57 protein-coding genes (1 of these 57 only partly in view) are annotated in these 56,061 nt (G+C 71.0%); 20 read left to right on the top strand and 37 right to left on the bottom strand.

Features of this window, described 5'->3' with window-relative positions:
* Positions 1–873 precede the first annotated feature (873 nt).
* On the top strand, positions 874–2,121 hold the full coding sequence (locus tag B5D66_RS09940) for an Nramp family divalent metal transporter (protein ID WP_200813603.1): 1,248 nt from the start codon (positions 874–876) through the stop codon (positions 2,119–2,121).
* 28 nt (positions 2,122–2,149) lie between these two features.
* Here the strand turns inward: B5D66_RS09940 and rdgB are convergent, their stop codons facing one another.
* Positions 2,150–2,770, bottom strand: a complete 621-nt coding sequence (gene rdgB, locus B5D66_RS09945) for an RdgB/HAM1 family non-canonical purine NTP pyrophosphatase (RefSeq protein ID WP_078761398.1) — start codon at positions 2,768–2,770, stop codon at positions 2,150–2,152.
* On the bottom strand, positions 2,767–3,444 hold the full coding sequence (gene rph / locus B5D66_RS09950; protein WP_394330050.1) for a ribonuclease PH: 678 nt from the start codon (positions 3,442–3,444) through the stop codon (positions 2,767–2,769). The genes rdgB and rph overlap by 4 nt, the downstream gene beginning before the upstream one ends.
* 221 nt (positions 3,445–3,665) lie before the next feature.
* Here rph and B5D66_RS09955 point away from each other — a divergent pair, with 221 nt between their 5' ends.
* The 3 genes from B5D66_RS09955 (at position 3,666) to B5D66_RS09965 (ending at position 5,810) form a co-directional block, all read left to right on the top strand.
* On the top strand, positions 3,666–4,268 hold the full coding sequence (locus tag B5D66_RS09955) for a hypothetical protein (protein WP_078761400.1): 603 nt from the start codon (positions 3,666–3,668) through the stop codon (positions 4,266–4,268).
* A 143-nt stretch (positions 4,269–4,411) separates the two neighbouring features.
* Positions 4,412–4,996: a hypothetical protein gene (locus B5D66_RS09960; RefSeq protein WP_078761401.1), complete on the top strand. Its 585-nt coding sequence runs from the start codon at positions 4,412–4,414 to the stop codon at positions 4,994–4,996.
* Between the two features lie 124 nt (positions 4,997–5,120).
* The gene (locus B5D66_RS09965; protein WP_078761402.1) at positions 5,121–5,810 is read left to right on the top strand and encodes a hypothetical protein; all 690 of its coding nucleotides are present in this window, start codon (positions 5,121–5,123) and stop codon (positions 5,808–5,810) included.
* A 57-nt stretch (positions 5,811–5,867) separates the two neighbouring features.
* Here B5D66_RS09965 and B5D66_RS09970 read toward each other — a convergent pair whose 3' ends face one another.
* Together B5D66_RS09970 and B5D66_RS09975 are read right to left on the bottom strand one after the other, a co-directional pair.
* On the bottom strand, positions 5,868–6,656 hold the full coding sequence (locus B5D66_RS09970) for an MBL fold metallo-hydrolase (protein ID WP_078761403.1): 789 nt from the start codon (positions 6,654–6,656) through the stop codon (positions 5,868–5,870).
* A gap of 199 nt (positions 6,657–6,855) precedes the next feature.
* On the bottom strand, positions 6,856–7,662 hold the full coding sequence (locus B5D66_RS09975; protein WP_078761404.1) for a thioesterase family protein: 807 nt from the start codon (positions 7,660–7,662) through the stop codon (positions 6,856–6,858).
* Positions 7,663–7,768: 106 nt separating this feature from the next.
* Here B5D66_RS09975 and B5D66_RS09980 point away from each other — a divergent pair, with 106 nt between their 5' ends.
* The 3 genes from B5D66_RS09980 (at position 7,769) to B5D66_RS09990 (ending at position 10,457) form a co-directional block, all read left to right on the top strand.
* Positions 7,769–8,404 carry an RNA polymerase sigma factor gene (locus tag B5D66_RS09980; RefSeq protein ID WP_078761405.1) on the top strand — a complete coding sequence of 212 codons (636 nt, stop codon included), beginning with the start codon at positions 7,769–7,771 and terminating at the stop codon, positions 8,402–8,404.
* Complete coding sequence (locus B5D66_RS09985) at positions 8,401–9,447, top strand: CU044_5270 family protein (protein ID WP_078761406.1); 1,047 nt, start codon at positions 8,401–8,403, stop codon at positions 9,445–9,447. The genes B5D66_RS09980 and B5D66_RS09985 overlap by 4 nt, the downstream gene beginning before the upstream one ends.
* A 68-nt stretch (positions 9,448–9,515) precedes the next feature.
* A complete protein-coding gene (locus B5D66_RS09990; protein WP_078761407.1) occupies positions 9,516–10,457 on the top strand; it encodes a CU044_5270 family protein in 942 nt (313 codons plus the stop codon).
* Positions 10,458–10,516: 59 nt separating this feature from the next.
* Here the strand turns inward: B5D66_RS09990 and B5D66_RS09995 are convergent, their stop codons facing one another.
* From B5D66_RS09995 to clpS, 6 genes are all read right to left on the bottom strand, one after another.
* Positions 10,517–11,836, bottom strand: a complete 1,320-nt coding sequence (locus tag B5D66_RS09995) for an alpha/beta hydrolase family protein (protein ID WP_078761408.1) — start codon at positions 11,834–11,836, stop codon at positions 10,517–10,519.
* A 176-nt stretch (positions 11,837–12,012) separates the two neighbouring features.
* Positions 12,013–12,957, bottom strand: a complete 945-nt coding sequence (locus tag B5D66_RS10000) for a PLP-dependent cysteine synthase family protein (RefSeq protein WP_078761409.1) — start codon at positions 12,955–12,957, stop codon at positions 12,013–12,015.
* 5 nt (positions 12,958–12,962) lie between these two features.
* Positions 12,963–13,241, bottom strand: a complete 279-nt coding sequence (locus B5D66_RS10005; protein ID WP_078761410.1) for a MoaD/ThiS family protein — start codon at positions 13,239–13,241, stop codon at positions 12,963–12,965.
* Between the two features lie 127 nt (positions 13,242–13,368).
* Positions 13,369–13,782: a M67 family metallopeptidase gene (locus tag B5D66_RS10010; RefSeq protein WP_078761411.1), complete on the bottom strand. Its 414-nt coding sequence runs from the start codon at positions 13,780–13,782 to the stop codon at positions 13,369–13,371.
* Positions 13,783–14,050: 268 nt separating this feature from the next.
* On the bottom strand, positions 14,051–14,626 hold the full coding sequence (locus B5D66_RS10015; RefSeq protein ID WP_078761412.1) for a DUF2017 domain-containing protein: 576 nt from the start codon (positions 14,624–14,626) through the stop codon (positions 14,051–14,053).
* 17 nt (positions 14,627–14,643) lie between these two features.
* The gene (gene clpS / locus B5D66_RS10020) at positions 14,644–14,934 is read right to left on the bottom strand and encodes an ATP-dependent Clp protease adapter ClpS (RefSeq protein WP_078761413.1); all 291 of its coding nucleotides are present in this window, start codon (positions 14,932–14,934) and stop codon (positions 14,644–14,646) included.
* Between the two features lie 168 nt (positions 14,935–15,102).
* On the opposite strand from clpS, the gene B5D66_RS10025 reads away from it, so the two are divergent.
* Together B5D66_RS10025 and B5D66_RS10030 are read left to right on the top strand one after the other, a co-directional pair.
* A complete protein-coding gene (locus tag B5D66_RS10025) occupies positions 15,103–16,419 on the top strand; it encodes a nicotinate phosphoribosyltransferase (protein WP_078761414.1) in 1,317 nt (438 codons plus the stop codon).
* 15 nt (positions 16,420–16,434) lie between these two features.
* Complete coding sequence (locus B5D66_RS10030; protein ID WP_078761415.1) at positions 16,435–17,007, top strand: nicotinamidase; 573 nt, start codon at positions 16,435–16,437, stop codon at positions 17,005–17,007.
* A 51-nt stretch (positions 17,008–17,058) separates the two neighbouring features.
* Here B5D66_RS10030 and B5D66_RS10035 read toward each other — a convergent pair whose 3' ends face one another.
* From B5D66_RS10035 to B5D66_RS10080, 10 genes are all read right to left on the bottom strand, one after another.
* Positions 17,059–18,069, bottom strand: a complete 1,011-nt coding sequence (locus B5D66_RS10035) for a tryptophan--tRNA ligase (protein WP_078761416.1) — start codon at positions 18,067–18,069, stop codon at positions 17,059–17,061.
* 158 nt (positions 18,070–18,227) lie between these two features.
* Positions 18,228–19,226 (bottom strand): zinc metalloprotease, encoded by a 999-nt coding sequence (locus B5D66_RS10040; protein WP_235000902.1) that lies wholly within the window; start codon positions 19,224–19,226, stop codon positions 18,228–18,230.
* Positions 19,227–19,446: 220 nt separating this feature from the next.
* On the bottom strand, positions 19,447–21,168 hold the full coding sequence (locus tag B5D66_RS10045) for a DEAD/DEAH box helicase (RefSeq protein WP_078761418.1): 1,722 nt from the start codon (positions 21,166–21,168) through the stop codon (positions 19,447–19,449).
* Between the two features lie 147 nt (positions 21,169–21,315).
* A complete protein-coding gene (locus tag B5D66_RS10050) occupies positions 21,316–21,546 on the bottom strand; it encodes a hypothetical protein (RefSeq protein ID WP_078761419.1) in 231 nt (76 codons plus the stop codon).
* A gap of 17 nt (positions 21,547–21,563) precedes the next feature.
* Positions 21,564–22,337, bottom strand: coding sequence for a class E sortase (locus B5D66_RS10055; RefSeq protein ID WP_078761420.1), 774 nt, complete (start codon positions 22,335–22,337; stop codon positions 21,564–21,566).
* 298 nt (positions 22,338–22,635) lie between these two features.
* Positions 22,636–22,872, bottom strand: coding sequence for a DUF3039 domain-containing protein (locus B5D66_RS10060; RefSeq protein WP_078761702.1), 237 nt, complete (start codon positions 22,870–22,872; stop codon positions 22,636–22,638).
* 66 nt (positions 22,873–22,938) lie between these two features.
* Complete coding sequence (locus tag B5D66_RS10065) at positions 22,939–23,520, bottom strand: YqgE/AlgH family protein (RefSeq protein ID WP_078761703.1); 582 nt, start codon at positions 23,518–23,520, stop codon at positions 22,939–22,941.
* Positions 23,521–23,591: 71 nt separating this feature from the next.
* Positions 23,592–24,995: an NAD-dependent malic enzyme gene (locus B5D66_RS10070; protein ID WP_078761421.1), complete on the bottom strand. Its 1,404-nt coding sequence runs from the start codon at positions 24,993–24,995 to the stop codon at positions 23,592–23,594.
* 178 nt (positions 24,996–25,173) lie between these two features.
* Entirely contained in the window at positions 25,174–25,878 is a 705-nt protein-coding gene (locus B5D66_RS10075) for a cytidylate kinase-like family protein (protein ID WP_078761422.1), read from the bottom strand.
* Positions 25,879–25,999: 121 nt separating this feature from the next.
* Positions 26,000–26,935 carry a tetratricopeptide repeat protein gene (locus B5D66_RS10080; RefSeq protein WP_078761423.1) on the bottom strand — a complete coding sequence of 312 codons (936 nt, stop codon included), beginning with the start codon at positions 26,933–26,935 and terminating at the stop codon, positions 26,000–26,002.
* Positions 26,936–27,301: 366 nt separating this feature from the next.
* Here B5D66_RS10080 and B5D66_RS10085 point away from each other — a divergent pair, with 366 nt between their 5' ends.
* Complete coding sequence (locus B5D66_RS10085) at positions 27,302–27,670, top strand: hypothetical protein (protein WP_078761424.1); 369 nt, start codon at positions 27,302–27,304, stop codon at positions 27,668–27,670.
* A gap of 12 nt (positions 27,671–27,682) precedes the next feature.
* Here B5D66_RS10085 and B5D66_RS10090 read toward each other — a convergent pair whose 3' ends face one another.
* Both B5D66_RS10090 and B5D66_RS10095 read right to left on the bottom strand, forming a co-directional pair.
* Complete coding sequence (locus B5D66_RS10090; RefSeq protein ID WP_078761425.1) at positions 27,683–29,380, bottom strand: coenzyme B12-dependent isobutyryl-CoA mutase large subunit; 1,698 nt, start codon at positions 29,378–29,380, stop codon at positions 27,683–27,685.
* Positions 29,381–29,445: 65 nt separating this feature from the next.
* On the bottom strand, positions 29,446–29,973 hold the full coding sequence (locus tag B5D66_RS10095) for a MarR family winged helix-turn-helix transcriptional regulator (protein WP_078761426.1): 528 nt from the start codon (positions 29,971–29,973) through the stop codon (positions 29,446–29,448).
* Positions 29,974–30,396: 423 nt separating this feature from the next.
* Here B5D66_RS10095 and B5D66_RS10100 point away from each other — a divergent pair, with 423 nt between their 5' ends.
* Both B5D66_RS10100 and B5D66_RS10105 read left to right on the top strand, forming a co-directional pair.
* Positions 30,397–32,349 carry a glycoside hydrolase family 18 chitinase gene (locus tag B5D66_RS10100; RefSeq protein ID WP_078761427.1) on the top strand — a complete coding sequence of 651 codons (1,953 nt, stop codon included), beginning with the start codon at positions 30,397–30,399 and terminating at the stop codon, positions 32,347–32,349.
* A 253-nt stretch (positions 32,350–32,602) separates the two neighbouring features.
* Complete coding sequence (locus B5D66_RS10105) at positions 32,603–34,297, top strand: glycosyl hydrolase family 18 protein (RefSeq protein WP_078761428.1); 1,695 nt, start codon at positions 32,603–32,605, stop codon at positions 34,295–34,297.
* On the opposite strand, the gene B5D66_RS10110 is transcribed toward B5D66_RS10105, so the two are convergent.
* The 4 genes from B5D66_RS10110 to B5D66_RS10120 all read right to left on the bottom strand — a co-directional run bounded on the left by B5D66_RS10110 (position 34,215) and on the right by B5D66_RS10120 (position 38,048).
* Positions 34,215–35,405, bottom strand: coding sequence for an MFS transporter (locus B5D66_RS10110; RefSeq protein WP_327308276.1), 1,191 nt, complete (start codon positions 35,403–35,405; stop codon positions 34,215–34,217). The genes B5D66_RS10105 and B5D66_RS10110 overlap by 83 nt on opposite strands.
* Before the next feature lie 33 nt (positions 35,406–35,438).
* Positions 35,439–35,729 carry a hypothetical protein gene (locus B5D66_RS26460; protein ID WP_327308278.1) on the bottom strand — a complete coding sequence of 97 codons (291 nt, stop codon included), beginning with the start codon at positions 35,727–35,729 and terminating at the stop codon, positions 35,439–35,441.
* A 99-nt stretch (positions 35,730–35,828) separates the two neighbouring features.
* Complete coding sequence (gene meaB / locus B5D66_RS10115) at positions 35,829–36,773, bottom strand: methylmalonyl Co-A mutase-associated GTPase MeaB (RefSeq protein WP_078761429.1); 945 nt, start codon at positions 36,771–36,773, stop codon at positions 35,829–35,831.
* An 87-nt stretch (positions 36,774–36,860) separates the two neighbouring features.
* Positions 36,861–38,048, bottom strand: coding sequence for an acetyl-CoA C-acetyltransferase (locus B5D66_RS10120; protein WP_078761430.1), 1,188 nt, complete (start codon positions 38,046–38,048; stop codon positions 36,861–36,863).
* An 83-nt stretch (positions 38,049–38,131) separates the two neighbouring features.
* Here B5D66_RS10120 and mce point away from each other — a divergent pair, with 83 nt between their 5' ends.
* Positions 38,132–38,599: a methylmalonyl-CoA epimerase gene (mce, locus tag B5D66_RS10125; protein WP_078761431.1), complete on the top strand. Its 468-nt coding sequence runs from the start codon at positions 38,132–38,134 to the stop codon at positions 38,597–38,599.
* A gap of 403 nt (positions 38,600–39,002) precedes the next feature.
* A complete protein-coding gene (locus B5D66_RS10130) occupies positions 39,003–40,319 on the top strand; it encodes a DivIVA domain-containing protein (RefSeq protein ID WP_078761432.1) in 1,317 nt (438 codons plus the stop codon).
* Between the two features lie 91 nt (positions 40,320–40,410).
* On the opposite strand, the gene B5D66_RS10135 is transcribed toward B5D66_RS10130, so the two are convergent.
* The 3 genes from B5D66_RS10135 to B5D66_RS10145 all read right to left on the bottom strand — a co-directional run bounded on the left by B5D66_RS10135 (position 40,411) and on the right by B5D66_RS10145 (position 42,781).
* On the bottom strand, positions 40,411–41,142 hold the full coding sequence (locus B5D66_RS10135) for an alpha/beta hydrolase (protein WP_078761433.1): 732 nt from the start codon (positions 41,140–41,142) through the stop codon (positions 40,411–40,413).
* Between the two features lie 31 nt (positions 41,143–41,173).
* A complete protein-coding gene (locus B5D66_RS10140; RefSeq protein WP_200813604.1) occupies positions 41,174–41,494 on the bottom strand; it encodes an ATP/GTP-binding protein in 321 nt (106 codons plus the stop codon).
* A 96-nt stretch (positions 41,495–41,590) separates the two neighbouring features.
* Positions 41,591–42,781, bottom strand: a complete 1,191-nt coding sequence (locus B5D66_RS10145; RefSeq protein WP_078761434.1) for a 3-hydroxyacyl-CoA dehydrogenase — start codon at positions 42,779–42,781, stop codon at positions 41,591–41,593.
* A gap of 126 nt (positions 42,782–42,907) precedes the next feature.
* On the opposite strand from B5D66_RS10145, the gene B5D66_RS10150 reads away from it, so the two are divergent.
* A complete protein-coding gene (locus tag B5D66_RS10150; RefSeq protein WP_078761435.1) occupies positions 42,908–43,918 on the top strand; it encodes an LLM class flavin-dependent oxidoreductase in 1,011 nt (336 codons plus the stop codon).
* A gap of 52 nt (positions 43,919–43,970) precedes the next feature.
* Here the strand turns inward: B5D66_RS10150 and B5D66_RS10155 are convergent, their stop codons facing one another.
* Complete coding sequence (locus B5D66_RS10155) at positions 43,971–44,357, bottom strand: SCO5389 family protein (RefSeq protein WP_078761436.1); 387 nt, start codon at positions 44,355–44,357, stop codon at positions 43,971–43,973.
* 288 nt (positions 44,358–44,645) lie between these two features.
* Between B5D66_RS10155 and nucS the strand changes: the two genes are divergently transcribed.
* Together nucS and B5D66_RS10165 are read left to right on the top strand one after the other, a co-directional pair.
* On the top strand, positions 44,646–45,323 hold the full coding sequence (nucS, locus tag B5D66_RS10160) for an endonuclease NucS (RefSeq protein ID WP_078761437.1): 678 nt from the start codon (positions 44,646–44,648) through the stop codon (positions 45,321–45,323).
* A 243-nt stretch (positions 45,324–45,566) separates the two neighbouring features.
* Positions 45,567–47,108, top strand: coding sequence for a M20/M25/M40 family metallo-hydrolase (locus B5D66_RS10165; RefSeq protein ID WP_394330048.1), 1,542 nt, complete (start codon positions 45,567–45,569; stop codon positions 47,106–47,108).
* 91 nt (positions 47,109–47,199) lie between these two features.
* Here the strand turns inward: B5D66_RS10165 and B5D66_RS10170 are convergent, their stop codons facing one another.
* On the bottom strand, positions 47,200–47,901 hold the full coding sequence (locus B5D66_RS10170) for a FadR/GntR family transcriptional regulator (RefSeq protein WP_078761438.1): 702 nt from the start codon (positions 47,899–47,901) through the stop codon (positions 47,200–47,202).
* Between the two features lie 166 nt (positions 47,902–48,067).
* Here B5D66_RS10170 and B5D66_RS10175 point away from each other — a divergent pair, with 166 nt between their 5' ends.
* From B5D66_RS10175 to B5D66_RS10185, 3 genes are all read left to right on the top strand, one after another.
* A complete protein-coding gene (locus B5D66_RS10175) occupies positions 48,068–49,363 on the top strand; it encodes an SLC13 family permease (RefSeq protein WP_235000939.1) in 1,296 nt (431 codons plus the stop codon).
* 28 nt (positions 49,364–49,391) lie between these two features.
* On the top strand, positions 49,392–50,891 hold the full coding sequence (locus B5D66_RS10180) for a carboxyl transferase domain-containing protein (RefSeq protein WP_078761440.1): 1,500 nt from the start codon (positions 49,392–49,394) through the stop codon (positions 50,889–50,891).
* 75 nt (positions 50,892–50,966) lie between these two features.
* On the top strand, positions 50,967–51,566 hold the full coding sequence (locus tag B5D66_RS10185; RefSeq protein ID WP_078761441.1) for a cob(I)yrinic acid a,c-diamide adenosyltransferase: 600 nt from the start codon (positions 50,967–50,969) through the stop codon (positions 51,564–51,566).
* Between the two features lie 40 nt (positions 51,567–51,606).
* Here B5D66_RS10185 and B5D66_RS10190 read toward each other — a convergent pair whose 3' ends face one another.
* From B5D66_RS10190 to atpA, 6 genes are all read right to left on the bottom strand, one after another.
* On the bottom strand, positions 51,607–51,912 hold the full coding sequence (locus B5D66_RS10190) for an MTH1187 family thiamine-binding protein (RefSeq protein WP_078761442.1): 306 nt from the start codon (positions 51,910–51,912) through the stop codon (positions 51,607–51,609).
* 84 nt (positions 51,913–51,996) lie between these two features.
* Positions 51,997–52,476, bottom strand: coding sequence for a DUF2550 domain-containing protein (locus tag B5D66_RS10195; RefSeq protein WP_078761443.1), 480 nt, complete (start codon positions 52,474–52,476; stop codon positions 51,997–51,999).
* Positions 52,477–52,502: 26 nt separating this feature from the next.
* Entirely contained in the window at positions 52,503–52,910 is a 408-nt protein-coding gene (locus tag B5D66_RS10200; RefSeq protein WP_078761444.1) for a F0F1 ATP synthase subunit epsilon, read from the bottom strand.
* A gap of 79 nt (positions 52,911–52,989) precedes the next feature.
* Entirely contained in the window at positions 52,990–54,432 is a 1,443-nt protein-coding gene (gene atpD / locus B5D66_RS10205; RefSeq protein ID WP_078761445.1) for a F0F1 ATP synthase subunit beta, read from the bottom strand.
* 5 nt (positions 54,433–54,437) lie between these two features.
* Positions 54,438–55,355: a F0F1 ATP synthase subunit gamma gene (locus B5D66_RS10210; protein ID WP_078761446.1), complete on the bottom strand. Its 918-nt coding sequence runs from the start codon at positions 55,353–55,355 to the stop codon at positions 54,438–54,440.
* Between the two features lie 3 nt (positions 55,356–55,358).
* On the bottom strand, positions 55,359–56,061 hold the end of the coding sequence (gene atpA / locus B5D66_RS10215) for a F0F1 ATP synthase subunit alpha (RefSeq protein ID WP_078761447.1). The gene runs 941 nt beyond the window's last position; 703 of the gene's 1,644 nt are visible here — the last part of the coding sequence; the start codon falls outside the window, past its right edge — the gene reads right to left on this strand; the stop codon is at positions 55,359–55,361.

Genomic DNA, 56,061 nt, shown 5'->3' on the forward strand with positions numbered 1-56,061 from the left:
ACCCACCACCATCGTGGTGGACGGGGCCAAAACAAACTTGGCTTAAAGAAAATCGAACACGCGCTGTTGAGTTCTCAAAAAACAACCGCATCCTCGCCTACAAGCCCGAACCCTCGTCCGATGCTCTTCCGCAGAGGCGGCGCTTCCGCTTTGTTGTGTTCCCACTTTATCAGGTGTTCCGTCCGGCGTCGAATCGGCGCTTTCCGGGTTTCCCTGATGAAACCGGGAATCGGTTCGCGTTTTCCGGAGAGTGTCCAGGTCCCGCGTTCCGTTGTGTCTTCACTTTATCAGGGCGTTCCGACCCCGCCAAACCGGCGATTCCGAACTCAACAACCCCGAAAAGGACCCCCTTTTCCCGCCGAGGCGATCCTTCACCAAAAGGAAGGATGCGACGACTCAACACCCGACAAGACCGACGACAAATCGATCTCATCGGAAATCGTGTTTTCGGAAGAGGGGGCGATCGCCGAGGCGATCGCGGCGTCCCGTGAAGACGGATCCGGACGGCCATCCAGACAGATGTCCGCTTCCCGAGATCCTCGGCCTCCCTACTGTACCCGAGGGAAGACACTGCTTCAACCGGATCTTTCAGGAGTCCTTCACCCCGCCGTGGCCCGACGGCCACGAGGAGGCGACTCGGAGAACACTACCCCATGCCACCGGTGCCTCAAACCGCTCTCGGCCACCTTGGGGAGATCTCCCTCGGTGCCCCTCGACGCGGGCACGGCCCTCCCCCTCACCCTCCGCCTCGTCTCCTGCCGGCGGAGTGAGGCCGGTCATATCAATCCAGAGAAGACTGATCGCGCACCCACCGCTGCGAACGATCATCGATCTACGCTTCTGCCACCATTTCGGACTTGAGAAAGGGCGGGCGTGGCTCTCACCGAACAACGGAAGGCGAGCTGGAAGCTCATCGGGCCCGGCATCGTCGTGGCCGCCACGGGGGTCGGTACCGGCGACCTCGTGGCGACCCTGATGGCCGGCGAACGTTTCGGCTACACCCTCTTGTGGGCGACGATCATCGGCTGCCTGGTGAAGATCTCCCTCGCGGAGGCGACGGGACGGTGGCACCTGGCGACCGGCCGCACCATCTTCGACGGCTGGACCGACATCGGCCGCTGGACCCACGTCTACTTCGCCCCCTACATCGTCATCTGGGGCTTCGTCTACGGCGCCACCGCGATGTCGGCGACGGCGCTTCCGCTCAACGCCCTGTTCCCCGTGCTCCCCGTGTGGGGCTGGGCGATGATCGTCGGCGTGGCCGGCCTGCTGTTCGTCTGGTTCAACAACTACGCGGTCTTCGAGAAGGTCATGACGGTCCTCGTGGGCCTGATGTTCGTGACCGTGGTGGGGCTCGCGATCGTCGTCACCCCCAACCTGGGGGAGGTGCTCACCGGCCTGGTCCCGACCCTGCCCGAGGGGTCCACCTTCTACACGCTGAGCCTGCTCGGCGGCGTGGGCGGCACGATCACGATGGCGGCCTACGGGTACTGGGTGAACGCCAAGGGATGGCGCGACGCCACGTGGATGCGGGTGATGCGCTGGGACAACCGGGTCGCCTACGTCATGACCGGGCTCTTCGTCATCGCGACGCTGATCGTCGGCGCGGAGCTGCTGTACTCCAGCAACATCGCGTTGAACGAGGGCGATCGAGGGCTGCTGGACCTGTCGGTGGTGCTGGAGGACCGGTTCGGCCGGACCGTCTCGGTGGTGTTCCTCGTCGGCTTCTTCGCCGCGGCCTTCACCTCGGTGCTGGGCGTGTGGCACGGGGTCAGCCTGCTGTTCGCCGACTTCGTCGGTCACCTGCGCGGAAAGGTGAACCGGCCGGTGGAGGAGCGCGAGCGGAGCTGGGAGTTCCGGGCCTACCTGCTGTGGCTGACCTTCCCGCCGATGCTGCTGTTGCTGCTGGGCAAGCCGTTCCAGCTGGTCATCGTCTACGGGGTGCTCGGCTCGTTCTTCATGCCGTTCCTGGCGCTGACGCTGCTGTGGCTGCTGAACTCGTCGCGGACGCCGCGGGAGTGGCGCAACGGCTGGGTGAGCAACGTCGGCCTGGTCATCGCCGGGCTGCTGTTCATCGTGCTGTGCGCGAACGAACTGTGGTCGACGGTGCAGGGCGGCTGATCCCCGCCCCGCCGGACCCCGGGGCGTGTCACAGGTGGTCGCGCAGCCAGGCGGCGAGGGCTCGGAAGGCGATGCCGCGGTGGCTGATCGCGTTCTTCTCCTCGGGGCTGAGCTCCGCCGTGGTCCGCGTCTCGCCGTCGGGGACGAAGATCGGGTCGTAGCCGAAGCCGTTGGCACCGCGGGGCTCGGTGGTGAGGTGGCCGGCGAGGACTCCCTCGACGACATGCTCCTCGCCGCTCGGCAGGACGACGGCGGCGGCCGAGACGAACTGGGCGCCGCGGCGTTCGGCCGGGGTGTCGGCGAGCTGGTCGAGGAGGAGACGGAGATTGGCGGCGTCCTTGTCCCCGGTGGCCGCGCCGAAGCTGCCGGACCAGCGCGCGGAGAGGACCCCGGGCATGCCGTTGAGCTCGTCGACGCGCAGCCCGGAGTCGTCGGCGACCGCGGGCAGTCCCGTGTGGGCGGCGACGGCCCGCGCCTTGAGCAGGGCGTTGCCGCTGAAGGTGTTCTCGGTCTCGGCGACGTCGGGGGCGTCCGGATGCAGGTCGAGCCCCACCACGTCGATGTTCAGCCCGGCCGCGGCCAGGATGGCCCGCATCTCGGGGACCTTCTTCGCGTTGTGCGTGGCCAGGACGATGGTGGTGGCGCTCATCCGGCGAGGGCCTTCTTCTGGAGGGTGGTCAGTTCGGCGCAGCCGGCGACCGCGAGATCGAGGAGGGTGTCGAGCTCGGCCCGGTCGAAGGGGGCGCCCTCGGCGGTGCCCTGGACCTCGATGAAGCGGCCGTCGCCGGTGACGACCACGTTCATGTCGGTCTGGGCGACGGAGTCCTCGAGGTAGTTGAGGTCGAGGCGGGGACGCCCCTGGACCACCCCGACGCTGACGGCCGCCACCGACCCGGTGAGCGGGTTGTTCTTCAGGTTGCGGTGTTTACGCAGGTACTTGACCGCGTCGGCGAGCGCGACGTAGGCGCCCGTGATGGCGGCGGTGCGGGTGCCGCCGTCGGCCTGGAGGACGTCGCAGTCGAGGGTGATCGTGTGCTCTCCCATGGCCTTGAAGTCGATGACGGCGCGCAGGGAGCGGCCGATGAGCCGGGAGATCTCGTGGGTGCGTCCGCCGATCTTGCCCTTGACCGACTCGCGGGCGCCGCGGGTGTCGGTGGAGCGCGGCAGCATCGCGTACTCGGCGGTGACCCAGCCCTCCCCGGTACCCCTCTTCCAGCGTGGCACGCCGTCCTCGACGCTGGCCGCGCAGAGGACGCGGGTGTCGCCGAATTCGATGAGGGCGGAGCCCTCGGCGTGGCGGAGCCAGTTGCGGGTGATCGTCACGGGCCGGAGTTCGTTCGGAGCGCGTCCGTCGGGTCGAGCCATGTCCCGAAGCCTATCGGGGGCCACGCACGGGTGTGCGCGCTCGGAGAGTACTGCGGTTATCCAAAAAAGCTTGTCCTCATTGGGCTGAATGCCGTATTTGTCGTACTCGGCGGCGAGAATCGCCTCGCCCCACTTCCGGGACCCGATCTATAGCGGTCCCCTTCATCGAAAGAGCACATGTGAGCCTCTCCCCTTCGTCCCCCCTCCTCTCCCGACTGCTCGCGGGCGGGTTCGTCCTTGCCGCGGGTGCCGTGCTGACCGGTTGCGGCGCCGCTCCCGAGCCCGCCCCCGCGCAGGAGAGCCCGGCCGCCACGGAGGAGAGCGCCGAGGCGACCCCCGCCGAGGAGCAGGAAGCGGCGACCGGGCCGATCGCGGTACCCGCCGACTGCGAGCAGGCCGGTACCGAGACGGCCGTCGCCGCTCACATCACCGACGACATGATCTTCGAGGAGCAGGGCGCCGAGGGACAGCTGTCCTGCCTGTGGGTCGGCGTGGACCTGGGCAGCGGTGAGATGTCCACCATCGGCGTCGACTACACCTCGAGCGGTCCGAACCTCGCGGAGATCGAGGGCGTGGTCGACGGCGACGAGGTCTACACCCTCCCGGAGGTCGAGGAACTGGGCGGCGTCCTGCAGAAGGTGCAGGTGGAGGACCTCGGCGGCAGCACCGTCTCGCTGCACCTTCCCGACGGTCCGGTGATCACCGCCGTGTCGGTCTTCACCCCGCTGGAGACGGCGGAGCTGGAGGCCATCGTCATCGCGGCGGCCGGGCAACTGCGCTGATCCGCGCGTCCGGGGCCCGCGCCGTTCGCGCGGAACGGGCCCCGGCCGGTCCGGGGAGCTGTCACGATGGAGCCGCCGTCCCTGCCGTTCCGCGCCGACGCAGACGGGCGGTCCTCCCGTTCCCGGTCCCGACGAGGATCCACATGACGACGGTCTCGCACACTCCCCGCCTCCCCCGACCCGCGGCGCTGGCCGCCGCCACGGCGCTGGTCGCGCTGACCACGGCCTGCGGCGGGAGTTCCGCGGCGCAGGAACCGGCTCCCGCCCCCTCCCCCTCGGTGTCGCCCTCCGCGGCGTCGGCGCCGCCGAGTGTCGCGCCATTGGCCGAGGGGTTGCCCGCGACGTGCGTGGGCAGCCATGCCGAGGCGGCCGTCGCCGCCCACACCGCGGGGCTGCCCTTCGGCGAGACCGCCGAGGGGTCGGTACTGGCCTGCCGGTGGGGTGCGGCCGATTCCGGGCGCTATCTGTTCGTGCAGTTCCAAAGCGGCGAGACCTACGCCGACCCGGAGGGGGCCGACCCCGCGGCCGAGGCGTCGATGGGCGTGTACACCACCGCCGAGTCCGCGGCGCTGGGCGGCAAACTCCACTACCTCGACCTGGGGTCGGTGGGCCGCAGCGCGGTGCTGTACCTGCCGGGGGTGAGCGTCACCGCGAACTCCGTGGGGATGGAGCTGGGCCAGGGCCGGCTGGAGGAGATCGTGCTGGCCGCGGCACAGGACCTTCCCTGAGGTGTGGTCCGAGCGTCTCTGAAGAGATGAAACGATGGGTGTCGTCGCCCGTGTACCGACGTCTCACGGGCGGCGCCCCTGCCCGATCACGGGACGCCACCCGCCGAGCACGGAGACGGTCAGCATGCCCCTGGAGTCCACAGCCTCGACCTCCCATCGGATCACGGCCGGGACCGCGGTGATCGCGCTCGTCGCGGCGACCGGGTGTGGCGCGCGCAACGGTGAGGCCGCGGCGGTGGAGCCGTCGGCGTCGACGAGTCCGCAACCCGTGGCCTCGGGGGTGCTCCCGGTCCCCAGCCCCACCGAGCTGGAGGGCGCCGAGCCGGTGGAGCCGCTGCCGTTGCCCGACTCCTGCGAGGCCGCCGGTCTCAAGGAGCAGATGGGCGAGTTCGCCGACCGGCTCGCCGAGCCGGAGTTCGAGGAGGTGCGGACGGACTCCCGGCTGGAGTGTTCATGGGCGGGCTTCAGCGCCGAGGACTGGAGCGAGGTCGTGATGGTGACCTATGCCCCCGGCGGGAGCCTCGTGGACTACCCGGGCCACGTTCCAGCGGAGACGTCGGGCGATCCGTCCTTCTTCACGACACCGGAGGTCTCCGGACTCGGCGGGCTCGGGCAGTGGCGTACCGGCGAGGTCTTCTCCGGGGTCTCCCTGCACCTGCCGGGGCTGCTGGTGACCCTGACCGACAACTCCGAGCGGATCGGCGACGACGACCTGCTCGATGTCGCGGTGGCCACGGCCGACGAGGTGCTCGCCGGGGCCGACGGTGCCGCGGTGGAGCCGCCGCCCTCCGGTGGGGAGCCCTCCGGAGGGTGAGCCCCGCCGCCGGCCCCTCGGTGTCGCCCCGTGGTGGCCGGAGGCGCGGTCCGGCGCTCAGCCGACGGTCGCGATCTGCGCCCCGCGCAGACCGGGGCGGGTGATCTCGTAGACGGTTCCGCCCCGGGCGAGTTCGATCGGTCCCCGGTAGGTGGTCCGGGCTTCGGCCAGTGTCCTGCGATCGTCATTCCACGGGACGAGGTGGGTGAGGACGAGTTTGCGCGCGCCGGCCAGGCCGGCGATCTCCCCGGCCTCGCTGCCGGTGAGGTGCATGTCCTCGGGGTGCTCCTCGTGGTCGTGGAAGGAGGCCTCGCACAGGAACAGGTCGGTATCGCGGGCGAGCCGCACCAGGGAGTCGCAGGTGCCGGTGTCACCGGAGTAGGTGAGCGAGGCGCCCTCGTGCTCCAGCCGGATGCCGAACGCCTCGACGGGGTGGTTGACGAGGTCGACGTGCGCGGTGAACGGGCCGATCTCGCGCCTGCCGGGGGTCAGTTCGACGAAGTCGAACGTCTCGCGCATGCCGGGGTCGGGGTCCAGGCCGTAGGCCTCGGCCATACGGTCGGCCACGCCGGTCGGGCCGAACACGGGGATGCGCGGCTTGCGGCCGCTGACCGGGTAGGTGCGGGCCACCCAGTAGGAGCACAGGTCGAAACAGTGGTCGGCGTGCAGGTGGCTGAGGTAGACGGCGTCGATACTGTAGATGTCGACGTACCTCTGGAGGGCGCCGAGCGCGCCGTTGCCCATGTCCAGCAGCAGACGGAAGCCGCCGGCCTCCACGAGGTAACAGGACGCGGGGCTGTCGGGCCCGGGAAAGCTCCCGGATGAGCCGATGATGGTGAGTCGCACGTCGCAAAGCCTTTTCGGTGAGATGCCTCCGCGAAGACGACCGGGGTGTTGCGCGGACCGGGACGTCTCCGTCTTACGGGTGTACCCCAATGACCGCCGCGGTGGTACCAAATGTGGCCCGCGTCTCACGCGGTGGATATCACATGTGACGCTTTCACAGGATGCATCTCACCGACTTATCCCATTTCAGGACGGTATTTCAGCGTCCGATCCGGGCGAGCTGCCGGCTCTGTGCGACGAGCCTTCCCTTCACGTCCCACAGGTCCACGGTCTCGTCGAACCAGCCGTCGCTGACCAGGTCGGCGCGGGAGCGGAAGGCCAACGGTCCGGGTTCGGGGACGGCTCGCATGTGCCAGGTGAGCTCCACGGTGGGAGCCCAGCGCCAGGAGTCCAGCACCGTGACGACGGGGGGCAGCGCGTCCACCGCGAGCGGTAGGAAGAGGGAGGGGTCCTCGACCGCGCCCCCGTCGGCTTCGCTGGGCGCGAGGTGACCGGTGATCTCGGGTTCGGCCGCGGGGTCGGATCCGCTCAGCGCGGCGTAGGTCCGGGGCGCGTAGAACTGGTCGACGCGGTCGGGGAAGCCCATGTCGGCGGAGCGGTCCGCCCGGGGGTCGAAGCGGTGGCACCGCTCGATGGGCGGGATGTCGGCGCGCGCGGTCTCGTGGCGCGGCGTGGCGGCGGGGTCGAGCGTGGCGGTGGCGACGAGACCGGTGACCAGCTCCTTGCCGGCCTGGCTCAGGGTGACCTGGACGGTGGTGACGGTGCGCCCGGTCTTGCGGACGGCGAGTTCGATGTCGGCCGGCCCGGGGGCGCCGGGACGCAGGAAGTGATAGGAGGAGGAGACCGCGTGCGGATGGGTGGACTCGGCCAGCGCCGCGCGCTGGAGCACCGCCATGAGGTAGCCCCCGTTGAGGGCGGAGCCGATGAGGTAGCCGGGGTCGAGCTCCGCGGTGTAGTGGCCATCGCCGGTCCTGGTGACCGCGGTGGCGGAATCGAATCGCGTCATGGGGCCATTGAACCGAATCCCGTTCCAGTAATTCCAGGCAGGGTCCCGCTCCCGGGAGTGACCCGGGTCACGGGAACCCGTTCCCCGCGACGGACAGCTTGATCAGGTGACCACCGAGATACGAGAGCGCGTCCGCGCGGGCGACCCCGACGCCTTCGCACAGCTCTTCGACGAGCACGCGCGCGCCGTGTACAACCACGGCTTCCGGCTGACCGCGGACTGGTCGACGGCCGAGGAGATCATGGCGATGACCTTCCTGGAGGCCTGGCGGCTGCGCGGGCGCGTCGACGCCGAGGGCGGCTCCCTGCTGCCCTGGCTGCTGGGGATCGCGACCAACACGGCGCGCAACTTCACCCGGGGCGCGCGCCGCCGCAGGGCGGCCCTGGCCCGGTTGTCCCCGGACGACTTCGTGGTGCCCGACTTCTCCGACGACTCCGCCGGGCGGCTGGACGACGTCGAGCGGCTGCGGGCCGTCCACGCGGCGATGGGACGTCTACGGCGCGCCGAGCGCGAGGTCATCTCACTGTGCGTATGGGCCGGACTGGACTACGCCTCCGCCGCGGAGGCGCTGGGCCTCCCGGTGGGAACCGTCCGTTCACGCCTGTCGCGCGCCCGGGCCAAGTTGCAACGGCTCGTCGCCGACGACCCCGGTGGCCTCAAGCGGGAACCCGCGCGCCGCGGCGGACAGGTAGAGGTGCGACGCGCTCCCGCGTCCCCGTTCGACAAGGAGGCCGACCGATGAGCTCCCTTCCGCCCGTTCCCGGGCGGGCCGATGACAGCGGCGCCCTACCGTTGCCGGAGGTGCCCGCGGAACGGGACCTTCCGCCCGGACACCACCTCGCCCACCGCGAACTCCTGCTGGAGGCGATCCGGGCCGACCGCCGCGCCACGGCGCGGCGGAGAGGACGCCGACACCTGCCCCGACCGTTCCTGCTGCCCGTCGCCGCCTCGGTGGCGCTCGCGGTGGCGGTGGGCCTGGCCGTCCCCGGCGCCGACGAGCCCGACCTGGTTCCGGCCACCGTGGTGCCGGTGGCCGAGGGCGACCCCTCGGGGGCGCCGGCCCTGCTCGACGACATCGCCCTGGCCGCAGCGGGGGACGAGGTCCGGGTGGAGCCCGACCAATTCGTCTACGTCGAGAGCCTGGTGTCCTCGCTCCAGGTGGTGGTGGACACCGACACCAGCCCCTACACCACCCAGATCCACTCCGACCGGCCGCGCCTGCGCCAGGTGTGGACCTCGCCGGACGGCCGGCGCGGCCTGCTCGTGGAGGAGGGCGAGGAGCCGGCCGAGGGCCTGCCCCTGGAGGGGACGGGGGACGCCGACCTCCAAGATCCCAGCCACGACTTCCTCACCACCCTGCCCACCGACCCCGAGGCGCTGCTGGAGATGGTCTACGCCGACGGGCGGGGGGCGGGGGGCAACGCCGACCAGCGGGCGTTCTCGACGATCGGAGGACTGCTGGCCGAGACCCTGCCGCCCCCGGACCTCGGCGCCGCCCTGTACCGAGCGGCCGCCCGCATCCCCGGCGTGGTCGTGGTCGAGGAGGCCGAGGACCTGACCGGGCGCGCCGGCGTGGCGGTGGCTCGCACCGACGAGGCCAGTGGCGAGCGCGTCGAGTGGATCTTCGATCCGGCGTCCTTCGCCTATCTCGGTGAGCGCACCGTGCAGACCAGGGAGACACGTGAGGGCGTCCCGGCCGGCACGGTCACCTCCAGCGTCGCCGTGCTGTCGCGGACCGTGGTGGAGGACCTGCGCGCGCTCCCCGACGAACGGGCCCCACGGTGAGCCCCCGCCCCGATCCTGTTCCCCGCCTCTCCCCCGCTTCTCCCACCCCAGCCCCACAAGGAGTGACCATGAACACCGTGAACGACACCGAGACCCCCCGTCCCGCCATCCAGCGCCGACCCTGGTACCGCCGCCCCCTGCCGGCCGTGGTGGCCATCACGAGCGCGGGCGTGGTCACGACCGCGGCCGTGGGCCTGGTCGCCGTCACCGGCGCCACGGCTCGCGACCTGCCCATCCCCGAGACGACCGCGCCCGTGGTCGTGGAGGTGCGGCCAGGGGACACTGAAGGAGCGGCCGAGCTGTTGGAACGCGCGGCCCTGGCCGCGCAATCCCGTCCCGCGCCCGAGGTGGACGCGGACGACTTCCTCTATGCCAGGAGCATGGCCACCGGCCTGGTCCCCATCGGGGAACAGGTCGAGTGGGGGGAGGGCCCCATGGGGACGTCGGGCCCCAACGAGTTCGAGGTCTGGGTCGCCCAGGAATCCACCGGCGCGCGTGGACTGGCCCGGGAGAACGGCGCGGAGTGGACCGTCGAACAGATCGACGGGTCCTGGACCGACCTGTACGCGGTCCAGGCCGGACTGCCCACCGAACCCGAGGCGTTCCTGACGCACATCCGCGACCGGCGACTGGCCGAGGGGCGCGGGCGGGACGACGACCACCGGGCGTTCACCGCGATGGCGCTGTTGCTGGAGGACGGCCAACCGCTGCCGCCGGCCCTGGAGGCGGCGGTGTACCGCGCGGCGGCCCTGCTGCCCGGCGCGATGGTGGTGGAGGGGGTCGAGGACACGGCGGGACGCCCCGGTGTCGCGATCGCCCACGAGGACGCCGGCGAGGGCGAACGCGTGGAGTGGATCTTCGACCCCGAGACGTTCGACTACCTCGGGGAGCGCCGGCTGCAGATCACCGCGACCTCCCACATCGAGGTGGGAACCGTCCTGTACGGTCAGGCGGTGCTCGACAGCGGTGTCGTGGACGAGGCCGGCGAGGAGCCGGCCGGGAAGTCCTGACCGCGGGCGCCCCGCCGCGGCGCGGCGTCCCCGTGGCGGGGCGCCGCGCCGCCGCCGTGTCAGGGGACGAAACGCACGTCGGGGTGGTGCGGCGACTCCCCGTCGAGGACGGGGCGTGCCAGGCCGCGCAGGTGCAGGTCGAAGAACGCCCTCAGGTAGGTGTGCTGGGAGGCGTAGGCGCGTCCGGGGTCGGGCAGGGGCCCGATGACGGAGGCGACCACCTCGGGGGGCAGCCCGAGTTCCGACTGGATCCGCGGCAGGAAGAGGAGGTGGTCGGTGAAGGTGAAGTGCCGCGCCTCGGGGAAGTTCAGGTCACGTTTCCAGCCGGGCGAGTTCTCCCACAACCGGCCCCAGTCCTCGAACGTCACGTGGGTGTTGGGGTGGACGACCGGTTCCCCGCCCTCCTCGGGGATCTCCTCCTGGGCGGCGCCCATGAACATGAAGGGGCGGGTCACCCCCTCGGTGGAGGCGGGGAAGCGCTCCCGGAAGGCCTCGCGTTCCGCCTCGTTCCTGCCGAGGACGACGGAACCGTCCATGTCGACCGCGGCGTCGATCCGGTCGTCCTCGGCCATGGCGTGGATCGAGGTGGCCCCGCCCGCCGAGTGCCCGAACGCGCCGATCCGGGACAGGTCCAGCACCCGGGCGAGGCCGCGCGGAAGCGCCCGTCCCTGCGCGTCGGGGTTGTCCCCCGAGGCGATCTCCTCCAGCTGGTCCAGGACGAAGCGGACGTCGTCCACCCGCGCGTCCGTCATCGCCAGGTAGGGGTTGTCCTCCGGCATGTCGTCGAGCCGTGAGGTCTCCACCCTGCCCCCGGGGAACTGCACGGGGGCCTCGCCGGTGTGGTCGACGGTGACGACGACGTAGCCGTGGGAGGCCAGCTCCTGCACCAGGGCGGTGCCCAGCGTGCGCGAGACCCCGCCGCCGGGCGAGAAGAGGACGACCGGGCGCGGGCCGGAACGGGTGTCGGCCGGGGCCCCGCTCAGCCCCGCCGAGGTGATGGCGCCGTAGTCGATGGCCTCCGGATCCAGGCCGAGCGTCGCGGTGAACTCGGCGCCGAGGATCTCGGCGGTGCCCTCGGGCATGTAGGGGGCGGGTCGCGCCTCCCGGTCCGCTTTGGCCGGGTACCAGATCCCGACCATCAGCTCCCGGTCGCGGTCGGGCAGCCACGGGTCGGGGCGTCCCTGCTGGACGAGGTGGAGTTCGGTGACTCCCACCGTGTGCCGGCCGGTGGGCTCGGGCAGGGTCGGGATCAGGCCGTCGGAGGCTGGCTCGCCGTCGGCCTGCGCCGCGGTGGCGGGCGCGGCGCAGGCGAGCAGGAGTCCTGCCGCGGCTCCCGCGACCAGCGCCCGGACGCGGGGGATGGATGTTCTGTTCGACATGCCCGGCAAGCTACGCCGGGCGCGACCGGTGCGGCCATGACGGTGCCACCACCCGGCCGGGTGGTGGTGACCGTACCGGAAGGGAATGGTTCTCCCCCCGTGGCCTCGGACGCGAAAGGGGCCGCACCGGACTGGTCCGGTGCGGTCCCGTCTCCCGGCCGCGCCGGGGATCGCTATCAGGCCCAGAGCTGGCCGTCGAGGCGCTGTTCGGCCTCTTCGAGCGTGCCCTCGTAGGCCCCGGTGGACAGGTACTTCCAACCGGCGTCGGCGACGACGAAGGCGATGTCGGCGCGTTCGCCGGCCTTGACGGCCTTGGCCGCCATCCCCAGGGCCGCGTGCAGCGCCCCACCCGTGGAGATGCCCGCGAAGATGCCCTCCTGGAGGAGTTCGCGGGTGCGCTTGAGCGCGGCGTCGGAGGGGACCGAGAACCGCGTGGTCAGCACCGAGTCGTCGTAGAGCTCGGGGACGAAGCCCTCGTCGAGGTTGCGCAGACCATAGACGAGTTCCCCGTAGCGGGGCTCGGCCGCGACGATGCGCACGTCCGGTCTGTGCTCACGCAGGTAGCGCCCCACCCCCATGAGCGTCCCGGTGGTGCCCAGGCCGGCCACGAAGTGGGTGATCTCGGGCAGGTCGGCGAGCAGTTCGGGACCGGTCGTCTCGTAGTGCGCGCGGGCGTTGGCCGGGTTGCCGTACTGGTAGAGCATCACCCAGTCAGGGTGTTCCTCGGCCATCCGCTTGGCGACGCGCACGGCCTCGTTGGAGCCCCCCTCGGCCGGCGAGTAGTGGATCTGGGCGCCCCACATCCGCAGCAGCTGGGTCCGCTCGGCTGAGGTGTTCTCAGGCATGACGCAGACCATGCGGTATCCGCGTTGCCGGGCGACCATGGCCAGCGAGATGCCGGTGTTGCCGGAGGTCGGCTCTAGGATCGTGCACCCCGGGGTGAGGAGGCCGTCCTTCTCCGCCTGCTCGATCATGTAGAACGCGGCGCGGTCCTTGATCGAGCCGGTGGGGTTGCGGTCCTCGAGCTTGGCCCACAGCCGGACGTCGGGGGACGGCGAGAGCCGCGGCAGCCCCACCAGCGGGGTGCCGCCGAGGGAGTCGAGAAGGGAGTCGAATCGCATGACGGCTAGCGCATGCCGCCGGCGACGGCCGGCAGGACCGTGACGGTGTCCCCGTCGCTGACCTTGGTCTCCAGGCCGCCGAGGAAGCGCACGTCCTCGTCGTTGAGGTAGACGTTGACGAAGCGGCGCAGCTTGCCGTCCTCGACGAGACGCTCGGCCAGACCGGGGTGGTTGGCGTCGAGGTCGGAGATGAGCTCGGCGAGGGTGGCGCCGGAGCCCTCGACGGCCTTCTCGCCGCCGGTGAGGTTGCGCAGGATGGTGGGAATGCGGACCTCGATGGCCATGGGGTGTCTCTCCGTAGGAAGTTTCGGTGGGTCGTCATTGCTCGCGCGGGCGTGCGCGTACGAACGGCCCGTCGCGTAGATCTCCAACACGTGCCGGCGGGCGCTGATTCCGCCCTTGGCCACCGCTCTAGGCGGCGTCGACGATCTCGACGGGCTCTTCGGTGACCTCGCCGTCCACGATGCGGTAGGAACGGAACTCCACGGTCTCGGGGTCGCGGGTGGAGACCAGGACGTAGTGGGCGTTCGGCTCGGAGGCGTAGGAGATGTCGGTGCGCGAGGGATAGGCCTCGGTCGCGGTGTGGGAGTGGTAGATGACCACCGGCTCCTCGTCGCGGTCGTCCATCTCGCGCCAGACCTTGAGCTGTTCGAGGGAGTCGAAGCGGTAGAAGGTCGGCGAGCGTTCGGCGTTGACCATCTCGATGAATCGCTCCGGACGGTCGGTCCCCGCGGGACCGGCCACCACGCCGCACGCCTCGTCAGGATGGTCGCGGCGGGCGTGGGCGACGATCAGATCGTAGATCGAGCGATCAATCCTCAGCATGGCACTCAGCGTATCCGACGCGCTATCCCTACCCACTGGCTGGGTATGCGATCCCCGGGGTGGCGGTTGTCACGCGGGCCGGGCGTCCCCGCCCTCGTCAGGCGCCGGGTCGGCAGGGTCCGGACACCGCGCCCGGGCCCCGTCGCCACGGTGTCCGCCCTCCGGGGCGGAGAGACCGCGCGGAGGGCGGCTCCTTCGCGCCCGCCGCGCGGAGGGGCGTGGCGGCCCGGGTCCCGCGCGGCGGATCCGTCCGGAAGGGGCCGGCCGCTCAGAAGGCGTCCCCGTCGGGGCCGCCGTCGTCGCCCCCGCTCAACGCGTGGACCAGCGAGTCCTGGAGCGCCCCGAGCCACTCGTAGACGTGCAGCGCCGCCGCGCTGGCCTCGTCCGCGGGTTCGGCCTGGCCCCTCAGATAGGCCTCGTAGGTCTCCTCCTCCACCCCCAGGCGGGTGCCCAGGGCCAGCCGGACGTCGTTGAGCGCCTTGAGCCAGGCGTGGCCGCCGGCGAGGTCGAGCACGACCTCGCCGCCCGCCTCGGGCAACGAGTCGACGAGGGCCTGGGCGTTGTCCCGCTTGTGCCGGCGCAGGTCGTCCTCGGTGTAGCGACGGAACTCCCCGGCCGCCTCGGCGTCACCGGTGTAGGCGTCGGGCAGCAGCCGGGCCAGGACCGGGTCCTTCGGGGGTTCGGTCTCGGAGCCGATGCCGACGATCCTGGCGAACTCGTCGTCGGCCCGCGGTTCCTCGATCAGGCCCAGCAGCATCGCCGCCATCGAGCGCAGGACGGCGGCCTCGTCGGGGTCGAGGGAGATGGCCGCGCCGCCGGGCGCCGGGCGGAATCCCATGGTCATGTGCGCTGCCCCGTCCGTTACTCGTCCTGCTGGAGGGTCGCCCACAGCCCGTAGCCGTGCAGGATGGAGACGTCGCGCTCCATCTCCTCACGGGTCCCGCTGGAGACGACGGCCCGTCCCTTGTGGTGGACGTCCAGCATCAGTTTGTGAGCCTTGCTCTTGGGATAACCGAAGACCGTCTGGAAGACGTAGGTGACATAGGACATCAGGTTGATCGGATCGTTCCACACGATCGTCACCCATGGGATGTCGGGCCGTACGTCCTCCCCGGTCTCCGGCCGTTCCAGCTCGACCGGCGCCGTCGTCATGGACGCATCACCTTCTCACCTTTCCCGTTCGTCCATCGTCCCGCCGGGTAGTGGCCCGGGGCGGACTTCCCTTCGTATTGTTCCATCCGCCCCCGGTGGGTCGGGGCATCCGAGAGGTCCCCCGGTCCCGATTTTGTTCCCGGAAGACACAAACTAGGCTTGGGTCCCATGACCGACCCCTGGAGCAGCGCCCTGCTCACCGATCACTACGAGCTGACGATGCTGCAAGGCTCGCTGCGCAGCGGCGCCGCACACCGTCGGACGGTGTTCGAGATGTTCGCGCGGCGGCTTCCCGAGACCCGCCGTTACGGTGTGGTCGCCGGCACCGACCGCTTCCTCGACGCGCTCGAACGTTTCCGCTTCGACGAGGCGACGCTGGACTACCTGTCGCGGGCCGGGATCGTGGACGATCCCACCCTGGAGTGGCTCGCCAACTACCGCTTCACCGGCGACATCTGGGGCTACGCCGAAGGCGAGTGCTACTTCCCCGGTTCCCCGATCCTCGTCGTCGAGGGGACGTTCGCCGAGGCCGTCCTGCTGGAGACCGTGGCCCTGTCCATCTACAACCACGACTGCGCGATCGCCTCGGCGGCCTCGCGCATGGTGACCGCCGCGGGCGGGCGTCCCCTCATCGAGATGGGGTCCCGCCGCACCCACGAGATGGCCGCCGTCGCCGCCGCCCGCGTCGCCTACATCTGCGGGTTCGCGGCCTCCTCCAACCTGGAGGCCGGACGGCGCCACGGCGTGCCGACCACGGGGACCAGCGCCCACGCCTTCACCCTGTTGCACGACAGCGAGCGGCACGCCTTCACCGCGCAGCTGGAGGCGCTCGGCACCGGGACGACCCTGCTCGTCGACACCTATGACGTGGCCCGCGCGGTCAGGACCGGCATCGAGCTGGCCGGCACCGACCTCGGCGGCGTCCGCATCGACTCCGGCGACCTGGGCGTCCTCGCGACGCGGGTGCGCGAGCAGTTGAACGGCGCCGGGGCCACCGACACCCGCATCGTCGTCACCGGCGACCTCGACGAGTACTCCATCCAGGCCCTCGCGATCGCGCCGGTGGACGGCTACGGCGTGGGCACCTCCCTGGTGACGGGCTCGGGCACGCCCACCGCCTCCCTCGTCTACAAGCTCGTGGCGCGCGCCAGCGAGGAGGGACCCGACGCCCCCCTGTTCCCGGTCGCCAAGCGCTCGGTGGGCAAGCCGAGCCGGGGCGGACGCAAGTGGGGGGTCCGCCGCTTCGACGACGACGGCGTGGCCACCGCCGAGGTCGTCTACGACCACGAGCCCGACCTCGGCCCGTTGGAGCGGCCCATGCTGCGCAAGCTCGTGGAGCGCGGTGAGATCGTCGGCCGCGAGCCGCTGCAGGCCGCCCGGGAACGGCACGCGCGCGCGGTCCGGGAGCTTCCGGTGACCGCACAGCAGATGTCCCGGGGCGAGCCCGCCATTCCGACGGTCTTCGAACAGCGCGTGCGGGTCTGACAGGTGGAGGAAGCCATGAGAGCACTGATCGTCGTCGACGTCCAGAACGACTTCTGCGAGGGAGGCAGCCTCGCCGTCACCGGCGGCGCCGACGTGGCGTCGGCGGTGTCGGCGTTCATCGAGGCCCGCGGCGGCGACTACGCCCACGTCGTCGCGACGCGCGACCACCACATCGACCCGGGCGCGCACTTCTCCGACGAACCCGACTTCGTCGACTCGTGGCCGCCGCACTGTGTCGCGGGGACGCCCGGCGCGGACTTCCACCCGCGCCTGGACACCACGTCGGTGGCCGAGGTGTTCGACAAGGGCCGCTACAGCGCCGCCTACAGCGGCTTCGAGGGCAGCGCCGAGGACGGTACCGCGCTGGCCGACTGGCTGCGGGAGCGCGGGGTCACCGCGGTGGACGTGGTGGGGATCGCCACCGACCACTGCGTGCGCGCCACCGCGCTGGACGCGGCGCGCGAGGGCTTCGCCACGCGGGTGCTGCTCGATCTGACGGCCGGGGTGGACCCGCGGACCGTGGAGACGGCGCTGGAAGGGATGCGCGAGGCGGGTGTGACGTTGGAGGGCACCCCGATCGGTCACTGATCCACGGTGGTGACCGCCCCGTTCGCCGGGGCGGTCACCGCCGGTCCGTGGTCAGTCGATGCCGACGGCCGCGCGGACCCGGGAGAGCACGCCCCGGGCGCGTTCGCGGGCGCGCACCGCGCCGGCCGCCAGGATCGCGTCGAGCTCGCTGTCGGGGTGCATGAGCGCCTCGTAGCGTTCGCGCAGAGGGGTCAGTTCGGCGTTGAGCACCTCGAACAGCTCGTTCTTCAACTCGCCCCACCCCATGCCGCCGGCCTCCAGGCGCTTGCGGATGGCCGCGGTCCGCTCGGCGTCGGCGAACTGCGCGAGGAGCTGGAAGACGACCGAGGTGTCGGGGTCCTTGGGGTCCTCGACCGGCGTGGAGTCGGTGGGGATGCGCCGGACCAGCTTCTTCAGCTTGTTCTCGGGCAGGAACAGCGGGATGTGGTTGTCGTAGGACTTGCTCATCTTGCGGCCGTCGACGCCCGGCAGGATGCTGGCCTCACCCTCGGGGTAGACGCCCTCGGGGATCGGGAAGGTGTAGGACTCGCCGTAGAGGTGGTTGAACGTCCCCGCGATGTCGGCCGTGTACTCGATGTGCTGGACCTGGTCCCGGCCGACCGGGACGCGGTCGGCCGCCATGATGAGGATGTCGGCGGCCATGAGGATGGGGTAGTTGAACAGCCCCATGTTGACCCCGGCGTCGAGGTCCTCGTTCCCGGCCGCCGCGTTGCGGTCGCGCGCCGCCTTGTAGGCGTGGGCGCGGTTCATCAGGCCCTTGCTGGTGATACTGGACAGGATGGTGGCCAGTTCGAACACCTCGGGGACGCTCGACTGGCGGTAGAGCACGGTGCGCTCGGGATCGAGTCCGCAGGCGAGCCAGGTGGCGGCGACCGACCGGATGCTGTGCCGGAGCTTGGCGGGGTCCTTGACCGAGTTGAGCGCGTGGTAGTCGGCGAGGAAGTACAGCGTGTCGGAGGACTCGGCGGCGGCCAACGCCGGCTTGATGGCCCCGACGTAGTTGCCGATGTGCGGTTCGCCCGAAGTCTGGATCCCGGTGAGGTAGGTGTGGGTCGCTGCCATGTGCCCCAGCTTATCGGGAGCCGTTCCTCCCCCCGTGTTCACCTGCGGCGGGCCGCGCGTGGCGGCGCCGCCGGTCCGGGGCACGGCACCCGGCCGCCGGAGCGGACGCGCGTGGGGCGGCGGCCCGGGTCGCCGGCCGCCGCCCCACGGGGCCTCGCTCAGGCGCGAAACGCCGCCCAGCTTTGGGCCATGCGCTGGGCCTGTCCCTCGGTGAACTCCCGAAGGCAGGCGTCGTCGCTGTAGTTCATGAAGTTGTGGATGGGGTCCTCGCCGGCCGAGGAGCAGGTGTCGCGGCCCTCCGGACAGCCCGCGGACTGCTCCCGCTCGTAGGGCGTGTCGTCGACGTAGTCGCCCGGGGAGTCGCAACCGTTCTGGAAGGTGTGGAACAACCCCAGCCAGTGTCCCGTCTCGTGGGTGGCGGTGTAGCCGAGGTCGAACTTCTCACGGCCGCCCCCCGGCACGGTGCGGTAGTCGATGACGACGCCGTCGCGGTCGGGGGCGTCCGCGTAGTTCTGCGGGAAGGTGGAGCGGCCGAGCACCCCGTCGTCCATGTTCACGATGTAGAGGTTGAGCGTCTCGGGCCCCCCCTTGCGCAACTGCCCCTTGATCGTGTCCTCGCGCTGGGGGAAACCGCTGAACCAGGTGTCGTTGCGGGTGCGGGTGACCTCGCGCAGTTCGAAGCGGAAGCCGGTGTCGGCCCCGCCGTATCCGCCGCTGAAGCCCTTGTTCATGACCGCGATCTGCTCGTCGATGGTCGCCTGGCCGAGGTCACCGGTACCGGTGCGGCTGGAGATGACGTGCACGACGACCGGGATCGTCTGGGGCTGCTGCGCGCTCGGGGCGGACTGGTGCAGTGGCACCCTGCGGAGCATCTGATCGAGTTCGGCGGCCTCGGCGGGGGTCAGCGCGCTGGGGTCGTGGGCGCCGGGCTCGGCGAGCCGCGCCGCGCTGTGGCCGGGGTTCTGCCCCGGTTCGCAGACCTCGGCGGCCGCGGCGGCGGTTCGGGGGGCCGCGGGGCCGTCACGACGCCCCTGACCGTCCTGGGGGGTCTGGGCCGCCGAGAGGACGACCACACCCGCCAGCGCGGCAGCACCGACGATCAGTCCGCTCCACACGCCCATGCTGGGCCGGCCATGCCTTTTTTCACCGTTGTCCATACTGTCGAAATGTATGCATCCAGTGACAGAACGGACGGAAGCGGCACGTCGGCATTGCGGATTGTTTGCTCGGTATTGCGGCTTCATGGCCCGCCACGGCCTCCAGGGACGCCCCGGGCCGCCGGATCCCGGGGCGGTGCTCGTGGGGCTCACCGCCCGCCCCGGGACGGGCAAGGACACTCGACAACGGAACGGATCGATTCGGTCACACTAGGTGAGACTAGCGTCCTCCGGTGGCCCAGGAACGGAGTTTGGCGATCCGTTGGCGAATCTGTTCCGGCGACGCCTGGGCGATCGGCGGCCCCCCGCAAGCGCGGCGCAGCTCGGTGTGGATCACGCCGTGCGGCTGACCGGTGCGGTGGTGCCAGGCGCCGACGAGGGTGTTGAGCTCCCTGCGCAGCTCGGCGATCACCTCATGGACCGGCGGACCGCTCTCCTCCGCCGCCTTCGCCGCCTTGCGCTCCCCCGCCCGCTGCTCGGCCTTGCGCTTGCGCAGCAGCTGGGCGACCTGGTCCGGCTCCAGCAGCCCGGGCAGGCCGAGGAAGTCCTCCTCCTCCGGCGACCCCGGCGCACCGCCGCCGAACTCGCCGCCGTCGTAGAGGGCGCGGTCGAACTCGGCCGAGGCCTCCATCGTCTCGAACGGCAGCTCCTCGCCCGCGTCAGGGGAGTCGCGGCGCTTGCGGGCCTCGTCGACCAGATCCTGCTCGGGGTTGAAGTCGCCCTCCTTGATCGGCCGGTCCAGCGCGTGGTCGCGCTCGCGCTCCATCTCGCTGGCGTACTCCAGCAGCGACGGCACCGAGGGCAGGAACACCGAGGCGATCTCGCCCCGGCGGCGGACCCGCACGAAACGGCCGATCGCCTGGGCGAAGAACAGGGGGGTGCTGGTGGAGGTCGCGTAGACGCCGACCATCAGCCGGGGCACGTCCACCCCCTCCGAGACCATGCGCACCGCGATCATCCAACGGTCGTCGGAGGCGGCGAACTGCTTGATCTTCTTGCTGGCGGTGGGGTCGTCGGAGAGGACCACGGTCGCGCCGCGCCCGGTGATCTGGCGCAGGATGCGCGCGTAGGCGCGCGCGTTCTCGTGGTCGGTGGCGATGACCAGCCCACCGGCGTCGGGGGTGGAGTTGCGGACCTCGGTGAGACGGCGGTCGGCCGCCGCCAGCACCTTCTTGATCCAGTCGCCCTTGGGGTCCAGCGCGGCCCGCCACGCCTGGGACATGGCGTCAGGGGTGAGCGGCTCGCCCAGGCGCGCGGCGAGCTCGTCGCCGGCCTTGGTCCGCCAGCGCATCTCGCCCGAGTAGGCCATGAAGATGACCGGGCGCACGACGCCGTCGGCCAGCGCGGGGGCGTAGCCGTAGCTGTAGTCCCAGGAGCAGCGCCGGACCCCGTTGTGGTCCTGGACGTAGTCGACGAAGGGGATGGGGTTGACGTCGGACCTGAACGGCGTACCGGTCAGCGACAACCGGCGCGCCGCCGGATCGAACGCCTCGCGCACCGCGTCCCCCCACGACAGGGCGTCGCCCGCGTGGTGGACCTCGTCGAAGATGACGAGGGTGCGGCGCGCCTCGGTCCGATTGCGGTGCAGCATCGGATGCGCGGCGACCTGCGCGTAGGTGACGGCCGCGCCGATGAACTGCTTGCCCAGCGCCCCCTGGCCGTTCTTGAACTCCGGGTCCAGCGCGATACCGAACCTGGCCGCCGCGTCCGCCCACTGCTTCTTCAGGTGCTCGGTGGGGCACACCACGGTGATCGAGCGCACCGTGTGCCGCGCGAGCAGCTCGCTGGCCAGCGTCAGGGCGAACGTGGTCTTGCCCGCGCCGGGCGTGGCGACCGCGAGGAAGTCACGTGGTTCGCGGCGGAAGTACTCCTCGAACGCCTCACGCTGCCAGGCCCGCAGGCTCCTCAGCCGTTCACCGGTGGTGGTTTCGACGAGCGTCATCGTGGAAATCCCCAGTTACTCACTCGGACGAGGTTATCCGGACGCGGGCCCGGGCGTGGACAGCACGAGCGTGCGGCACCGGTCAACGGCGCCTTTTCCACGGCCCTCCCCCGGACCGTCACCGCCCGGGGGAGGGCCCCGTCACGCTCACGGACCCGACAGTGCCGGATCGGCGCCGTCCGCGGGAGGCGGGGGAGCCTCGCCCGCGGGGGTCTGCGGCGCGGAGCCCATGGTGCTGTCGTTGAAGGGCATGTAGGGGTCCACCCACGGGAAGGCGACGTACCACAGGAACGCCGCCAGGGCCGCGGTCAGCCCCAGGAACAGCAGGAACTTCACCGGCCGGGGGCCGGGCAGGATACGCCAGATCAGGCCGTACACGTTCGGCTCACCCCTCGTCAGCTCTGCTCGGGCGCCATGTCGGCGATGTTGTCGGGCATGCCCTGGTCCTTGGGCCGGGTCTCGGTCAGCTCGGCGTGGACCACCAGTCGGTGGGCGTTTTGCAGCTTGGGGTGACAGGTGGTGATCGTCAGCAGCCTGCGCGAGGGGTCGTCGTTCTCCGGGTCGAAGGGGTCGGCCTCGACGACGCGCCACTGGTCGGGCGTGACCACCTCGGTCGCGATGACCTCGTAGGTGTAGAAGTTCCCGGCGTCCTCGACGACGATGTCGTCACCCTCGCCGAGCAGGTCCAGGTCCCAGAAGATCCCGGGGGTCCGGTGTCCCGCGACCGCGTAGTTGCCCACCTGGCCGGCCTGGGCGGAGTGCTCGTAGTGCCCGGGGCTGTAGCGGATGTCCTCGACCCCGGTCCCGTTGACGACGACCCAGTTCATGTCCAGTTCGGGGATGTAGAGCCGGCTGTTGGCCGACCCCGGCAACGGCTCGGAGTCGGGTCCCTGTGGCTGCTGCCACTGCTCCTCCAGCCCCTGGGCGAGCTGCGCCTGCTCCCGGTCGGTCTCGAACTGCTTGCCGTAGACCTGGTAGGCGGCGAAGAAGAGCATGATCAGGCCCGCCGTGAACAGCAGCTCCCCGAAGGTGCGGATGACACCGCGCACGACGTCGCCCACGGTGGGAGCGGCACGGCGGCGCCGGTTCCCCTTCCTACCGTGACCGCGCGTATCGCGCCGGCGCCGGCCTCCCCTGCCGTGCGACCGCCGTTCGGTTGTGGAAACCATGTGACCTACCCGTGGTGACGACCCTGGCCGGGCCGCGTGCCATCGGGGGCGGCAGCGGGACCCGGTACGCGGGTGTGACGAGATTCGGACCTCGGCTGAGTGTGCGGGGACACGACCGCCCCGGGGATTCCTCCACCCGTGGACCAAATGCCGTGTTCCGTCCCAGGGAGGGTACCGCGCCACGCCGCGCCCGGGCAGCCAATGCGGCGCAATCGGCGCGCGTCCCCGCGCGCCGACAACAGGCCGGGGCCGGGGCGGATCCCCGCGCCCCGGCCCCCGAATCCGCGATCCGGCCTGCTCAGGCCATCATCTCTTCGTAGATCTTCTTGCACTCGGGGCAGACCGGGAACTTCTTGGGGTCGCGGTTGGGCACCCACACCTTGCCGCACAGCGCGATCACCGGATTGCCGGTGACGGCGCTCTCGGTGATCTTGTCCTTCTGCACGTAGTGCGCGAACCGCTCGCGGTCGCCCCCGTCATGCGAGGTGTCCGGACGGGTCTCGCTGTCCGGAAGCACCTTGTTGAAGACGTCCATCATCGCCATAGTGCGCTCAACTCCTCCTACGTCCGGGTTCCACGGTATCCGGCCGCGCGACCGCGGTCAGTTCAACGACGGGTCGTCCGGGAACGTCGATACCAAGGCGAGATCCCCGCCCTGGCGGCGCAGCACCCGCGCCCACAGCGACTCCGGATCGGCGCAGAACACGTCCTCGACCTGTGCCGCTACGAGATACCAGGCCCCTTCGCGGATCTCGTCGAGAAGCTGGCCCGCGCCCCAGCCCGCGTACCCCGCGAAGACGCGCAGCGGGCCGACCCCGACCGCTCCGGCCGGGGAGGCGTCGAGGTCGACGGTCCCCACCCCGGCGATCGGGAAGGCCGCCCCCGTGGGGCCCAACGGGCTCCACCCGGGCGGCCGGGACCCGCTTGCCGACATCCCGAGCGCGAAGCCCGCGTCGGTCCCCACGGGACCGCCCATGAACATCACCCCGGGCTCGCTCGCGTAGGCGCCCCACTCCTCCAGCACCTCGGCCACGGGCAGGGTGGAGGGGCGGTTCACGACGACCCCGAGAGTCCCCTCCACGGGGTCGTCGTCGAGCACGAGGACCACGGCACGCCGGAAGTTGGGATCCTCCAGCAGTGGCGTCGCCACCAACAGCTGACCGACGAGGCTCGGCGAATCCATGTCCCCCTCATACCCTGCGCCCGTGACGGCCATCCGCGCCGCCGCGCCCGGGACGGGCGGCACCCCGCACGTCAGATCTGGGCCTGGCCCTCGCGCTGCGCGACCTCGCGCACCGCCTGGGCGACCCGCTGCGACAGGTCCTGGTGGAACACGCTCGGGATGATGTAGTGCGGTCCCAGCTCGTCGTCGGTGACGACGGCGGCCAGCGCGTCGGCCGCGGCGACCATCATGTCGGAGTTCACGGTGCGGCTCTGGGCGTCGAGCAGGCCCCGGAACACCCCGGGGAAGACGAGCACGTTGTTGATCTGGTTCGGGTAGTCGCTGCGACCGGTCGCGACGACGGCGGCGTGCAGGTGGGCGATCTCCGGGTCGATCTCGGGGTCGGGGTTGGCCAGCGCGAAGATGATCGAGTCGTCGTTCATCTCGGCGATGTCCTCGCCGTCGAGCAGGTTGGGCGCTGAGACGCCGATGAAGACATCGGCACCGCGCACCGCGCCCTTGAGGTCGCCGGCGTAGCCGTCGGGGTTGGTGTTGGCGGCGATCCACTCGAGGTTGGAGTCGAGGTCGGCGCGGCCGCGGTGGACCGCCCCGTGGATGTCGCAGACGACGATGTGCTTGGCTCCCGCGTGCATCAGCAGCTTGAGGATCGCGGTCCCGGCGGCGCCGGCGCCCGACATCGTGATGCGGACGTCGCCGAGCTCCTTGTTCACGACGCGCAGGGCGTTCTTCAGCGCGGCGAGCACGACGATCGCGGTGCCGTGCTGGTCGTCGTGGAACACCGGGATGTCCAGCAGCTCGCGCAGCCGGGCCTCGACCTCGAAGCAGCGAGGCGCGGAGATGTCCTCCAGGTTGATGCCGCCGAAGCCGGGGGCGATGACCTGGACGGTGCGGACGATCTCGTCGACGTCCTGGGTGTCCAGCGCGATCGGCCAGGCGTCGATGTCGGCGAACCGTTTGAACAGGGCGGCCTTGCCCTCCATGACCGGCATGGACGCCTCGGGGCCGATGTTGCCCAGCCCCAGCACGGCCGACCCGTCGGTGACGACCGCGACGCTGTTGCGCTTGATCGTCAGGCGGCGGGCGTCCTCGGGGTTGGCGGCGATGGCGGAGGAGACGCGCGCCACACCCGGCGTGTAGGCCATGGAGAGCTCGTCACGGTTGCGCAGCGGCACCTTCGACTTGATCTCGATCTTGCCGCCCAGGTGCATGAGGAACGTCCGGTCGCTGACCTTGTGGACGGTGACCCCCTCGATCGCCCCGAGGGCGTCGACGATCGCCTGCGCGTGGTCGGTGTCGCGGGCGGCGCAGGTGACGTCGATGCGGATCTTCTCGTGACCGGCGGAGGTGACGTCGAGCGCCGTGACGATACCCCCGACGTGCTCGACCGCGTGGGTCAGGCTGCTGACCGCACTGCCTTGTCCGTCCAGTTCCAGGCGGACGGTCATCGAGTAGGAGACGCTGGGAAGGGTGGCCACGAAAAGCTCCTCATGTTCACGGATGTGCGCGCTGGGCGCACCTTCATGGTGCCACTACCAGCGCTTGACCTGCGCGACGACCACCGTAGCGGGCATTCCATGACACTTCGGTTCCGCCCCTCGGACGTCTGTTTCCGCCCGTCGGGCCGCCCTGAGTGAAAAGCGACACACTCCGGCGCTACCCCTCGCCGGCCCGCTCACGGGCGAGCCGTTCGACGACGTCCACGCAGGTGTACAGGGGGACCGCGGTGGAGTCGAGGACCAGGTGGTACAGGCTCGGCTCGGCGGCGTCGGCCCGGTAGAAGCGCTGGACGTAGGCCGCCCGGGCCCGGTCGTTGTCCTCCAGCTCGCGCATCGTCGGCGGGCGCCACTCGGGTTCGTCCCCGACACGGCCGCGCATCAGCGCCTCCTCGTGCGCGGCGTCGCGCATCGCCGCGGCCTGCTTCAACCGCCGTTCCTTGGGGCCGTCCAGGCGGACGTGCAGCGCCGTGGGGTGCCTGGCCAGCAGGATCGCGGCGGCGCGGCCGAGCACGACACCGCCGACCCTGCCGACGGCGCCGATGAGCTGTTCGGTGTGGGCGACGAAGTCCCGGTCGTGGAGCAGCCTCCCATCGGCGTCGCAGACCCCCGCGAAGGTCGTGTCGGCGCCGCGGAGGAGGTCGCCTCCCGGAACCCGGCCCGCGCTGGCCAGCAGGCGGCCGATGCCCGTGGGCGCCCGGTCGTCGCGGGCCAGCGCCTCCGCCAGCGTGCACCCGATCCGGCGGGCCACCGCGCTGGGGATCGCCCGGTCCAGGAAGGGCACCTCCAGGCGTTCGGCGACGGCCGGGGCGACCAGGCTGCCGCCCGCTCCGTAGGTCGCGGAGATGGTCACCACGCAGGTCATCAGACCACCGCCTCGGTAGGACCCGGGCTCCTTCTGCCCAGGTCCTACCCCCTATCCCCGCGGGTCAGACCGGTGGCGCGGGTCCGCGCGCGACCGCGCCCCCGCGAACCGGCCCCGGTGCTTAGAAGAGCGCGGAGGTGAGGGCGCGGCGGGCCTTGGCCACCCGCGGGTCCCCCGGCGGCAGCACCTCGAACAGGCCGAGCAGGTGGGTGCGGGCGCGGTCGCGCTCCTCGTCGCGGGTGCGCCGGACGGTCTCGACGAGACGGGCGAAGGCGTCCTCGAACTTGCCCCCGTACATGTCGATGTCGGCGACCTTGCACTGGGCGTCGACGTCGGCGGGGTCGTCGGCCGCGGCCTTGCGCACGGCGTTGGCGTCGAGCCCGTGGACCCGGGCGATGAGCCGCACCTGGGCGAGCCCGGTCTTGGCGGTCTCGTCGCCGGGGTCGGCTTCGAGCAGACGGGTGTAGACCTGCTCGGCCGCCGCGTAGTCACCGCGCTGGACGGCGGCGGCGGCCTCGGCCTGGGCCGAGGAGCCGGACGGTTCCTCGGGCTGCCCGGGCGCCTCCTGCTCCCCCAGCCCGGTGTAGTCCTGCGGCAACACCCCCTGTTGGCGCAGACCCTCGAAGATCTGGGAGAGCCACTCGCGCAGCTGTTCCTCCGTCGCTCCACCGGTGGGCCCCGGGACGACCTGGCCGCCGATGACCATGGCGACCATGGGCACCGTCGGGGCGCGCAGCGCCTGGGCGAGCTGCGGGGTGGCCTCGGTGTCGATCTTGGCGAGGAACCACTGGCCGCCGGCGCCGACGGCCAACCGGTCGAGGGCGGCCTCGACCTGCTTGGCCTGTTCGGACCAGTTGGCCAGGACCGCCAGGACGACGGGGGCGCGCAACGACCGTTCGAGGACCTCGGTCTGGAAGTTCTCCTCGGTGATGTCGATCGCGTAGGGGTTGGCGGTACCGGAGGACGCCTCGGCCTGCCGTTTGGCCTCGCGTTCCAAGGCCGCCTTGCGAGCTCCGAGGTCGACCGCGCTCTGCATGGAGAAGTCCGAAGGCTGCATGTGTCCCATCCTGCCGTATTCGACGCGGGCCCGCCCAACGCCGCGTGGGGCCCGGCCCCTCGGCGTCCCCCTTCCCCTCAGGAGCGCGACATCCCTCCGTCAATGCCGTCACTCCCGGCGACCGAATGCGACACTGGGTAATCATTCGGTTGTGCCTACCGGAGGATCGCATGCCCAGTTCGTCCCCGTGGAGCCGAGCCGGTCTGGTGGCCGTCGCCTGCGCGACCGCGCTGGCCACCGGAGGCCCGGCGGTCGCCGCCGCGCCGGGGACACCCTCCGCTCCCCTGCCGGGCGAGGAGGGGGGAACCGGAGGACCGCCGCCCCTGTTACGGCCCGCACTGGACCACCACGGTCGCCGATGGCCGGGTGTGGCGGGTCCACGGGCGGTACTGCCCCGACTGGGCCCCCGACAACCGCGTCCCCGTGCACGCCCGTCCCACGCCCGACAGCGAGGTCCTCGACCATCTCGACGTCTTCGCGGAGTCGTGGTTCCACTGTCAGGAACGAGGAGCCTTGACGCGCCTGGGTCCGGCGTCGAGCACCTGGTGGGCGGCCGCCGAGTCCCCCGGACGGGTCCGCGGCTGGGTCAGCCAGGTCTACTTCCGTGGGGCGCCGGACGACACCCCCGACGGTGGCCTGGAGTTCTGCCGCGCCGACGACCGGCGCGGCATGTCCCGGACGGTGCCCGATCCGGTCCCGGTGGCCGTCCCCTGGCGCCACGCCGGGGGACGGTGAGGGGCGCCGGGGTCAGAAGCGGGGGTCCTCGGTGTAGGTGCCGAACTCCTCGCCCATCGTCGCGCAGATCTCGCCGAGCGTCGCCTCGGCGCGGACCGCCTCCATGATGAAGGGGATCAGGTTGGGCCGGCCGGGGTCGCGCACCGCCGTGAGCAGGGAGGCCAGCGCGGCGTCGACGGCCGCGCCGTCGCGCTCGGCCCGGCGCCGGGCGAGCAGCCGCCGCTGTTCGCGTTCGACCTCGTGTCCGACCCGGAGGATCTCCAGCTCGCCGGAGACCGTGCCGGTGTGGCAGTTGACCCCGACGACGCGCTTGTCGCCCTTCTCGACCGCCTGCTGGTAGCGGAAGGCCGACTCGGCGATCTCGGAGCTGAACCAGCCCTCGGCGATGCCCGCCAGGATGCCCGAGGTCATCGGTCCGATCTCGTGCTCCGCCTGCTCGCCGCCCCCCATCCGCAGGATCCGTTCGAAGATCCGCTCGGCCTCGGCCTCGATCCGGTCGGTCAGCGCCTCGACGTACCAGGAACCGCCGAGCGGGTCGGCGACGTTGGCGACGCCGGTCTCCTCCATGAGCACCTGCTGGGTGCGCAGCGCGATCTCGGCCGCCTGTTCGGTGGGCAGCGCCAGCGTCTCGTCCAGCGCGTTGGTGTGCAGGGAGTTGGTGCCGCCGAGTACGGCCGCCAGCGCCTCCACCGCCGTGCGCACGACGTTGTTGTAGGGCTGCTGGGCGGTCAACGAGACGCCGGCGGTCTGGGTGTGGAAGCGCAGCCACTGCGCCTTGGGGCTGGTGGCGCCGTAGCGGTCGCGCATCCAGCGGGCCCAGATACGCCGGGCGGCGCGGAACTTGGCGATCTCCTCGAAGAAGTCCACGTGGGCGTCGAAGAAGAACGACAGGCCCGGCGCGAAGGTGTCGACGTCGAGCCCGCGGGACAGGCCGAGTTCGACGTAGCCGAAGCCGTCGGCGAGGGTGAACGCGAGCTCCTGGGCGGCCGTCGCGCCGGCCTCGCGGATGTGATAGCCCGACACCGACAACGGTTTGAAGGCGGGGATCTCGGCGGCGCAGTACTCCATGAGGTCGCCGATGAGGCGCAGGTGCGGCTGCGGGGGGTACAGCCACTCCTTCTGCGCGATGTACTCCTTGAAGATGTCGGTCTGGAGGGTCCCGTTGAGCGAACCGGGATCGACGCCCTGGCGTTCGGCCGCGACCAGGTACATGCAGAACATCGGGACGGCCGGCCCGCTGATCGTCATGGAGGTGGTGATCTCGCCGAGGGGGATCCCGTCGAAGAGGACGTCCATGTCGGCCGCCGAGTCGATGGCCACACCGCAGTGCCCGACCTCGCCGAGGGCGTGCGGATCGTCGGAGTCGCGACCCATCAGGGTGGGCATGTCGAAGGCGACGGAGAGCCCACCGCCCCCGGAGGCCAGGATCATCTTGTAGCGCTCGTTGGTCTGTACCGCGTTGCCGAATCCGGCGAACTGGCGGATGGTCCAGGTGCGTCCCCGGTAACCGGTGGGGTGCAGTCCCCTGGTGAAGGGGAACTCGCCCGGCCAGCCGATGCGCTCGAAACCGGGGATCACGGCCCCTTCGGGCGGCCCGTAGACCGGTTCGACCTCCTCGCCGGAGAGGGTCGTGAAGTCCGCGTCCCGTTTGCGAGCGGCGTCGTAGCGCGCCTGCCAGCGGGCGCGCCCCGCCTCGATGTCCTCAGCCATACGCTAATAGTAGGACTTCCTACTAAAAGTAGGTAGTAGGACGTGCAAGGAAATGCGACGAGCCCTCAGACCGCCCCGGATCCCGCACCGTCCGGGAAGTCCCCGAAGCCGACCCGCAGCTTCCTCAGCGCCACGTGCAGCTCCTGTAGCTCCTCGGCGGAGTAGCAGTCGAGTCCGAAGTCCATGGCGAGCAGGTCGCGGGTGGCGTGTTCGACCACCTCGCGCCCCTCGTCGGTGATCTCGGCCAGGGTGCCGCGGCCGTCGCTGGGGTTGGGGCGCCGCCGGACGAACCCCTGACGCTCCAGGCGGTCGATGGTGTTGGTGACGCTGGTGGGATGGACCATGAGCCTCTCGCCGATCTTGCCGAGCGGAAGCGCTCCCGTGGAGCTGAAGGTCAGCAGCACCAGGGCCTCGTAACGGGCGAACGTCAGCCCGTAGGGCTTGAGGGTGGCGTCGAGCTGGCCGATGAGGATCTGCTGCGCCCGCATGATCGAGGTGACCGCGGCCATCGCGGGCGAGGGACCCCAACGGTGCGCCCAGTTCTCGTGAGCGCGTTCGATCGGGTCGAACGGAAGGTTCAGCGGGTTTCCCACAGGCACACTGTATCGATCCACCGGCATGGGATAGCTCCCCCGCGATCGTTCAAGCCCTCGCGCCGGCCGACTTCGGCCAATGCGCCGGGGGAATCCCCGCCAGGGCGGTCCGCCCAGCTCACGCGCCCATCACGACGGGGAGTCGGCCCATCACCCACGGCGCCCACGGGAAAACCCCCGAACGCTCATTGACCCTCCGAGAAACTAATAGTTAAGTTTCCTAAAAATTAGAAGCACCGGCTCAGGAGGGCTCCATGCCCATTGCGCGCCGGTCGGCCGAGGAGGCACCGCAGTGCCGCGGACCGCCTCGCCGCCCCACCTCACGTCACCGAACGGTGTCCACCCGCGCCACTCCTCCGCTTCCGGTGATCCCCGGACCGCCGGATTCCCCGCACCCACTCGCGAAGCAGGAGACGTACGAACGTGAGAAGCCCCCGCAAACGATGGCTCGTGGCCGCAGCCGCCGCGCTCCTCGCCCTACCCACCACGCTGACGGCCGCCCCCGCCGCCGCGGCCCCCTCCGACGTCACCGTCGTCTACACCGAAGGCGATCGCTGGAACACCGGCTACAGCGGCCAGTTCACCATCGCCAACGCCTCCTCCGCCCCATTGACGGACTGGACCATCGAGTTCACCCTGCCCGCCGGCGCCAGCGTGACCAGCCTGTGGAACGCGACGATGCGCCGTTCCGGCAGCACCTACGTCTTGACCCCGCCCTCCTGGGGCGCGCCCGTGCCCGCCGGCGGGTCCTACGGCATCGGCTTCAACGGCGCGTTCAGCGGAGGCGAGACCGCCCCGGTGACCTGCACCATCAACGGGGCTCCCTGCGCGGGCGGCGCCGGGGAGGACGACACCACCCCGCCGAGCGCGCCCAGCGGACTGCGGGCGACCGACGTCACCTCCACGTCGGTCACGCTCTCCTGGAACGCCGCCCAGGACAACGTCGGCGTGGCCGGCTACGAGGTCCTCCAGGGCGGGGAGGTGGTGCGTTCGACCGTCGGCACCGCCACCACCGCCACCGTCGGCGGGCTCTCGCCCGACACCGAGTACTCCTACTCGGTACGCGCCTACGACGCCGCGGGGAACCGCTCGGCGGCCAGCACCCCGATCACGACGCGCACCGGGGAACAGGGCGGCGGCCCCGGCCCCGCCGCAGAGGTGCGGGTCGGCTACTTCACCCAGTGGGGCATCTACGGCCGCGACTACCTGGTCCAGGACATGGACCGCAGCGGGACCGCCGAGAAGCTGACCCACATCAACTACGCCTTCGCCAACGTCTCGGCCGACGGGCAGTGCTTCCAGGCCAACCAGGCCGGTGTGGGTGACGCCTACGCCGACTACGGCCGCTCCTTCGGCGCCGCCGACAGCGTCGACGGTGTCGGGGACACCTGGGACCAGGCGCTGCGCGGCAACTTCAACCAGTTGCGGGAGCTGAAGGAGAAGCACCCGCACCTGAAGGTGAACATCTCCATCGGCGGGTGGACCTGGTCGCGTCACCTCTCCGACGCCGCCCTGACCGACGCCTCCCGCGAGCGTGTCGTGCGCTCCTGCATCGACATGTACCTCCGCGGCAACCTGCCGGTGATCGACGGCGCCGGCGGACCGGGGTCGGCCTACGGCATCTTCGACGGCATCGACCTGGACTGGGAGTGGCCCGGCTCGGAGGGCCACGAGCACAACACCGTGCGACCCGAGGACAAGGAGAACTTCACGGCGCTGGTGCAGGAGTTCCGCGACCAGCTCGACGCCCTTGAGGCCGAGACCGGACGCACCTTCGAGCTGACCTCGTTCATGCCCGCCGACCCCGAGAAGATCGACGCCGGCTACGAGGTCGCCGAGATCATGCCGAACTTCGACTTCGTCACCGTGCAGGGCTACGACTTCCACGGGGGCTGGGACAGCGCCACCGGTCACCAGTCGAACCTGCGACTGGCCGAAGGGGACCCCGGGCCCCGGCTGTTCAGCTCCGAGATCGCGGTGGACGCCTGGATCGAACGCGGCGCCAAGGCGGAAGACCTCGTGCTCGGCGTGCCCTTCTACGGACGCGGTTGGAGGGGCGTCTCCGCCGGGCCGGCGGGCGACGGGATGTTCCAGCCGGCGAGCGGGCCGGCCCCGGGAACCTATGAGGCCGGGATCGAGGACTGGAAGAAGCTGAAGAACCTTCAGGGCTATGAGCTGTACCGCGACGACGCCGCAGGCGCCGCGTGGCTGTACAACGGCGACACGCTGTGGACCTACGACGACGAGACGTCGATGGCCCAGAAGGCCGACTGGGCGCAGGAACGCGGCCTCGGCGGCGTGATGGTGTGGTCGGTGGACGGCGACGACGCGCAGGGCAGCCTCATGGCCGCCTTGGACCAGGCACTCGACAACTGACGGTTTCCTCCCGACCGGATCCGGGCCCCTTCCTCTCGGATCCTCGGCGGCGGTCCCGGTGCGGCGGGACCGCCGCCCCCTTTTTCCCGGTGCCGCTATCGATCCATTCCGCTCTCTGTCAAGACAGATCGATGGCCGGTTACGGACGTTGTGCGTAGCACCATTCCCGGACCACTCCATTGACCCCGGAAAAAACTAATAGTTAAGTTTCCTAAAAATTAGCGCCCCGCTCAGAGACGGAGACGCCTTCCCCATGCCCCTGTCCCGCACCCCCCGATCCCCCGCGCGGCTCGCCACGGCGGCCGCGGTCCTCCTGTTGGCGCCCCTCGCCCCGTTGGCCCACGCGCAGTCGGCCGCCGCCGACACCGTGGAGGGACGGGTCACCGTCACCCAGACCGAGAACTCCCGCTGGCCCAGCGGCTACCAGGCCCAGATCACCATCACCAACGGCACCGACGCGCCGCTGGCGGACTGGGCCATCGAGTTCGCGCTCCCCGAGGGGGCGAAGGTCCACCAGATGTGGAACGCCACCCTGGAAACGGACGCCGACGGCTACACCGTCACCCCGCCGCGCTGGGGCGCCACCGTCCCCGCGGGGGGAAGCTACACCTTCGGCTACAACGGCGCCTTCTCCGGCGGCGAGACCGCCTTCACCACCTGCACCGTCAACGGCGCCCCCTGTGACGGCGGGCCCGGCGAACCGGAGGAACCCGAGTACCGCCAGGTCGGCTACTTCACCCAATGGGGCGCGGCCGACCGCGGCTACCTGGTCAAGGACCTCGCCGAGAGCGGGCAGGCCGAACGCCTCACCCACATCAACTACGCCTTCGCCAACCTCGACGAGGACGGGCGCTGCTTCATCACCGACGAGGACGGCCAGGGTGACGCCTACGCCGACTACGGCCAGACCTACGGCGCCGCCGACTCCGTCGACGGCGTGGCCGACGACCCCGACCAGCCGCTGCGCGGCACCTTCAACCAGCTCCGCAAACTGAAGGAGGCCAACCCCGGCCTGCGGGTCAACATCGCGATCGGCGGCTGGGCCTGGTCGGACCACTTCTCCACCGCCGCGCTGCCGGAGAACCGCGAGGCCGCCGTCAAGTCGTGCATCGACCTGTACCTGCGCGGCGACCTGCCCGAGCTCAACGGTGCCGGTGGCGAGGGCGCGGCGGCCGGCCTGTTCGACGGCATCGACCTCGACTGGGAGTGGCCCGGCACCGAGGGCGAGCCCGGCAACATCATCCGCCCCGAGGACAAGGAGAACTTCACCGGCCTCGTGCAGGAGTTCCGCGACCAGCTCGACGAGCTGGAGCGTGAGGAGGGGCGCGAGTTCGGCCTGACCGCGTTCGTCCCCGCCAACACCGGGGCCATCGACGCCGGCTACGAGGTGGACAAGCTGGTCGAGGAGTTCGACTTCCTCAACGTGCAGGGCTACGACTTCTCCGGCGCCTGGGACCGCACCGCCGGACACCAGTCCAACGTCCGGGTGCCCGAGGGCGACCCCGCGGCGACCCCGCGCAGCTACGAGACCGTCATCCAGGCCTACCTGGACCGCGGTGCCGAGCCCGAGGACCTGGTCATGGGCGTTCCCTTCTACGGGCGCGGCTGGACCGGCGTGGAACCCGGCCCGCAGGGCAACGGCCTGTGGGGCGCCGCCCAGGGAGGCGCGCCCGGCGTGTGGGAACCCGGCTTCAACGACTACAAGGTCCTCAAGGAGTTCGTCGGACAGGACGGATTCGAGCTGTACCGCGACGACCACGCCGGGACCGCCTGGCTGTACAACGGCACCGACTTCTGGAACTTCGACGACCCGACGGCCATCGCGCAGAAGGCCGCCTGGGTGCGGGAGAAGGGCCTGTCGGGGATCATGACCTGGTCCCTGGACGGTGACGACGAGCAGGGCAGCCTGGTCCGCGCCTTCGACGGCGAGCTGAACGGACGCGGCTGACCACACGTCCCCGAGACGACAGGGGGAGGCGGCGCGGACGCGCCGCCTCCCCCTCCGCGTCCGCGCCGCCCCTCGACGCGCCGGGCTCAGCCCTGCGCCGCGCCCGGTTCCCCGCCCTTGGTCTCGGCGACGAAGCGGCGCACGAAGAGGAACGACAGCAGCGCCATCCCCGCGTAGACCAGGTAGGTACCGACAGGCTCCACTCCCGCAGCCCCGGGAAGGAGACCGAGACCAGCCAGTCGGCGATCCACCGCACCGCCGTCGCCGCTCCCAGCGCCGCGGACCTGATCGAGATCGGGAACACCTCCCCCAGGAGCACCCACAGGATGGCGCCCCAGGAGGCGGCGTAGCAGAACACGAACAGGTCGACCGACACCAACGCGACGACGCCCCAGCCCCCCGGCGGGGACACCGCCCCGTCCGCCGACCGCGCGTGCGCGAACGCCCAGGCCGTCACCAGCAGCGCGGCGGCGACGCCCAGGGACCCGGCCATCAGCAGTGGCCGGCGCCCCAACCGGTCGATCAGGAGCAGCGCCACCACCGTGCCGGCGATGTTGACGAACGAGGTCACCAGCGACATGGACAGCGACCGCGCCTCACCGAACCCGACCGAATGCCACAGCGACGTCGAGTAGGAGAAGACCGCGTTGATGCCGACGAACTGTTGGAGGGCCGCGAAGACGACGCCCACCCACACGATCGGCAGCAGACCGGCGGAACCCAGGAGGTCACGCAGACGGGGCCGGGGCGCCGCGCCCCGTTCCCGCCGGATCCTCTCGACCTCCCTCCCCAGCCGCCGCAGACTCCGGCGCGCCCGGTCCAGGCGTCCCGTTCCGGCGAGGAAACGCGGCGATTCGGGAAGGGACAGGCTCAGCACGTAGTACAGGACCGCCGGCACCAGGCCCAGAGCGGGCATCCACCGCCAGGCCGGGAACGGTCCCAGCTCATCGCCCGCGCTGCCGCCCGCCGCCGTGACCGGCAGCAGGTTGACGACCTGTGACACGGTGATCCCCACGACGACCGCCATCTGCTGGAGCGAGGCCATGCGCCCCCGCAGCCGTGGCGGGGCGATCTCGGCGATGTAGGCCGACGTGACGACCGAGGCCACCCCGATCGCGGCCCCCGCCAGGACCCGAAACCCTCACAGCACCGCCGGGGAGGGCGCCGACGCCGCGCCCGCGGCGCCGAGCACGTAGAGTCCCGCGGCCGGCCACATGCCCCGGATCCGGCCGACGTGGTCGGCGATCCGGCCGGAGAAGGCCGCCCCCACGCCGACGGCGCCGGGACCGGCGCCGAAAGTCCCCCCGATCGCGTCCACCGCGCCGTCGACCACCGAGTTGTCGTAACCGAAGACGAACCCGCCCTTGGACGCCGCCGCCGCGTAGTACCAGAGCCGCGCCTCGCCGCCGCGCGCACTCCCCGTTGCCGCCATCGTGCCCTCCCCCGGCGAGCCGACGCTCCCGAGGACATCATCGCCACCGGCGGGCACGCCGCGACGGCGCGGCACGGCGCCCCCGGCTCAGGGGGCGGGTCAGGCCAGGGAGGCGAGCAGCTCGTCGGCTGCGGTGTAGGGGTCGAGGCGTCCCGCGGCGACCCGCGCGCCGAGCTGGTCGAGGTCGGCCCGCCCGTCGAGGTCGCCCGTGCGGGACCGCAACTCGGCGAGGACGATCCCGACGATCTCCTCCCGCGCCCTGGCCCGCCGGCGACGGTCGCCCTCGCCGCTGTCGTCGAGGTAGCGGGCGTGCAGGTCGAGCCGCTCCACCAGCTCATCGACCCCCTTGCCCTCGGCCGCGACCGTGCTGACGACCGGAGGACGCCATCCGCCGGGTTCCAAGGCGGCCTGGGCCGTCATCTGACGCAGGTCGCGCACCGTGGCGCGGGCCCCGTCACGGTCGGCCTTGTTGACGACGAGGAGGTCGGCGATCTCCAGGACGCCGGCCTTGGCCGCCTGGATGCCGTCGCCCATCCCGGGGGCGAGCAGGACCACCGTGGTGTCGGCGTGCGCGGCGATGTCCACCTCGGCCTGGCCGACCCCGACCGTCTCGACCAGGATCGTGTCGTAGCCGGCCGCGTCCAAAACCCGCAGGGCGTGCGGGGTCGCCCAGGACAGTCCGCCCAGGTGCCCTCTGCTGGCCATGGAGCGGATGAACACACCCGCGTCCCCGGCGTGCTCCTGCATGCGCACCCGGTCGCCGAGCAACGCGCCCCCGGTGAAGGGCGAGGAGGGATCGACCGCCAGGACCCCCACGGTCTCCCCTCGGGCGCGCAACGCGGTGACGAGGGCGCTGGTCGAGGTGGACTTGCCGACACCCGGCGCGCCGGTCAACCCGATGACCCTGGCCCGACCGCCGTGCGGCGCCAGCCGGGCCATGATCTCCCGCAGGGCCGGGGAGGCGTTCTCGACCAGGGTGATCGCCCGCGCGACGGCACGCCGGTCCCGGCGCAGCGCGCGGTCGACGAGCTCACCGACATCCATGGGTTCCTCCAGCCAGGTCGGACGGCCCCTCGCGGCCGGTGCCGCGGATCCGATCGGACCCGCGACACCGGATGACGGAAAGGGACCTCAGGACGCGGGAACGCGCAGCAGCAGCGCGTCGCCCTGGCCGCCACCGCCGCACAGCGCGGCGGCGCCCAGTCCGCCACCACGCCGGCGCAGTTCGTGGGCCAGGTGCACGACGATGCGGGCCCCGGAGACACCGATGGGGTGGCCCAGCGCGATCGCGCCGCCGTTGACGTTGACGATCTCCTCGGAGACGCCGAGGTCGCGCATCGACTGCACGGCGACGCTGGCGAACGCCTCGTTGATCTCGATGAGGTCGAGGGCGGAGACGTCGAGCCCCGCCTTGCCCACGGCGTGCCGGATCGCGTTGGAGGGCTGCGACTGCAACGAGTTGTCCGGGCCGGCGACGTTGCCGTGGGCGCCGATCTCGGCGAGGACGTCGCACCCGAGTTCCTCGGCCTTGGCCCGGCTCATGACGACGACCGCGCACGCGCCGTCGGAGATCTGGGAGGAGGAACCGGCCGTGATCGTGCCCTCGGGGGCGAAGGCCGGGCGCAGCCGGGCCAGCGCCTCCTCGGTGGTGTCGGCGCGCACCCCCTCGTCCTGGGCGAAGATCCGCGGCTCGCCCTTGCGCTGCGGGATCTCCACCGGCACGATCTCCGCGTCGAAGCGGCCGTCCTTGATCGCCGCCGCGGCGCGCTGGTGGGAGCGGGCCGCGAACGCGTCCTGCTCCGCGCGGGTGATTCCCAGCCGGGTGTTGTGCCGTTCGGTGGAGGCGCCCATCGAGTCGCCGTCGAAGGCGTCGGTGAGGCCGTCGTGCGCCGTGGCGTCGAGGACCTCGATCGAACCGTACTTGTAGCCGTGGCGGGCCTTGGGCAGCAGGTGGGGCGCGTTGGTCATGGACTCCATGCCACCGGCGACGACGACGTCGAACTCGCCCGCGGCGATGAGCTGGTCGGCGAGCGCGATCGCGTCGAGCCCCGACAGGCACACCTTGTTGATGGTCAACGAGGGCACGTTCATCGGGACGCCCGCCTTGACCGCGGCCTGGCGGGAGGGGATCTGCCCCTGACCGGCCTGGAGGACCTGGCCCATGATCACGTAGTCGACCCGATCCCCGCCGATCCCGGCGCGCTCCAGCGCGGCCTTGATGGCGATCGCCCCCAGGTCGACCGCGGAGAAGCCGGCCAGCGACCCGAGCAGCCGCCCGATGGGGGTACGAGCTCCGCTGACGATGACAGAACCGGGCATGGGCGAGCCTCCATAATGTGCGTCACACCTGATCTGACACCATACATACACGCCGTTCGCCCATCGCCGGGAGGTCGAAGACCGTGTTCACCCGCATCGACCATGTCGGAATCGCCTGCCGTGACCTCGACGCCGCCGTCGCCTTCTACCGCCGCACCTACGGCTTCGAGGTGACGCACGAGGAGGTCAACGAGGAGCAGGGCGTGCGCGAGGCGATGCTCCGGGTCAACGGCACCGACGACGGTGGCGCCACCTACCTCCAGCTGCTCGAACCGATCCGCGAGGACTCGCCGGTGGCCCGCTTCCTCGACAGGAACGGCGAGGGGGTGCACCACGTCGCGTTCGGCACCTCCGACGTCGCGGGCGCCGCCGCGGCGGTGGGCGACCGGGGGGTGCGGGTGCTCGACGAGCGACCGCGGCACGGTTCGATGGGGTCCTCGATCGTGTTCCTGCACCCGAAGGACTGCGGTGGGGTGCTCACCGAGCTGGTACAGGCCGCGGGGAGCGACGACGCGGGTGAGAGCGAGGGGACGCAGGGTACGGCGGTGTAACTCAACCGTCACTTTTTCCGTTTCCGCACGTCCGCCCCCTCTCCTGGGGGAGACGGTCATGACTTCTCCCCCAACGCCCCCTTCCGTGCGCATCAGGGCTTGATAAAGTCTGCTAGTCGCCATGTCCCGTCATGGACTGAAGCGACCTCTGTCCCTCGCCGGTTCAGATTGATACGCCTTCGGGTCGGCGACGGCCACGTCCACACCTGGGATTCACCTCCATCCCCCCAATGGAGTGAACTTCACCATGCGAATCGACCTCCCGGAGTACGCTCCCAGGCAGTGCCCCCCGGAATGAGGCGTGTTCGACCGGCCTCGCCCGGACGCCGTGACGCCCGCTCCCCGACTCGAAACGCAACATCCGTCAATGTAGCCGTCTCGTCACCGTTCAGGATTCCGCCACATGTCGTCCGATATTGACGCCCAGCTCAGCAACTTCTTCGAGGAAAGCAACCAGCCTCCCGAGTTCGACGTGGTCCTGCGCGGCTTCGATCGGGCCCAGGTCGAAACCTACATCGCGCAGCTCAAGAGCGACCTCCACCGCTCCAAGGAAGAGATCCAAAAGCACCGCAAGGAGCTGAGCGAGGCCCGGAGCCAGCTTCAGGAGCAGGAGCGTCCCACCTACTCCGGTCTGGGCGCGCGCATCGAGCAGCTTCTCCGCCTCGCCGAGGAGCAGGCCACCGAACTCGTGCAGGGCGCGCGGGCCGAGTCCAACGACATCAAGGCCGCGGCCAAGATCGAGGCCGCCGAGATGCGCGCCGCCGCGGAGAACGAGGCCACCGAGCTGCGGACGACCGCGCAGCGCGAGGCCGATGAGATGCGCACGTCGGCCGAGAGCGAGGCCGACGACATCCGCACGGCGGCCCGCCGCGAGGCCGACGAGCTGGCCTCCACCACCGAGCGCGAGGTCCAGAAGAAGCGTTCGGCCGTCGACCACGAGATCGCCGAGAAGCGCGCCACCTTCGAGGGCGAGATCGCCAAGCTGCGCACGACCACCGAGCGCGAGTGCGCTCAGGCCCGCGCCTCGGCCAAGCGCGAGCGCGACGAGACCCTGCAGGCCGCCAAGCGCCAGGCCGACGAGCTCCGCGCCCAGGCTCAGCGCCTGCTGGAGGAGAGCGAGGCCAAGCGCGCCCAGGACGAGGCCGAGTTCGAGATCCAGCTCGCCAACCGTCGCGAGGAGGCCGAGCGGCAGGACGCCGAGCGCCTCGCCGCCGCCCAGGCCGCCACCCAGAAGCTGGTGGCCGAGGCCGAGGAGCGCGCCGCCAGCGCCGAGCAGCGGGCCACCAAGGCCAGCGCGCAGGCCGAGCAGACCCGCCGCGACGCCGAGCAGCACGCCAAGCAGCTCGTCGCCAACGCCAAGAAGAACGCCGAGCAGATCAGCAGCGAGGCCAAGTCCAAGGCCGAGCACCTGGTCAGCGACGCCAAGTCCGAGGCCGACCGCATCCTGACGGCCGCCCGCCAGCAGGTCGACGAGCTCACCCGCCAGCGCGACAGCATCCAGTCGCACCTGGCCCAGCTGCGGCAGCTTCTCGGTGGCGGTGGCGGCGCCGACTTCGCGGCGATGCCCGCCGCCCCGGCCGCCCCGCCGGTCGCCGCGGCGCCGGTCGAGGAGCCCGTCGCGATCGAGGCCAAGGCCGACTCCCAGCAGGCCAACGGGCACAAGCAGACCGTGCCCGGCAAGCCCAAGGGCTCCGACGACGAGGACTGGTGGCAGGAGTAGCGCCTCCGGCGCCACGCCGAATCCACGAGCGGGGGCGGGCCCGGTTCCCTCGAACCGGGCCCGCCCCCGCCGCGTCACCGGGGCCGTGGAGTCACAGCACGTCCTTGGTGTACTCGCCGTCCCACTCGGTGGGCAGCGGGTACGCCTTCGGCGCGACCCTGCGGACCACCTCGTCGAGCACGGTCCGCACGTAGGGCTCGCCGACCCACAGGTGCTTGGCTCCGGGGACCCCGACGACCTCGGCCTGCGGGATGCGGGCGAAGCGCGCCCGCGCCTCCTCCGGGCGCAGGTAGTCATCGAACTCCGGCACGAGCGCGACCACCGGTTTGCCCGACTGTGCCCAGACGTCCATGTCGGCGTCGCCCGCGCGGTGCAGCGGCGGTGACAGCAGGATGGCGCCCTCCACCTCGGGGTCGCAGCCCCACTTGAGCGCGAGCTCGGTGCCGAAGGACCATCCCAGCAGCCAGGGGCGGGGCAGCCCCTCGAACTCGACGTACTCGATCGCGGCGGCGACGTCGTGCCGCTCGGTCTCGCCCTCGCCGAACGTCCCCTCGCTGGTGCCGTGCCGCGACGTCGTGCCGCGCGTGTTGAACCGCAGTACCGCGATGTCGGCCAGGGCCGGCAGCCGGAAGGACGCCTTGCGCAGGACGTGGCTGTCCATCATGCCTTCGGCGGTGGGCAGCGGGTGCAGGCACACCAGCGTCGCCACGGGGTCGGACTCGGGGGGCAGGGCCAGTTCCCCGATGAGTCGCAGCCCGTCGGCGGTGTGCAGGGTGATGGGGCTGCGGCGGGCCGGCAGGATCGTGCTCGCGCGGATCTCCATGGGTCCTTCCGGGGGCGAGGTCCGCGGCGGATCAGCGCCGCGGATAGCGAACGGTGCGGTGGGTGCGCCGGTCCCAGCAGGAGGAGTGCCAGTGTCGGCGGTCCTCCCCGTTGCCGTAGGGCCGCCAGGCGACGACGTGCGCCATACCGGGCGGGATCTCCTGGTGGCATCCCGGGCAGCGGTAGACCTTGAGGGCCGCGGCGCCGCTGATCCGCCGTAGCGCCCATTCGCCGTCGGGACCGGTCTCCCGGCGTTCACCACCGGTGATGCGCAGGATGAGGGATTCCGAGGCCTCGGGACTGTGCTGAGGGCGGCCTTCCCTACGGCGGGGGACATTGCGACGCGGGCTCACGTTTCCAGGGTAGGAGAACCGGGCGACCAGGCCGAACCGGTGCCCCGAGGAGGAGCCGGGCCGCGCGGGCCCGGACGGGCCCGCGCGGCGGGAGGCTCAGCGCAGCGTCTGACGCCCCTGCGCGACCAGGGCGGCCAGCAGCGACGACGCGGGGACCGCCCCCGGCGCGAGCTCGGGGTGGACCTTCGCCAGCGTCTCGGCCACGGAGGCGACCCCACGCTCGTCGAGCATCTCGATCGGCCCCGTGGGGTAGCCGCACCCGAACCGCATGGCGGTGTCGACGTCGTCGGCCGTGGCGTACCCCGAGCCGACCATGCGCAGCGCGTCATCGATGTGCGGGGCCAGCAGCAGGTCGGCCAGTTCCGGGGTGCCGGGGGGCGTGGGGAGCCTGGCGCTGTCCCCGACCGGCTGGACGGCGGTCTCGCGCGCGTCGGAGTGGACGTAGAAACCGCGTCCGGTCTTGCGGCCGAGCAGACCGGCCGCGACCATGCGGCGCAACAGCGGGGCCGCGGCGTAACGCGGGGTGCGGAACTCCTCCCACAGCACGTCCATCACGGCCAGGCAGACGTCGAGGCCGACGAGGTCCAGCAGGGCCAGCGGTCCCATCGGCAGTTTCGCGGCCTCGACGATCGCCGCGTCGATCTCCTCCCGGGAGGCGACGCCACGTTCGTAGAGCAGGACCGCGTGGTTGAGGTAGGGCACGAGCAGGGCGTTGGCGACGAACCCCGCCCGGTCGCCGACCGCGACCGGGGTCTTGCCCAAGCGCTTGGCCATCTCGGTGGCGACCTCGGCGACCCCCGGCTCGGTGACGACCGTGGTGACCACCTCGATCAGACGCATCACCGGTGCCGGGTTGAAGAAGTGCAGGCCGACGACCTTGCCCGGCCGGTTGGTCAGCGCGGCGATCTCGGTGACCGCCAGCGAGGAGGTGTTCGTCGCCAGGATCGCGCCCGGCGGGCAGATCCGATCCAGATCGACGAAGACGTCCCGTTTGATGTTGATCCGCTCTGGAACCGCCTCGATCGCGAAGTCCGCGTTTGCAAGGTCCTCCCGTGACGTGGAGAAGGTGACGCGCTCCAGGATGCCCGCGCGCTCCTCCTCGGACAGCTTGCCCTTGTCCACGGCCTTGGCCAGCGACCGCTCCAGATGCGCGCGACCACGCTTCAGTGCGGTGTCGTCGACCTCGACCCCGGTGACCGCGAAACCCGCTCGGGCGACCACCTCGACGATGCCGGCGCCCATGGTCCCAAGCCCGACTACTCCCACCTTGTGGATCTCCTGCACCATGGGGCCAACCCTAGAGGGTGCCCGTCGCGCCATCCGTGCTCGGGGCCTTGGGACGCGCCGCGCGCCCCCTCGGCCGATCCGGCCGTCGCGGGGACAGCGCGCCCTTCGGGACGCCACCATGGCGCAATGCGCATCGGAGTCCTCCTCCTGGCCGCCGGTTTCCCGGGGCAGGACCACCATTCGATATTGGAAAGAACCGTCGCGACGGCCGTCGCGGCTGAAGCTGCCGGATTCGACACGGTCTGGTACGCGGAGCACCATTTCATGTCCTACGGCGTGTGCCCCTCGGCGATCACGCTGGCCGGTTTCACGCTCGGACGGACCCGGCGCATCGGGGTCGGCACCGCGGTGAGCGTGCTGAGCACCTGGCATCCGGTGGCCCTCGCCGAACAGGCCAACCTGCTCGACGTGGTGTCCGACGGCCGTTTCCGCCTCGGCGTGGGCCGGGGCGGGCCGTGGGTGGACCTGGAGGTGTTCGGCACCGGGCTGGAGCGCTACGAACGCGGTTTCCCCGAGGCCCTGGAGGTGCTGACCCGGGCCATGGCCGGTGGGCGGACCCGCGCGGACGGCGCGACCTTCGGGTTCCGCGAGGTCGAGATCGTGCCCGCGCCACGCACCCGCCCGCACCTGCCGGTCGTCGCCTCGACATCGCGGACGAGCCTGGAACTCGCGGCGCGCCTGGGCCTGCCGGTCCTGCTCGGCCTGCACCAGGGGTACCGGGAACAGGGATCGATGGCCGCCACGCACGCGCGGCTGGCGCGCGCGGCGGGACACGCCCCTCCGGGTCCCGTCGTGACCGGTCTCGCCCATGTCGACGACTCCCGTGACGCGGCCCGCGCGACGTTGCTGGAGACATTGCCGAAATGGCTGGAACCCGGGTTGGCCGACTATGTCCCCGTGGACGGACGGCCGCGCGCCCGACGCGACGCGCACGCCTACGCCCGTTTCCTGTGCGACACCCACGCGGTGGGCTCGCCCGGGGAGTGCGCCGAGCGGCTGGTGGAACAGGCCCGCGCGACCCGTGCCGCCGAGCTGATCCTCATGGTGGAGGGGGCCGGTGAGCCCAGGGCCGTGCTGGACAACGTGGCCCGGCTGGGGGCCGAGGTGCTGCCGTTGGTGCGCAAGGCCCTGGGCTGACCGGCGCTGGTGGGATCCCGGCCGCGTGTGGCGATGCCGCGGCCGGGGGCACTCAGCAGTCGACGAGTTCCGGCGACTGGTTGAGCAGTTGTGAGCGAGGCGTCACGAACTCCTGGTAGGCGGCGTCGGCCTCCGGCTTGAACAGGGCGACCTTGTGGCAGTTCTGGAAGGCGAGCCGCATCCCGAAGTGACGTTCCACCGCGCCGCGCATGGCGTCGCTGGCCAGCAGGCGCAGCAGCTGGCCGCGCTCCGTCTCGCCGGGCGGCGGAACCTCGTTGGCCTCGTAGTCGGTGTCGGTGGCGCGCACGCGCTCGGCGAGTCCGCTGACCACCCCCCAGGCGTACGGCAGGGATTCCTGGATGCAGGCGATGAAGTCGGTGTCGTCGACCGGACCCCGCTGGGCCTTCTCCAGCAGTTCCGGTGAAACCGTCAGCGACATGAGAGTCCCTTCCCACAGTGACAGGTCGCCGCGGGGGAAGAAGCAGGGCGATCGCCACCCTTGTACCCCCACGTGCCTGTTGTGACGTTAGATCCCGTTGCGCACCGCGTCACGGGACGGGAGGGTCAGAGATGACTACCCTCCACGCCATATGAAAATAGTTTTCATTTTCGTTTCTGTCGCGGAAACCGGGAAATCCACCGCTTCCTCGAACCTCACACGGCCGCGTCACGCCTCCCACGCGAATCCGGCCGACACGGTCCACCGATACCGGTAGCGTGACCTTCCGTGCGTCTTGTCATTGCCCGTTGCAGCGTCGACTACGTGGGCCGGTTGACCGCCCACCTCCCCATGGCCCCTCGGCTCATCCTCATGAAGGCCGACGGATCGGTCTCCATCCACGCCGACGACCGCGCCTTCAAACCGTTGAACTGGATGAACCCCCCGTGCACGGTGCGCGAGTCGGCGAACGAGGACGGCACCGCGATCTGGACGGTCACCCACGGCAAGTCCGGGGAGAAACTGGTGCTGACGATCGAGGAGATCCAGCACGACAGCTCCCACGAGCTGGGCGTGGACCCGGGCCTGCAGAAGGACGGCGTCGAGGCACACCTCCAGGAGCTCCTGGCCGAGCACATCACCACCCTCGGCGAGGGCTACACGCTGATCCGCCGCGAGTTCCCCACCGCGATCGGCCCGGTGGACATCCTGTGCCGTGACGCCGACGGCGCGACCGTCGCCGTGGAGATCAAACGGCGCGGCGAGATCGACGGGGTCGAACAGCTCACCCGCTACCTGGAACTCCTCAACCGCGACCCCACTCTCAAGCCCGTGCGCGGGGTCTTCGCCGCCCAGGAGATCAGACCGCAGGCCCGTGTCCTGGCCACCGACCGCGGGATCTCGTGCGTCACCCTCGACTACGACGCCCTGCGCGGCATCGAACCGGACACCCCCCGCCTGTTCTGACCCCGCACCACGCCCCAACCGACACCGGACGGCGCCTCCACGGACTCCACGGGGAATCCCGGCGAAAATCCTCAATCAGACCACACTTCACGTCACCGGGGTAAGAGTCTGGCTGATTGCGGCAATCGCCGGGGCGACTCCTTGATCAGTGCCATCGCCGGGTGACAAGCTGCACCCGACCTCGCACCGTTCGCGCCCACCGCATCACCCCCGGTGAGTGGGTGCCCCCTCAGGAGGACGATCGTGCGCACCCCAACAGGCCGATCCCCGCGTCCCGTCTCCCGGGCGAGGCGGCGGGCCGCCACCGGCGTCGCCGTCATCGCGGCGTTCGCCCTGGGCATGGCCCCCGCGGCCCACAGCGCCCACGCCGCCGGTGGGGAACTCCCCCACCTGGTCAAGACGGGCGCCATCCGGGCCCACATGGAGAACCTTCAGACCATCGCCGACTACAACGGCGGCAACCGGGCCCACGGGACCCCGGGCTACGACGTGGCCGCCAAGTACGTCATGGACCAGCTCAAGCGGGCCGGGTACAAACCGGTGAAGAACACCTACGAGTTCGACCGCTGGGTCGAGAACTCGCCCTCGGTCCTGGCCCAGACGGCGCCCGAGGCCCGGGAGTTCGTCAATGACGAGGACTTCCGCACCATGTCCTACTCCGGGGCCGGCGACGTGACCGCGCCGGCCGTCCCGGTGGCCGCGGACAGCTCCGCGAGCGGCTGCTCCGCCGACGACTTCGCCGGGTTCCCGGCCGGCGCCATCGCCGTCGTCAAGCGCGGCACCTGCGCCTTCTCGGAGAAGACCGCCAACGCCGCCGCCGCGGGCGCGGTGGGGGTCGTGGTCTTCAACCACGGCGCGACCTCCGACCCGGCCGACACCGGACCGATCAACGGCACGGTGAGCACGCTCTCGGAGATCCCGGTGGTCGGTACCACGCCCGAGGTGGGTGCCGCGCTGGTGGCCGCCGGCGAGGGCCTGGAGGTGCACCTGAAGGTCGACTCCGAGGTGCGCACCGAGTCCTCCTACAACATCATCGCCGAGACCAAGGGCGGGGCCAAGGACAACGTGGTCGTCGTCGGCGCCCACCTCGACAGCGTTCCCGAGGGCGCGGGCATCAACGACAACGCCAGCGGTGTCGCCGCCATCCTGGAGGTCGCCAAGCAGCTCCCCAAGCTCGGCACGCCCGAGAACAAGGTGCGCTTCGCCTTCTGGGGGACCGAGGAGGAGGGCCTGATCGGCTCGACCGAGTACGTCGAGGGGCTCAGCCAGGCCGAGCGGGACAAGATCGCGCTCTACCTGAACTTCGACATGATCGGTTCGCCGAACTTCGGCCGCTTCGTCTACGACGGTCGCGGTGAGCTGGAGGGGTCGACGACGCCGCCGTCGGGGTCGGGCGCCATCCAGAAGATGTTCGAGGACTACTTCAGCGGTCGCGGCCTGGTGAGTGAGCCGACCGAGTTCAGCGGGCGTTCGGACTACCAGGCGTTCATGCTGGCGGGCATCCCCTCGGGTGGCCTGTTCAGCGGGGGCGACTCGATCAAGACCGAGGAGCAGGTCGAGTACTACGGCGGTACCGCGGGCGAGTTCTTCGACGCGAACTACCACACCCCCGCCGACGACATCACCAACATCAACTGGGACAGCGTCGACCAGTTCTCCGACGCCATCGCCCACTCGGTGGAGACCTACTCCGAGAGCACGCTGCCGGTCAACGGCGTGCTGCGGACGATGCGGGCCCAGGAGGCCCCCACGTTCGACCGGTCGGCCGACCTCTGGCTGCGCTGACCTGACATCATCACGGCCGGTGCCCGCGGAGATCTCTCTTCGCGGGCACCGGCCGTTCGTCTGTCCGTCGCCGGCGTGCCGTCCGTCCCGCTCAGCTCTCCAGCCGTTCGACGTCGGAGACGAGCAGGAGGTGGGCCCGCATCGCGTCGGCGGCCCGGCGCGGGTCGCCGGCCCTGATCGCGTCGGCGATGCGTTCGTGACCGGCCAGGGAGGCGGTCGGCCGCTCGGGCTGGGAGAGCGATTCGAGCCGGGTCTCGGCGATCATCGGGGAGATCTCGGCCATCATCCTGGCCAGCAGCCGGGAACGCGCGGCGTGCGTGACGGCCGCATGGAAGCGCTCGTCCCCCTCGACGCCGCGTCCACCACGGCGGACCTCGGCGCGCATGTGCTCCAGCGCGGCGTCGATGTCGGCGAGGTCGGCCTCGGTGCGGCGCTGCGCGGCAAGCTCGGCGAGTTTGACCTCCAGCGCCTGACGGGCCTCGATGATCTCGGCCCGCCGGTTGTCACGGTCGCGCAGGAGCGCGAGCACCTGTTCCTCGGCCACGGTGCGCCGCACGATGGCGCCGTCACCGTGCCGCACGTCGATGACGCCCTGTACCTCCAGCGCGACCAGCGCCTGGCTGAGGGAGGCGCGGCTGACGCCGAGCGTCGCCGACAGTTCGCGTTCGGCCGGCAGCCGGTCGCCCGGCCCGAGCCGCGCCTCGCGGATGTACTCGCACAGACGCTCGACCAGTTGCTCGTAGAGACGGGGGCGGGCCGGGGGGCGTGGCCGGGGCAGGCGCTTGTCGGGCATGGGCTCCTTCAGACGGGTGCTGTGTTGACAAAACGGACTGATGGAGTATTGGCTAGGCCACTGAGCCTTTTGAGGTAGATCACACACATCAGGCTCTTTCGTGTCATCTCGTCCTGATCGGTCCACTATGTCGCCAGAGATCATCACCATCATCGCGTTGGCGGCCATGTTCGTGGTCGCTACCGTATTGCCGGTCAATATGGGAGCGCTAGCGTTCGTCGCGGCCTTCCTCGTCGGCACCCTCGCGCTGGGCATGGACACCGACTCCATCATCGGTGCCTTCCCCGGCGACCTCTTCCTGATCCTGGTGGGCGTCACCTACCTGTTCGCCATCGCCCAGAACAACGGGACCGTCGACCTGCTGGTCCGCAGCGCCGTGCGGCTGGTCGGCGGGCGGATCGCGGCCATCCCGTGGGTCATGTTCGCCATCACCGCGTTGCTCACCGCCGTGGGCGCGCTCAGCCCGGCCGCGGTCGCGATCATCGCCCCCATCGCGCTCGGTTTCGCCGCCCGCTACGGGATCAACCCCCTCCTCATGGGCATGATGGTGGTCCACGGCGCGCAGGGCGGCGGATTCTCCCCCATCAGCATCTACGGCGCCACGGTCAACGGCATCGTCGCGGGCACCGACCTGCCCGCCGGCCCCCTCACCCTGTTCCTGTCGAGCCTGCTGTTCAACATCGGCATCTCCGTCCTGCTCTTCTTCTCCCTCGGCGGCCGCTCCCTGATCGGCCGGCACGCGCGCGACCACGACGAGGTCCACGTGGGCGAGCACTCCGACGACGCCGAACGCCTCGCCGTGCGCGGCCACGGTTCCTCCGCCTACAAGGCCGAGGAGCCCGGTTCCGGCGAGACCCCCCGCGGGCTGCGCTTCGACCAGATCGCCACGCTGATCGGGCTGCTCCTGCTCGGTGTGCTCTCCCTCGGCTTCGACCTGGACATCGGTTTCGTCGCGATCACCGTCGCCGTGGTCCTGGCGGTGCTCTCCCCCAAGGCGCAAAAGGGCGCGATCAACAAGATCAGCTGGTCCACCGTTCTGCTGCTGGGCGGCATGCTCACCTTCGTCGGCGTCATGGAGGAGGCCGGGACCATCGAGTACGTCGGCGACTCCGTCGCCGGTCTGGGCGCCCCCATGCTCGTGGCCCTGCTGCTGTGCTACATCGGCGCGATCGTCTCGGCGTTCGCCTCCTCCACCGCCATCCTCGGCGTGACGATCCCCCTCGCCGTCCCGTTCCTGCTGGCCGGGGACGTCAGCGCCGTCGGCATGATCGCGGCCCTGTCCGTCGCCTCGACGATCGTCGACGTCAGCCCCTTCTCCACCAACGGCGCCCTGGTCCTCGCCAACGCCAAGGGCGTGGACCCCGACCGGTTCTACCGTCAGATCCTCGCCTACAGCGGGGTGGTCGTGCTGATCGGACCGCTCGTCGCCTGGGCCGTGCTGGCCGCGCCCGGCTGGCTGTGACCCGGTACCGAAGGAAAGGACCGCACCCATGAGCCGCAAGTACAGCGTCCGCGAACTCCTGGACCGTACCTTGGACCCGGGGACGTTCGTGTCCTGGGACAGCGCCCCGATCGACGTGGACCCCGACCCCGCCTACGCCGCCGAACTCGCCGCGGCCCGCGAGCGCAGCGGCTGCGACGAGGCCGTGGTCACCGGCGAGGGACGGATGCGCGGTCGCCGGGTCGCCGTCATCGCCTGCGAGTTCTCCTTCCTGGCGGGATCCATCGGGGTGGCCGCGGCCGAACGGCTGGTCAGCGCCATCGAACGGGCCACCGCCGAGCGGCTGCCCCTGCTGGGCGCGCCCGCCTCCGGCGGCACCCGCATGCAGGAGGGGACCCTCGCCTTCCTGGCGATGGTGAAGATCTCCGCGGCGATCGCGGCCCACAAGGCCGCGGGCCTGCCCTACCTCGTCTACCTGCGTCATCCCACGACCGGTGGCGTGCTGGCCTCGTGGGGCTCCCAGGGCCACGTCACGGTCGCCGAGCCGGGCGCGCTCATCGGATTCCTCGGCCCCCGCGTCTACGAGGCGCTGTACGACAAGCCCTTCCCCGAGGGGGTGCAGGTCGCCGAGAACCTCTACCGGCGCGGGCTGGTGGACGCGGTCTTGGAGCCCGAGGAGGTCCCGGCGATCGCCGAACGCACCTTCAACGTGCTGCTCGCCCGCTCCGAGGGCCTGCCCCCGGCTCCCCCCGCCCCCGAGGACGAGCCCATCCCCGACGTGCCGGCCTGGGAGTCGATCACCCGGTCACGCCGGCCCGATCGGCCCGGCGTCCGCAAGCTCCTGCGCTACGGCGCGACCGACGTCGTGCCCCTGAACGGCACCGGCGACGGCGAGCTCGACCCCGGGCTGCTGCTCGCCCTGGCCCGTTTCGGCGGGGCGCCCTGCGTGCTGCTCGGCCAGGACCGCCTCCGCCAAAGCGTCGAGCGTCCGCTGGGGCCGGCCGCGCTGCGCGAGGCGCGGCGGGGCATGCGCATCGCCCGGGAACTGCGGTTGCCACTGGTCACGGTGATCGACACGCCCGGCGCGGCGCTGTCCAAGGAGGCCGAGGAGCGCGGCATGGCCGGGCAGATCGCCCGTTGTCTCGCCGAACTGGTCACCCTGGACGCGCCCACCGTGTCGGTCCTCCTCGGGCAGGGCACCGGCGGCGGCGCGCTCGCCCTGGTCCCCGCCGACCGGGTGGTGTGCGCCCAGCACGCCTGGCTGTCGCCGCTGCCCCCCGAAGGCGCCAGCGCCATCGTGCACCGCACCGTGGAACGCGCTCCCGAACTCGCCGAACGCCAGGGGGTGCGGTCGGTGGAACTCCACGCCAACGGCATCGTGGACCGGATCGTCGCCGAGCACGACGACGCCGCCGACGAGCCCGAGGAGTTCTGCCGCAGGATGGCCGCGGTGCTGCGGCACGAGCTGACCGGGCTGCTGCACCGCGACGCGGCCGACCGCATGGCCGCGCGCCACGCCCGCTACCGGCGGCTCGGCCTGCCCAGCTGATCCCGCCGGGAATGCGCGGGAGCCCTCGGCTCGGGCGGACGCCGGGCCGAGGGCTCCCGGCCGTAGGGTGACCCCATGACGAAACGGGATCCCGACAAGCCGGTCGTACTCTCCAAGATCTACACCCGCACCGGTGATGACGGCGGTACCGCCCTGGGCGACATGAGCCGTACCTGCAAGACCGACCCCCGGTTGGCCGCCTACGCCGACGCCGAGGAGGCCAACGCGGCCATCGGCATGGCCCTCGCGCTCGGTGAGGTGCCCGACGACGTGCGCGCCGTCCTCGGCCGGGTCCAAAACGAGCTGTTCGACGTCGGCGCCGACCTGGCCCGGCCCCTGGCCTCCGATCCGGGCGCCGAATTCCCTCCCCTGCGCATCGACGAGGATTACATCACCCGCCTGGAGGAGGACTGCGACACCTACAACGCCGACCTGCCGACGCTGCGCAGCTTCATCCTGCCCGGTGGTTCGCCCGCAACGGCCCTGATGCACAACGCGCGGGTGGTCACCCGCCGGGCCGAACGCAGCGCCTGGGCGGCGATCCAGGCGCACGGCGACGACGTCAACCCGCTGACGGCGCGCTACCTCAACCGCCTGTCGGACCTGCTGTTCATCCTGTGCCGGGTGGTCAGCGGCGGGGATGACGTGCTCTGGCTGCCGGGCGGCCGGCGCTGAGGTCCGCGCCCGGCCCCGCAGGCGGGGCCGGGCGCGGAGGTCAGGAGCCGTCGGCCTCGCGCAGTTCGGCCTCGACGGCCTCGACCTTGCTGGTCAATCCATCGGTGACGCCTTCGCGGATGTCGGCCTTCAACACCAGGCTGACCCTTCCGGCCCCCTCGCCCGCGGCCTCGACCGCGCGTTTGACGACGTCCATCACCTCGTCCCACTCACCCTCGATGCTGGTGAACATCGCGTCGGTGCGGTTGGGCAGGCCGCTGTCGCGGACGACGCGGACGGCTCGGGCAACAGCGGGGGCCACGGACTCGCCGACCCCCATGGGCGTGACGGAAAATGCGACGATCATGTTCCCAGGCTACGTCCGCGCCCGCGGCCCGGTCGATCTCCGCCGAGAACCCGGTGGACGCCGCGGAACGGGGCCGAAGGCGGCTCAGGACTGCCAGATGGTGCCGGGGGGCATGGACTCCAGCCAGGACAGAAAACCGGTCAACGCGCCCTCGCCCATGGCGAGCTCGTACACGGGCTCCTTCGGATCCGAACCGTCGGGCTCGGCCCAGCCCACCTCGATGACGACGAGATCCCCGGTCAGCTCGGCCAGGTCCTCGGGTGTCGGTGAACGCCGCCCCATGACGACGAGGCCGCGGCGCGGCAGCTCTGCTGCCGGCCGCGGCCACAAGGAGAAGATGCGATACCAACTCAGCTCGTCGCTGCCGTAGCGTCCGCATCCGATGCGCCAGGCTCGGTGGGGTCCCACCGCGCGACGTAGGTAGCACTCGACCGCGCCCCCGCGTTCCAGCAGGAAGCGGCGCGCGACAACCGCGACGAGCGCCAGCAGGGACACAACGAGCAGCGCGAGAAACAGCCGTTCGACGATCAGGAACAGCGCTTCGCTGGACAGCGGCTCCCCCACTCTGCTCCGCCCTACTCAGGGCCGTTCTACGCGGCCTCTCCGGCAGCCCGCAGCCGGCTGCGTGCCCGGTTCATCCGGTTGATCGCTTCCTCGTCCTCGGGCTTGACCCCACCGGCGACGGTCTCGTCCAGTGCGGCGCGAGCCCGCTGGACGTCGACGTCCTCGGCCAGCTCGGCGACCTCGGCCAGGATCGAGACCCGGTTGTCGGTGGAGACGGAGATGAACCCGCCGTGCACCGCGGCCCGGACCTCGCCGCTCTCACGCGCGCCCAGGATCCGCACGAGCGCGCCCGGCGCGAGGAGGGCGAGCACCGGGACGTGCCCCGGCTGGATGCCGATCTCGCCCTCGACCGTCTTGGCGATCACCATGTCGCCCTCGCCCGCCCACAGCTCACGCTCGGGCGAGACGAGCTCGACGAAAAGCTTCTTCGACACTGCCACAAACTCCTCCGGTAGAGGGCCCGATCCGGAGGAACCGGTGCCGGTCTTTCACCGGCACCGGTTCCCACCGGAATCAGCCCTGCAGCGTCTTGGCCTTCTCGACGGCCATCTCGATGTTGCCGACGTCGAGGAACGCCTGCTCGGGAAGGTGGTCGTACTCGCCGTCGCACAGCGCCTTGAAGGAGGCGATGGTCTCCTCCAGCGGCACGAACACACCCGGGTTGCCGGTGAACTTCTCGGCGACGAACATGTTCTGCGACAGGAAGCGCTCCAGGCGCCGCGCCCGGTTGACGATGATCTTGTCCTCTTCGGACAGCTCGTCGATACCGAGAATGGCGATCTGGTCCTGCAGGTCGTTGTTGCGCTGCAGGATCTCCTTCACCCGCTGGGCGACGTCGTAGTGCTCCTGGCCCACGTACTGCGGGTCGAGGATGCGCGAGGTCGAGGCCAGCGGGTCCACCGCCGGGTAGATACCCTTCTGCGAGATCGGGCGGGAGAGCTCGGTCGTCGCGTCGAGGTGGGCGAACGTGGTCGCCGGGGCCGGGTCGGTGTAGTCGTCCGCGGGCACGTAGATCGCCTGCATCGAGGTGATCGAGTGGCCACGGGTCGAGGTGATGCGCTCCTGGAGCAGACCCATCTCGTCGGCCAGGTTCGGCTGGTAGCCCACCGCGGAGGGCATACGGCCCAGCAGCGTGGAGACCTCGGAACCGGCCTGGGTGAACCGGAAGATGTTGTCGATGAACAGCAGCACGTCCTGCTTCTGGACGTCGCGGAAGTACTCCGCCATCGTCAGAGCGGACAGGGCGACCCGCAGACGGGTGCCCGGGGGCTCGTCCATCTGGCCGAAGACGAGAGCGGTGTCCGGGAGGACCTCCATCTCGCCCATCTCCAGGAAGAGGTCGGTGCCCTCACGGGTACGCTCACCGACACCCGCGAAGACCGACACGCCACCGAAGTTGCGGGCGATACGGGTGATCATCTCCTGGATGAGCACCGTCTTGCCCACACCCGCGCCACCGAACAGGCCGATCTTGCCACCGCGCACGTACGGGGTGAGCAGGTCGATGACCTTGATGCCGGTGACCATCATCTCGGTCTTCGACTCAAGCTGGTCGAAGGCCGGGGCCGGACGGTGGATCGGCCAACGCTCGGTGACCTTCAGGTCCGAGGTGGGGACGTCCAGGGACTCGCCCAGCGTGTTGAACACGTGGCCCTTGACGACGTCGCCGACCGGGACGCTGATCGGCTCGCCGGTGTCGACGACCTCGGCGCCGCGGACCAGACCGTCCTGCGCCTGGAGGCTGATGGTACGCGCCAGGTTGTCACCGAGGTGCTGGGCGACCTCCAGCGTCACCGTCCGAGTCTCACCACCGAAGGTGACCTCGGTCTTGAGCGCGTTGTAGATCGCCGGCAGGGAGCCGGCGGGGAACTCCACGTCGACGACCGGGCCGGTGACCCGGGCGATGCGGCCCGTGGCGTTACCGGTCGCGGCCGTCCCTTCAACAGTCGCAGTCACTTCTCTTACTCACTCCCCGCGCTGGCAGCAGCGAGCGCGTCGGCGCCGCCGACGATCTCGCTGATCTCGTTGGTGATTTCCGCCTGGCGGGCCTGGTTGGCCTGGCGGGTCAAGGTCTTCGCAAGCTCTTCGGCGTTGTCCGTGGCCGCCTTCATCGCGGCACGGCGCGACGCCTGCTGGGAGGCCGCGGACTCCAGGAGCGCGAAGTAGATCCGGTTCGTCACGTACTGGGGAAGCAGCCGGTCCAGCGCCTCCTCCGGCGAGGGCTCGAACTCGTACAGCGGCAGGGGACCGCCCTGCTGCCGCTCGAGCTCCTCGGCGTCGACCTCTTCGATCTCCAGGGGCAGCACCCGGTGGGAGGCCGCCCGCTGTGTCAGCATCGAGACGAACTCGGTGGAGACGATGTGGATCTCGTCCACACCGCCCTCGGCGGTGTCCTGGATGAACCTGTCCATCAGGATGCCGCCGATCTCCTGGGCGTCGGCGTAGGCGGGGCGTTCGGTGATGTTCTCCCACGCCTGCGCCAGCGGCCGTTCCCGGAACTTGTAGAACGCGACGCCCTTGCGGCCCACCATGTAGGTGACGACTTCCTTCCCCTGCTCCTTGAGGAGCTGGGCGAGGGAGTCGGCCTCCTTGATGGCGTTGGCGGTGTAGGCGCCCGCGAGCCCCTTGTCCGAGGTCACGACGAGGATCGCGGCCCGGGTCGGGTTCTCGGCCGCCGTGAGCAGCGGGTGATCGCTCACCCGCCCGGCGACCGCCGAGACGGCCCGGGTGATCTCGCGCGCGTAGGGGCCCGCGGCCTCGACCGCCCGCTGCGCCTTGGTGATGCGCGTCGCGGCGATGAGCTCCATCGCGCGGGTGATCTTCGCCATCGACTTCGTCGAGCGGATCCTCCGGCGATAGACGCGAAGCTGTGCTCCCATGGGCTACTTCCCGCCGGTCTTGGCTACCTTGATGGTCTCCTGGCCGACCTTGTCCGCCTCCAGGGCCTCGGCCTCGTCCTCGCTGCCGAGGATGCTGCCGGAGCTGGTCTGGAACGTCCGCTTGAACTCCACGACGGCCTCTTCGAGCGCCTGCGCGGTCTCGTCCTCGAACTTGCCGCTCTCGCGGATGCTGTCGAGGAGCTTGGAGTGCTCACGGCTGAGGAAGTCCAGGAAGCCCTCCTCGAAGCGGCGCACGTCCTCCACCGGAACGTCGTCGAGCTTGCCGGTGGTGCCGGCCCAGATCGAGACGACCTCCTTCTCCATCGGGAAGGGGGAGTACTGGCCCTGCTTGAGCAGCTCGTAGAGCCGCGCACCGCGGTCCAGCTGCGCCTTGGAGACGGCGTCCAGGTCGGAACCGAACGCGGCGAACGCCTCCAGCTCGCGGTACTGGGCCAGGCCCAGACGCAGCGAACCGGTGACCTTCTTCATCGCCTTGGTCTGCGCGGCGCCACCGACACGCGACACCGACACACCGACGTTGATCGCCGGACGCTGACCCTGGTTGAACAGGTCGGCCTCGAGGAAGACCTGGCCGTCGGTGATGGAGATGACGTTGGTCGGGATGTAGGCCGAGACGTCACCCGCCTTGGTCTCGATGATCGGCAGACCCGTCATCGAACCGGCGCCCATCTCGTCGGAGAGCTTG

Source organism: Marinactinospora thermotolerans DSM 45154, from assembly GCF_900167435.1.
Classification (GTDB): domain Bacteria; phylum Actinomycetota; class Actinomycetes; order Streptosporangiales; family Streptosporangiaceae; genus Marinactinospora; species Marinactinospora thermotolerans.

Coding starts and splice junctions, on each gene's coding strand:
- rdgB (WP_078761398.1), bottom strand. CDS start 2,770: ATGAGCGCCACCACCATCGTCCTGGCCACGCACAACGCGAAGAAGGTC.
- B5D66_RS09960 (WP_078761401.1), top strand. CDS start 4,412: ATGACGACGGTCTCGCACACTCCCCGCCTCCCCCGACCCGCGGCGCTG.
- B5D66_RS09965 (WP_078761402.1), top strand. CDS start 5,121: ATGCCCCTGGAGTCCACAGCCTCGACCTCCCATCGGATCACGGCCGGG.
- B5D66_RS09975 (WP_078761404.1), bottom strand. CDS start 7,662: ATGACGCGATTCGATTCCGCCACCGCGGTCACCAGGACCGGCGATGGC.
- B5D66_RS09985 (WP_078761406.1), top strand. CDS start 8,401: ATGAGCTCCCTTCCGCCCGTTCCCGGGCGGGCCGATGACAGCGGCGCC.
- B5D66_RS09990 (WP_078761407.1), top strand. CDS start 9,516: ATGAACACCGTGAACGACACCGAGACCCCCCGTCCCGCCATCCAGCGC.
- B5D66_RS09995 (WP_078761408.1), bottom strand. CDS start 11,836: ATGTCGAACAGAACATCCATCCCCCGCGTCCGGGCGCTGGTCGCGGGA.
- B5D66_RS10000 (WP_078761409.1), bottom strand. CDS start 12,957: ATGCGATTCGACTCCCTTCTCGACTCCCTCGGCGGCACCCCGCTGGTG.
- B5D66_RS10005 (WP_078761410.1), bottom strand. CDS start 13,241: ATGGCCATCGAGGTCCGCATTCCCACCATCCTGCGCAACCTCACCGGC.
- B5D66_RS10010 (WP_078761411.1), bottom strand. CDS start 13,782: ATGCTGAGGATTGATCGCTCGATCTACGATCTGATCGTCGCCCACGCC.
- B5D66_RS10015 (WP_078761412.1), bottom strand. CDS start 14,626: ATGACCATGGGATTCCGCCCGGCGCCCGGCGGCGCGGCCATCTCCCTC.
- clpS (WP_078761413.1), bottom strand. CDS start 14,934: ATGACGACGGCGCCGGTCGAGCTGGAACGGCCGGAGACCGGGGAGGAC.
- B5D66_RS10025 (WP_078761414.1), top strand. CDS start 15,103: ATGACCGACCCCTGGAGCAGCGCCCTGCTCACCGATCACTACGAGCTG.
- B5D66_RS10030 (WP_078761415.1), top strand. CDS start 16,435: ATGAGAGCACTGATCGTCGTCGACGTCCAGAACGACTTCTGCGAGGGA.
- B5D66_RS10035 (WP_078761416.1), bottom strand. CDS start 18,069: ATGGCAGCGACCCACACCTACCTCACCGGGATCCAGACTTCGGGCGAA.
- B5D66_RS10040 (WP_235000902.1), bottom strand. CDS start 19,226: ATGGACAACGGTGAAAAAAGGCATGGCCGGCCCAGCATGGGCGTGTGG.
- B5D66_RS10045 (WP_078761418.1), bottom strand. CDS start 21,168: ATGACGCTCGTCGAAACCACCACCGGTGAACGGCTGAGGAGCCTGCGG.
- B5D66_RS10055 (WP_078761420.1), bottom strand. CDS start 22,337: ATGGTTTCCACAACCGAACGGCGGTCGCACGGCAGGGGAGGCCGGCGC.
- B5D66_RS10060 (WP_078761702.1), bottom strand. CDS start 22,872: ATGGACGTCTTCAACAAGGTGCTTCCGGACAGCGAGACCCGTCCGGAC.
- B5D66_RS10065 (WP_078761703.1), bottom strand. CDS start 23,520: ATGGATTCGCCGAGCCTCGTCGGTCAGCTGTTGGTGGCGACGCCACTG.
- B5D66_RS10075 (WP_078761422.1), bottom strand. CDS start 25,878: ATGACCTGCGTGGTGACCATCTCCGCGACCTACGGAGCGGGCGGCAGC.
- B5D66_RS10080 (WP_078761423.1), bottom strand. CDS start 26,935: ATGCAGCCTTCGGACTTCTCCATGCAGAGCGCGGTCGACCTCGGAGCT.
- B5D66_RS10090 (WP_078761425.1), bottom strand. CDS start 29,380: ATGGCTGAGGACATCGAGGCGGGGCGCGCCCGCTGGCAGGCGCGCTAC.
- B5D66_RS10105 (WP_078761428.1), top strand. CDS start 32,603: ATGCCCCTGTCCCGCACCCCCCGATCCCCCGCGCGGCTCGCCACGGCG.
- B5D66_RS26460 (WP_327308278.1), bottom strand. CDS start 35,729: ATGGCGGCAACGGGGAGTGCGCGCGGCGGCGAGGCGCGGCTCTGGTAC.
- meaB (WP_078761429.1), bottom strand. CDS start 36,773: ATGGATGTCGGTGAGCTCGTCGACCGCGCGCTGCGCCGGGACCGGCGT.
- B5D66_RS10120 (WP_078761430.1), bottom strand. CDS start 38,048: ATGCCCGGTTCTGTCATCGTCAGCGGAGCTCGTACCCCCATCGGGCGG.
- B5D66_RS10130 (WP_078761432.1), top strand. CDS start 39,003: ATGTCGTCCGATATTGACGCCCAGCTCAGCAACTTCTTCGAGGAAAGC.
- B5D66_RS10135 (WP_078761433.1), bottom strand. CDS start 41,142: ATGGAGATCCGCGCGAGCACGATCCTGCCGGCCCGCCGCAGCCCCATC.
- B5D66_RS10145 (WP_078761434.1), bottom strand. CDS start 42,781: ATGGTGCAGGAGATCCACAAGGTGGGAGTAGTCGGGCTTGGGACCATG.
- B5D66_RS10150 (WP_078761435.1), top strand. CDS start 42,908: ATGCGCATCGGAGTCCTCCTCCTGGCCGCCGGTTTCCCGGGGCAGGAC.
- B5D66_RS10155 (WP_078761436.1), bottom strand. CDS start 44,357: ATGTCGCTGACGGTTTCACCGGAACTGCTGGAGAAGGCCCAGCGGGGT.
- B5D66_RS10170 (WP_078761438.1), bottom strand. CDS start 47,901: ATGCCCGACAAGCGCCTGCCCCGGCCACGCCCCCCGGCCCGCCCCCGT.
- B5D66_RS10175 (WP_235000939.1), top strand. CDS start 48,068: ATGTTCGTGGTCGCTACCGTATTGCCGGTCAATATGGGAGCGCTAGCG.
- B5D66_RS10180 (WP_078761440.1), top strand. CDS start 49,392: ATGAGCCGCAAGTACAGCGTCCGCGAACTCCTGGACCGTACCTTGGAC.
- B5D66_RS10185 (WP_078761441.1), top strand. CDS start 50,967: ATGACGAAACGGGATCCCGACAAGCCGGTCGTACTCTCCAAGATCTAC.
- B5D66_RS10190 (WP_078761442.1), bottom strand. CDS start 51,912: ATGATCGTCGCATTTTCCGTCACGCCCATGGGGGTCGGCGAGTCCGTG.
- B5D66_RS10210 (WP_078761446.1), bottom strand. CDS start 55,355: ATGGGAGCACAGCTTCGCGTCTATCGCCGGAGGATCCGCTCGACGAAG.